44 protein-coding genes and 2 pseudogenes (1 of these 46 only partly in view) are annotated in these 57671 nt (G+C 63.2%); 21 read left to right on the forward strand and 25 right to left on the reverse strand.

All coding sequences use genetic code 11. The annotated features are described in order from the left end of the window. Positions 1–48: 48 nt before the first annotated feature. Together ABIA96_RS20440 and ABIA96_RS20445 are read right to left on the reverse strand one after the other, a co-directional pair. Positions 49–1008: a CHAD domain-containing protein gene (locus tag ABIA96_RS20440; protein WP_354138842.1), complete on the reverse strand. Its 960-nt coding sequence runs from the start codon at positions 1006–1008 to the stop codon at positions 49–51. A gap of 25 nt (positions 1009–1033) precedes the next feature. Next, positions 1034–2557 carry a bifunctional aminoglycoside phosphotransferase/ATP-binding protein gene (locus ABIA96_RS20445; protein WP_354138982.1) on the reverse strand — a complete coding sequence of 508 codons (1524 nt, stop codon included), beginning with the start codon at positions 2555–2557 and terminating at the stop codon, positions 1034–1036. Positions 2558–2747: 190 nt separating this feature from the next. Between ABIA96_RS20445 and ABIA96_RS20450 the strand changes: the two genes are divergently transcribed. The 3 genes from ABIA96_RS20450 to ABIA96_RS20460 all read left to right on the forward strand — a co-directional run bounded on the left by ABIA96_RS20450 (position 2748) and on the right by ABIA96_RS20460 (position 7508). Further along, positions 2748–3587 carry a universal stress protein gene (locus ABIA96_RS20450; protein ID WP_354138843.1) on the forward strand — a complete coding sequence of 280 codons (840 nt, stop codon included), beginning with the start codon at positions 2748–2750 and terminating at the stop codon, positions 3585–3587. Positions 3588–3658: 71 nt separating this feature from the next. Beyond that, positions 3659–6349, forward strand: a complete 2691-nt coding sequence (locus ABIA96_RS20455) for a bifunctional acetate--CoA ligase family protein/GNAT family N-acetyltransferase (RefSeq protein ID WP_354138844.1) — start codon at positions 3659–3661, stop codon at positions 6347–6349. Positions 6350–6779: 430 nt separating this feature from the next. Then, a complete protein-coding gene (locus tag ABIA96_RS20460; protein ID WP_354138845.1) occupies positions 6780–7508 on the forward strand; it encodes a Crp/Fnr family transcriptional regulator in 729 nt (242 codons plus the stop codon). Here the strand turns inward: ABIA96_RS20460 and ABIA96_RS20465 are convergent. From ABIA96_RS20465 to ABIA96_RS20485, 5 genes are all read right to left on the reverse strand, one after another. Continuing rightward, positions 7505–8281 carry a cyclase family protein gene (locus ABIA96_RS20465; RefSeq protein WP_354138846.1) on the reverse strand — a complete coding sequence of 259 codons (777 nt, stop codon included), beginning with the start codon at positions 8279–8281 and terminating at the stop codon, positions 7505–7507. The genes ABIA96_RS20460 and ABIA96_RS20465 overlap by 4 nt on opposite strands. Positions 8282–8385: 104 nt before the next feature. After that, a complete protein-coding gene (locus tag ABIA96_RS20470) occupies positions 8386–9675 on the reverse strand; it encodes a TRAP transporter large permease (RefSeq protein ID WP_354138847.1) in 1290 nt (429 codons plus the stop codon). 16 nt (positions 9676–9691) lie between these two features. Continuing rightward, complete coding sequence (locus ABIA96_RS20475) at positions 9692–10207, reverse strand: TRAP transporter small permease (protein ID WP_354138848.1); 516 nt, start codon at positions 10205–10207, stop codon at positions 9692–9694. Positions 10208–10301: 94 nt separating this feature from the next. Further along, positions 10302–11294: a TRAP transporter substrate-binding protein gene (locus ABIA96_RS20480; protein ID WP_354138849.1), complete on the reverse strand. Its 993-nt coding sequence runs from the start codon at positions 11292–11294 to the stop codon at positions 10302–10304. Positions 11295–11350: 56 nt separating this feature from the next. Beyond that, positions 11351–12046: a GntR family transcriptional regulator gene (locus tag ABIA96_RS20485; RefSeq protein WP_354138850.1), complete on the reverse strand. Its 696-nt coding sequence runs from the start codon at positions 12044–12046 to the stop codon at positions 11351–11353. Between the two features lie 417 nt (positions 12047–12463). On the opposite strand from ABIA96_RS20485, the gene ABIA96_RS20490 reads away from it, so the two are divergent. Further along, a complete protein-coding gene (locus ABIA96_RS20490) occupies positions 12464–13270 on the forward strand; it encodes an SDR family NAD(P)-dependent oxidoreductase (protein ID WP_354138851.1) in 807 nt (268 codons plus the stop codon). Between the two features lie 12 nt (positions 13271–13282). On the opposite strand, the gene ABIA96_RS20495 is transcribed toward ABIA96_RS20490, so the two are convergent. The 5 genes from ABIA96_RS20495 to ABIA96_RS20515 form a co-directional block, all read right to left on the reverse strand. Next, on the reverse strand, positions 13283–13981 hold the full coding sequence (locus tag ABIA96_RS20495) for a molybdate ABC transporter substrate-binding protein (protein ID WP_354138852.1): 699 nt from the start codon (positions 13979–13981) through the stop codon (positions 13283–13285). Next, positions 13978–16110, reverse strand: a complete 2133-nt coding sequence (locus ABIA96_RS20500; protein ID WP_354138853.1) for a xanthine dehydrogenase family protein molybdopterin-binding subunit — start codon at positions 16108–16110, stop codon at positions 13978–13980. The genes ABIA96_RS20495 and ABIA96_RS20500 overlap by 4 nt, the downstream gene beginning before the upstream one ends. Continuing rightward, a complete protein-coding gene (locus ABIA96_RS20505; RefSeq protein ID WP_354138854.1) occupies positions 16107–16577 on the reverse strand; it encodes a (2Fe-2S)-binding protein in 471 nt (156 codons plus the stop codon). Before ABIA96_RS20505 ends, ABIA96_RS20500 begins: the two co-directional genes overlap by 4 nt. Before the next feature lie 13 nt (positions 16578–16590). Next, positions 16591–17547, reverse strand: coding sequence for a tripartite tricarboxylate transporter substrate binding protein (locus ABIA96_RS20510; protein WP_354138983.1), 957 nt, complete (start codon positions 17545–17547; stop codon positions 16591–16593). 86 nt (positions 17548–17633) lie between these two features. Continuing rightward, positions 17634–17801, reverse strand: coding sequence for a hypothetical protein (locus ABIA96_RS20515; RefSeq protein ID WP_354138855.1), 168 nt, complete (start codon positions 17799–17801; stop codon positions 17634–17636). Between ABIA96_RS20515 and ABIA96_RS20520 the strand changes: the two genes are divergently transcribed. Together ABIA96_RS20520 and ABIA96_RS20525 are read left to right on the forward strand one after the other, a co-directional pair. Then, positions 17800–19890 carry a molybdopterin oxidoreductase family protein gene (locus ABIA96_RS20520; protein WP_354138856.1) on the forward strand — a complete coding sequence of 697 codons (2091 nt, stop codon included), beginning with the start codon at positions 17800–17802 and terminating at the stop codon, positions 19888–19890. The genes ABIA96_RS20515 and ABIA96_RS20520 overlap by 2 nt on opposite strands. A 132-nt stretch (positions 19891–20022) precedes the next feature. Beyond that, positions 20023–20805: an enoyl-CoA hydratase/isomerase family protein gene (locus tag ABIA96_RS20525; RefSeq protein WP_354138857.1), complete on the forward strand. Its 783-nt coding sequence runs from the start codon at positions 20023–20025 to the stop codon at positions 20803–20805. 1002 nt (positions 20806–21807) lie between these two features. On the opposite strand, the gene ABIA96_RS20530 is transcribed toward ABIA96_RS20525, so the two are convergent. The 3 genes from ABIA96_RS20530 to ABIA96_RS20540 form a co-directional block, all read right to left on the reverse strand. Then, positions 21808–22236, reverse strand: a complete 429-nt coding sequence (locus tag ABIA96_RS20530; RefSeq protein ID WP_354138858.1) for a GlcG/HbpS family heme-binding protein — start codon at positions 22234–22236, stop codon at positions 21808–21810. Beyond that, positions 22229–25207: an FAD-binding and (Fe-S)-binding domain-containing protein gene (locus tag ABIA96_RS20535; protein ID WP_354138859.1), complete on the reverse strand. Its 2979-nt coding sequence runs from the start codon at positions 25205–25207 to the stop codon at positions 22229–22231. The genes ABIA96_RS20530 and ABIA96_RS20535 overlap by 8 nt, the downstream gene beginning before the upstream one ends. Before the next feature lie 107 nt (positions 25208–25314). After that, positions 25315–26052, reverse strand: coding sequence for a GntR family transcriptional regulator (locus tag ABIA96_RS20540; RefSeq protein ID WP_354138860.1), 738 nt, complete (start codon positions 26050–26052; stop codon positions 25315–25317). A 133-nt stretch (positions 26053–26185) separates the two neighbouring features. Between ABIA96_RS20540 and ABIA96_RS20545 the strand changes: the two genes are divergently transcribed. The 8 genes and pseudogenes from ABIA96_RS20545 to ABIA96_RS20580 all read left to right on the forward strand — a co-directional run bounded on the left by ABIA96_RS20545 (position 26186) and on the right by ABIA96_RS20580 (position 34070). Then, complete coding sequence (locus ABIA96_RS20545) at positions 26186–27388, forward strand: pyridoxal-phosphate-dependent aminotransferase family protein (RefSeq protein ID WP_354138861.1); 1203 nt, start codon at positions 26186–26188, stop codon at positions 27386–27388. A gap of 11 nt (positions 27389–27399) precedes the next feature. Beyond that, positions 27400–27632, forward strand: a pseudogene (locus tag ABIA96_RS20550) (MFS transporter); the annotation flags it as partial. Between the two features lie 116 nt (positions 27633–27748). Next, entirely contained in the window at positions 27749–28948 is a 1200-nt protein-coding gene (locus ABIA96_RS20555; RefSeq protein ID WP_354138862.1) for a pyridoxal-phosphate-dependent aminotransferase family protein, read from the forward strand. Between the two features lie 24 nt (positions 28949–28972). Next, positions 28973–29770 (forward strand): enoyl-CoA hydratase/isomerase family protein, encoded by a 798-nt coding sequence (locus tag ABIA96_RS20560; protein ID WP_354138863.1) that lies wholly within the window; start codon positions 28973–28975, stop codon positions 29768–29770. Positions 29771–29902: 132 nt separating this feature from the next. Beyond that, positions 29903–30889: a tripartite tricarboxylate transporter substrate binding protein gene (locus ABIA96_RS20565; RefSeq protein ID WP_354138864.1), complete on the forward strand. Its 987-nt coding sequence runs from the start codon at positions 29903–29905 to the stop codon at positions 30887–30889. A 136-nt stretch (positions 30890–31025) separates the two neighbouring features. Further along, positions 31026–31568 carry a tripartite tricarboxylate transporter TctB family protein gene (locus ABIA96_RS20570; protein WP_354138865.1) on the forward strand — a complete coding sequence of 181 codons (543 nt, stop codon included), beginning with the start codon at positions 31026–31028 and terminating at the stop codon, positions 31566–31568. Between the two features lie 11 nt (positions 31569–31579). After that, positions 31580–33097: a tripartite tricarboxylate transporter permease gene (locus tag ABIA96_RS20575; RefSeq protein ID WP_354138866.1), complete on the forward strand. Its 1518-nt coding sequence runs from the start codon at positions 31580–31582 to the stop codon at positions 33095–33097. Between the two features lie 172 nt (positions 33098–33269). After that, on the forward strand, positions 33270–34070 hold the full coding sequence (locus tag ABIA96_RS20580) for a YdcF family protein (protein ID WP_354138867.1): 801 nt from the start codon (positions 33270–33272) through the stop codon (positions 34068–34070). A 52-nt stretch (positions 34071–34122) separates the two neighbouring features. On the opposite strand, the gene cysN is transcribed toward ABIA96_RS20580, so the two are convergent. From cysN to cysQ, 3 genes are read right to left on the reverse strand one after another with little or no spacing between them, the layout of a single operon-like run. Next, positions 34123–35994 carry a sulfate adenylyltransferase subunit CysN gene (gene cysN, locus ABIA96_RS20585; protein WP_354138868.1) on the reverse strand — a complete coding sequence of 624 codons (1872 nt, stop codon included), beginning with the start codon at positions 35992–35994 and terminating at the stop codon, positions 34123–34125. Continuing rightward, a complete protein-coding gene (gene cysD / locus ABIA96_RS20590) occupies positions 35994–36893 on the reverse strand; it encodes a sulfate adenylyltransferase subunit CysD (RefSeq protein WP_354138869.1) in 900 nt (299 codons plus the stop codon). The genes cysN and cysD overlap by 1 nt, the downstream gene beginning before the upstream one ends. A gap of 42 nt (positions 36894–36935) precedes the next feature. Next, a complete protein-coding gene (cysQ, locus tag ABIA96_RS20595; protein ID WP_354138870.1) occupies positions 36936–37814 on the reverse strand; it encodes a 3'(2'),5'-bisphosphate nucleotidase CysQ in 879 nt (292 codons plus the stop codon). A 669-nt stretch (positions 37815–38483) separates the two neighbouring features. Here cysQ and ABIA96_RS20600 point away from each other — a divergent pair. Further along, positions 38484–42380, forward strand: coding sequence for a beta strand repeat-containing protein (locus ABIA96_RS20600; protein WP_354138871.1), 3897 nt, complete (start codon positions 38484–38486; stop codon positions 42378–42380). Positions 42381–42494: 114 nt separating this feature from the next. Here ABIA96_RS20600 and ABIA96_RS20605 read toward each other — a convergent pair whose 3' ends face one another. Next, positions 42495–43649, reverse strand: a complete 1155-nt coding sequence (locus tag ABIA96_RS20605) for a hypothetical protein (RefSeq protein WP_354138872.1) — start codon at positions 43647–43649, stop codon at positions 42495–42497. 12 nt (positions 43650–43661) lie between these two features. After that, positions 43662–44780: a hypothetical protein gene (locus ABIA96_RS20610; protein WP_354138873.1), complete on the reverse strand. Its 1119-nt coding sequence runs from the start codon at positions 44778–44780 to the stop codon at positions 43662–43664. A gap of 386 nt (positions 44781–45166) precedes the next feature. Between ABIA96_RS20610 and ABIA96_RS20615 the strand changes: the two genes are divergently transcribed. Further along, positions 45167–46273 (forward strand): SAM-dependent methyltransferase, encoded by a 1107-nt coding sequence (locus ABIA96_RS20615; protein ID WP_354138874.1) that lies wholly within the window; start codon positions 45167–45169, stop codon positions 46271–46273. A 69-nt stretch (positions 46274–46342) separates the two neighbouring features. Here the strand turns inward: ABIA96_RS20615 and ABIA96_RS20620 are convergent, their stop codons facing one another. After that, the gene (locus ABIA96_RS20620) at positions 46343–47536 is read right to left on the reverse strand and encodes a CaiB/BaiF CoA transferase family protein (protein ID WP_354138875.1); all 1194 of its coding nucleotides are present in this window, start codon (positions 47534–47536) and stop codon (positions 46343–46345) included. 332 nt (positions 47537–47868) lie between these two features. Here ABIA96_RS20620 and ABIA96_RS20625 point away from each other — a divergent pair, with 332 nt between their 5' ends. Then, positions 47869–48804 carry a right-handed parallel beta-helix repeat-containing protein gene (locus tag ABIA96_RS20625; protein ID WP_354138876.1) on the forward strand — a complete coding sequence of 312 codons (936 nt, stop codon included), beginning with the start codon at positions 47869–47871 and terminating at the stop codon, positions 48802–48804. An 8-nt stretch (positions 48805–48812) separates the two neighbouring features. Then, positions 48813–49514: a tetratricopeptide repeat protein gene (locus tag ABIA96_RS20630; RefSeq protein WP_354138877.1), complete on the forward strand. Its 702-nt coding sequence runs from the start codon at positions 48813–48815 to the stop codon at positions 49512–49514. 18 nt (positions 49515–49532) lie between these two features. Here ABIA96_RS20630 and ABIA96_RS20635 read toward each other — a convergent pair whose 3' ends face one another. After that, on the reverse strand, positions 49533–49745 hold the full coding sequence (locus tag ABIA96_RS20635) for a hypothetical protein (protein ID WP_354138878.1): 213 nt from the start codon (positions 49743–49745) through the stop codon (positions 49533–49535). A gap of 286 nt (positions 49746–50031) precedes the next feature. Between ABIA96_RS20635 and ABIA96_RS20640 the strand changes: the two genes are divergently transcribed. The 3 genes and pseudogenes from ABIA96_RS20640 to ABIA96_RS20650 all read left to right on the forward strand — a co-directional run bounded on the left by ABIA96_RS20640 (position 50032) and on the right by ABIA96_RS20650 (position 54396). Beyond that, positions 50032–52596, forward strand: a complete 2565-nt coding sequence (locus tag ABIA96_RS20640) for a M10 family metallopeptidase C-terminal domain-containing protein (RefSeq protein WP_354138879.1) — start codon at positions 50032–50034, stop codon at positions 52594–52596. A 57-nt stretch (positions 52597–52653) separates the two neighbouring features. Further along, a complete protein-coding gene (locus tag ABIA96_RS20645; RefSeq protein WP_354138880.1) occupies positions 52654–52944 on the forward strand; it encodes a hypothetical protein in 291 nt (96 codons plus the stop codon). A 103-nt stretch (positions 52945–53047) separates the two neighbouring features. After that, positions 53048–54396, forward strand: a pseudogene (locus ABIA96_RS20650) (IS5 family transposase). 191 nt (positions 54397–54587) lie between these two features. Here ABIA96_RS20650 and ABIA96_RS20655 read toward each other — a convergent pair. The 3 genes from ABIA96_RS20655 to gspD all read right to left on the reverse strand — a co-directional run. After that, positions 54588–55397, reverse strand: a complete 810-nt coding sequence (locus tag ABIA96_RS20655) for a class I SAM-dependent methyltransferase (RefSeq protein WP_354138881.1) — start codon at positions 55395–55397, stop codon at positions 54588–54590. Between the two features lie 351 nt (positions 55398–55748). Beyond that, the gene (locus ABIA96_RS20660) at positions 55749–56345 is read right to left on the reverse strand and encodes a prepilin peptidase (protein WP_354138882.1); all 597 of its coding nucleotides are present in this window, start codon (positions 56343–56345) and stop codon (positions 55749–55751) included. A 4-nt stretch (positions 56346–56349) separates the two neighbouring features. Beyond that, positions 56350–57671, reverse strand: partial view of a type II secretion system secretin GspD gene (gspD, locus tag ABIA96_RS20665; RefSeq protein WP_354138883.1) — the 3' portion only. The gene runs 808 nt beyond the window's last position; only the last 1322 of its 2130 coding nucleotides appear in the window; its start codon lies beyond the right edge, outside the window — the gene reads right to left on this strand; its stop codon occupies positions 56350–56352.

Raw genomic sequence — 57671 nt, forward strand, 5'->3', positions numbered from 1 at the left:
CATGAGGATGAATCGTAGCCGGCGCCCGCGCTTTGCGTGGCGTTAGAGCTAGTCCTCCGACTCCGAGTCCGGCGTCAGATCGGAGGAGTCGAAGGGCTTGGCCTTGTCCAGCTTGCGATAGGCCGTCGAAGCCGTTCGTAACAGCTTCTTTTCTCGCTTGCGGTCGAGAAAGCGAATGCCGGCCTCGGGAATGGCCTCGTTCAAGGACGCGGCCAGCGTTTGACCGCGCGCATCGTCGTTCAACTGTCCGAGCGACTTTTGCGCCCTGCGCAGCTGCTTGAGGATCGACTTTTGCTTCGTCAGCGACTCGTCGGCGAACAAATCCCGGAGCGACTCGATCGAATAGGTCAGTCGTTTGTTAAGGATCCGCAGCTTGTGCCGTTTCTCGACGTCGAGCTTGCGGAGCTTCTTGGCCTTCCTGAGGAGCGTCTTCTCCCATTCAATCAGTTGCGCCGTCCCGTGGTCGGCGAGCGGGCAGTGGCGCAGCCTGATGGCCTCCTTGCTGCGCCTGGTCGACCAGGGTCCACTCTCAATCCAGCTCGAGGTCTGTTCGACCAGGCGGCGATATCGCGCCGATTGCAGCGCGCGGGCCAGCAGGCGATGGCTTTCGGCCCGCTTCTCGTCCCAGTGCTGGAGCTCGGCAATCACCGCGAGCTCGTCGCCGGCTTCGGCCACGACGCGTTCGATGGCGACGTCGAGGTCCCGCACCATGCCGAGCTGGCTGTTCAGCCATTTCAACTCGGCCCAGACTTTGGAGCGCAGCGCATCGTCGACCATGGGCGAAAAGAAGCGAATCGCGGTCCGCAGATGGGTCAGCGCGATTCGGATCTGATGTAGCGCCTCCGGATCGCCACGACAGGTCCCGTCATGTTGGGTGAGGACGGCGGCGAGGTGACGGCGGGCGATGATCCGAAAGGCCGTATCGCAGGCCATGCCGGGGCTGAGGCGCCCGCTCGCCGTCGGCCTGGCACGGGCGGTCGCCGTCGAACTCGTGGTGGGTCGCGCCATCCTAGCCCGGGCCAATCAGATTGCCTTATTTGCCCCGAGCGATCGCGTCCTGGCAGCTCTGGAGCGTCTGCGCTTGTGTCCCGGATGCATCGATGGTCGTCCAACCGATATGGCCGATATTATAGTGCTCTTGCGACGCGGCAACCTCTTGCGTGGCATCGGATGCGTCCCCTCGGCGACCACCGATTCGGGCCTGCCGGGTCGCCAGGTCCGCGACCAGGAAGAGGCCCGTGAGAGGCACGTTACAATCCCGGGCCAGCGTGGCGAAGGCGTCGCGCTCGAAATCGCGGGCGAACACGCCGTCGACGATGACCGAATGACCCTGGGCCAGCACGCGGCCGGCGCGCTGGGCCAACATCGCGTAAACCCGTTCTGCGAGGTCGGGCGTGTATGCGGATGGCGGCAGCCGGTCGGTGTCGGCGATACCGAACATTTGCTTGCGAATGACGTCGCTGCGTAACACGACGGCGCCTGGCTGCGGCGCGACGATGGGTGCGAGTGTGCGCGCCAAAACCGTCTTGCCAGTGCCCGACAATCCGCCCACCGCGATGAGGCGGGGAGCGGGAGGTCGAATCAACGCCCGGGCAAGGTCAAAATAGCGGCAGGCCTCGCCGAGAATGCCCATATCGTCGGAATGTGGCGGCTTCAGCCGTGCGACCGCTACCTGCGCGCGGATCACTGCGCGAATCGAGGTGAACAGCGGCAGCGCGCTGAGGGCGTCGAAGTTTTCCGGCGGCGTCACGGCAAGATACCGGTTTAGAACGGTGTTGGCCGCCAGCGGCTGATCGTGGCGCAACAGGTCCATCAGTGTGAAGGCGAGATCGTAAAGCACGTCAACAGTCGCCATCTGCGCGTCGAACTCGATGGCGTCGAATAGCACGGGTTGCTGCTCGATCAGCACGATATTCGCGAGGTGCAGGTCGCCATGGCAACGGCGCACGAAGCCTTGGCGGTCGCGCTCTTCGAGCAAGGGGCGGATGCGCAGGAAGGCCGCGTGCGAGGCTTGTGCAAGCTGCTCGATCTCTGCGGCTGGGACATGATTGCCGTTCCGCAGACCATTGCTGTTGCCGTCGATCAGGGCGGGGATGGAGGACATCCAGGCCTTGCCGTCGGCGCGCGTCGCCGCCGCATGCGAAGCCGCGATAGCGTCCGCGATGGCCGACGCCAGGCCCGCATCGAGCCGTCCGGCCTTCGCCAGATGGTCCAGCGTCCGACTTTCGTCGAAGCGTGACATGTCGACGGCATACTCGATCGGCGGGCCGCGGCCGTCGACCTTTACCGATCCGTCCGGCTCTTCCGTGATGGCCACGACGCGATGATAGATCTGTGGCGCATGCGGCCGGTTGATCCGGACTTCTTCCTCGCAGGCTGCCTTGCGCTTCTCGAGTGTCGAATAATCGAGAAAGGGATACTTGACCGCCCGCTTGATTTTCAGCGCACGCGTCCCGTCGAGGAAGACCGAAGCCGCGTGCGTGTCGATCCGCTTCACGCCGACATGCGCGGTCAGTGCGGCAAAGATCCGTTCCTGGGTCGCAGAATTGTCTGTCATTCCTGCCGGCATGTTGCAGATGAGGCGCCAAGCGGTCCGACCACAAGGGTAACCCTTAAGTTGGGACCGCGACCAGTCCTTGACTTCCGTCAAGGCCTGTCGTCGGCTGGCGATGCGGAGTTTTCCCGGCTTGAGGAGGATCAAGCGTCCGAAGCAAAGGCGGCCCATTTTGGCCGGCAAGGAGAGTCCGATGCCCATCAAGGACGTCTTTCTGCCCCTCTTTGGCGAGCCGCGTGCCCCCACGCTGGCCGCGATCGAGAAGTGCGTAGCCGTCGCCGCGAGCCTCGGCGCCAGGGTGACCGGGCTTGCGCTCGAGGATGACGTTTTCGTCCGGCCGAAGGTGGTGTTCCCCGATGACCCGGAGTCGGCCCAACTCAGCGCTGTGCGCGAGGTGGGTGACATGCAGCAGCTCCTGAACGCATTCACCCACGCGGCCTCCCGTATCGGCGTTCGCGCCCAAAGCCGATCAGGCAGGGTGTCGGCGGATCAGATCGCGTCGACCCTGGCCGAGCATGCGCGCTTCAGCGACCTCACCCTGGTCCCGGTGAAGTCGCACGACAGTCGTGCAGAAAACATCGTCGAGACCTTCCTGTTCGAATCCGGACGGCCACTGCTGCTCTGTCCGGAGCAGTATGTGGAGCTGCTACGGCCGGAAATCGAAAACGTCATGATTGCCTGGGCCCCCTCGGCCCGCGCCGCACGTGCGATCGGCGACGCGCTGCCGATCCTTCAGGCTGCCAACGCGGTGCGCGTGGTGACCGCCACGGACGACAAGACCGACGAGGTCATGCAGTCCGGAACGAGCCTCGTCGATCATCTGAGGGAACACGGCGTCTACGCATCCTTCGAGACCGTAAAGGGAAGCGGTAGCTCAATCGGCAAGGTGCTGGGGAGCTGGGCGCAGTCCCACGCCATCGACGCCATCGTGATGGGCGCCTACCACCATTCGCGTCTGAACGAGATCGTTTGGGGCGGCGTGACCAAGACCGTCATCGGCCAGCCACCGTGCTGGGTGATGATGTCGCACTAGGGGCGTATCAGCACGTATCCGGGTTAGTTTCGTAGCTGTCGGACCCGCTGCCCGATCGGACGATTGCAATCATGTCGACCTACCGCCTGAAAAACCTGTTGTCGCCCCGATCGATCGCGCTGGTCGGTGCAAGCTCCCGGCCGGTCTCCGTCGGACGCGCGGTCCTGGAGAACATTCGCAAGGCGGGATTCAAGGGACAGTTCGGTCTGGTCAACCCGCGCCATGCCGAGATTGGCGGCGTGGCGGCGGTGAGCAGTCTGGAGCAGTTGCCATTCGTGCCCGAACTCATCGTCATCACCGCGCCGGCGCGAGAGGTCCCTGAGATCATCGACCGGGCCGGTCGTCGCGGCTCGGCCGGCGCCCTGATCGTCTCTGCGGGACTCGGTTACGGGCCGGGGTCGCTCCAGGAAGCCGCCACCACTGCTGCCCGCAAATACGGCATGCGGCTGATCGGCCCCAACTGCCTCGGCATCATGATGCCCGGGGCAAGCCTCAACGCGAGTTTCGCCGCGCACATGCCAGGCGCCGGAAACCTCGCGCTGATCTCGCAATCGGGCGCGATCGCGGCCGGCATGGTGGATTGGGCCGCGCAGCGCGGCGTCGGCTTCTCCGGCATCGTCTCGATCGGCGATCAGATCGATGTCGACATCGCGGACCTGCTCGACCATTTCGCGATGGACCACAGAACCCGCGCGATCCTGCTCTATATCGAGGCCATCAAGGACGCGCGGAAATTCATGTCGGCGGCGCGTGCGGCAGCGCGTGTGAAACCGGTTGTCGTGGTGAAGTCCGGCCGCATGGCGCAGGGTGCAAAAGCGGCGGCCACGCACACAGGCGCTCTCGCAGGCGCTGACGCGGTCTATGATGCAGCCTTCCGCCGCGCCGGCGTTCTCCGGGTGTCCGATCTTCGTGAGCTGTTCGATTGTGCCGAGACACTCGGCCGGATCGGATCGCCGGCGGGAAAGCGCCTCGCCATCCTCACCAATGGTGGCGGCATCGGTGTCCTGGCGGTCGACCGGCTAGCGGACCTTGGTGGAATTCCCGCACCCATGACATCCGATACGCGCGAGAAGCTCGACGCGGTGCTGCCGCCGACCTGGTCCGGCGCCAATCCCGTCGATATCGTCGGCGACGCTGATTCGTCGCGCTATGCAGCGGCGCTGCAGGTGCTGCTCGACGATCCCGGCAATGACGCTGTCCTCGTGCTCAACGTGCAGACCGCAATCGCATCGGCTGCCGAGATCGCCACGATCGTGACTGAGCTCGTCGTCAAGTATCGCGAGAAGCACCGCAGTTGGGCCAAGCCCGTGCTTGCGGCTTGGGTCGGGGCAGATCAGCCGATCATTGCGACGCTGTCCGCCACTGGCATTCCGAACTATCCGACCGAAGACGACGCGGTGCGTGGCTTCATGCATATGGTCCGGCATCGCGAGGTGGTCGACGAGCTGAGCCAAGTTCCCCCGGCGATGCCCGATACGTTCGTGCCGGATGTCGCGGCTGCGAAGCAGATCGTTACGACGGCCATCGCCGACAGACGTCAATGGCTCGAGCCCGTCGAGATCAAACATCTGCTCGGATGCTATGACATCACAATGGTGCCGACCTATGCGGCCGCAGATGTTGAACAGACGGTCGCCTATGCGGATGAGATATTCGCGCAAGGCGCGACCGTCGTGCTCAAGATCATGTCGCGCGACATCGTGCACAAGTCGGACGTCGGCGGTGTCGTACTCAATTTGACCTCGCCGGTCGCGGTACGCGCGGCTGCTGTCGATATTCTCGCGCGGGCAAGGAAGCTGCGGCCCGAAGCCCGCATTGACGGCGTCATCGTCCAGGCGATGGTCGTGAAGCCGAAGGCGCGCGAGCTGATCCTGGGCATTGCCGACGATCCCACCTTTGGCACCGTTGTCGTGTTCGGGCGCGGCGGAACGGCGGTCGAGATCATCAACGACAAAGCCCTGGCGCTGCCGCCGCTCGATTTGCAGCTCGCGCGCGATCTGATCGAGCGCACCCGTGTGTCGCGCTTGTTGCCCGCGTACCGCGACGTGCCGGCGGTCAAGCAGGACGCCGTTGCGCTGGTGCTGGTCAAGCTGGCGCAGATGGCGACCGATATCCCCGAAATCCGCGAGCTCGATATCAATCCGTTGCTGGCGGACGAAACCGGCGTGACCGCCGTTGATGCCCGCGTCGCGGTGGGGCCGCCGCAGCGGAAATTTGCGGGCTCGGGTCCTGCCAATTTCGCCGTCCGCGCTTATCCGTCGCAATGGGAGCGCCGGCTCGCACTCAAGGACGGCTGGCGCATCTCCGTGCGGCCCCTGCGTCCCGAGGACGAGCCGACCATCCACGAGTTCCTGCGCCACGTTACCCCGCACGATCTCCGCCTGCGCTTCTTCGCACCGATGAAGGAGTTTACCCACGAATTCATCGCGCGCCTGACCCAGCTCGACTACGCGCGCGCCATGGCGTTCATTGCGTTCGACGAGACGCACGAGATGGTCGGCGTGGTACGGCTTCACTCGGACTCGATCTACGAGAGCGGCGAATACGCGATCTTGCTGCGGTCCGATCTCAAGGGCAGGGGCCTCGGCTGGGCCTTGATGCAGCTGATCATCGACTACGCGAAGTCGGAAGGGCTCAAGACTATTTCGGGCGACGTGCTCAAGGAGAACGTCGTAATGCTCGATATGTGCCGGCAGTTCGGCTTCGAGATCAAGCCGGATCCGACCGAGCCTGACATCTGTGACGTCCGGCTGAAGCTCTGAGGTGCGCCGGCTACGAGCGCGCTTCGGACGAGGGTTGGCCCTCAACAGAGGGTATGTCCGCCAAAATTGATCTGGTTCAATCGACTTTGGCGCAGTGCAGTAAGATGCAGCGCGCGCCGTGACGGAATCAGCCTGCGCGATCCTTCGCGGGTCGAGGACCTGGCCGCGGCCTGATCGTGCCCCGCACGCGGCGCCTCCTTGATCGATTCGCGCCCGTTTCGGAGTGCCGCGGGCTCGACCACGACTGGCTGTCTCTGCAACTCTGCATGGTTTGAAGCGCATTGCCGCATCCTTTGGATGCGGCTTCGTGGCGCAAACGTAGCAATTTAACAGATTTTGCTTCAAACTGCGCCCGTGCTTTCCGGTTGAAAAGCCTGCCAACGTTGACTACGCAGGAACTCCAGTGCCTCGCAGTCTTAGGAGTCCCGGCGTGCCTCAGGACAAGACCGGCGACCCCCGACAGTCGTCGGGCAACAAACTCTCAGTCCTGCGCAAGCATCCGATCTTCGCAGATCTGGATCCGGAAGCGCTGGATCAGCTCTGCCGCTACGCCAAGCACACCACGGTCAAGCGTGGTGCGACGATCGCTGCCAAGGGTGACCCCGGCAACAATTTGTTCGCGGTGATCTCCGGAACAGTAAAAATTTCCTCCTCGTCGCCCGACGGCCGGAATGCCATTCTCAATCTGATCGGTCCCGGAGAAATCTTCGGCGAGATCGCCGTACTTGATGGTGCGCCGCGGTCGGCGGATGCGACCGCCAACACTAACTGCGAGCTCTACATCATCGACCGCCGCGACTTCCTGCCGTTTGTGAAGAGTCAGCCGGCGCTGGCGATGAAATTCATCGAACTGCTCTGCGCACGACTGCGCTGGACCAGCCAGCAGGTCGAGCAAGTGATCTTGCAGAACCTGCCGGGCCGGTTGGCGAGCGCGCTGCTCGGCCTCACCGAGGAGCGCAAGTTCGACTCCGGTAGCGGCACACTCGCGATCACCCAGCAGGAGATCAGCGAGATGGTGGGGATGACGCGCGAGAGCATCAACAAACAATTGCGCGCCTGGGCCGGACGGAGCTGGGTGCGCCTCGAGCATGGCGCCATCGTCGTGCTTGATACCGATGCGCTGCGCGAGCTTGCCGAAAGCGGCCTCGATGGCAGCTAGCTGTCGATGATGGCGACCGCGCGGGTCCAGCCCGCCGATGCGCGTTCGATCTTCACCGGGAAGCATGAGATCGTGAACCCGGTCGAAGGCAATTGCTCGAGATTGTGCAACTTCTCGAGATGGCAGTAGCCGATGTGCCGCCCCGCCTTGTGGCCTTCCCAGATCAGGCCGGCATCTTTTGTTTCTGCATATTTCTTCGCGGTGAAGACGAACGGTGCGTCCCAGCTCCAGCCGTCGGTGCCGGTGAGCCGCACGCCGCGCTCAAGCAGATACATGGTGGCATCATAGCCCATGCCGCAGCCGGAGTTGACGTAATCCGCCTGGCCGAATTTTGCACCGGCGCTGGTGTTGACGACGACGATCTCGAGCGGCGAAAGCGTGTGCCCGATGCGTTTGAGCTCCTTCTCGACGTCGTCGGCGGTTGCGACATAGCCATCCGGCAGATGCCGGAAGTCGAGCTTCACACCGGGCTGCAAGCACCACTCCAGCGGGACCTCGTCGATGGTCCATGACCGCTCGCCGCGATTCATGGTCGGATGAAAGTGCCAGGGTGCGTCGAGATGCGTGCCGTTGTGCGTGGACAGCGAGACTTGCTCGACGGCCCAGCCTTGGCCATCCGGCAGGTCCTGGGCCTTGAGGCCGTCGAAGAACTGCAGCATGCGCGGCAGTCCCTGCTGGTGATCGATGTATTGGATCGTCGGGTGATTGCCCGGCGGATCGGCCGGGACGTCGTTCTGCAACGGCACGGAGATATCGATCAGCTTCCGCGGCATGGGCGTTCCCGTGAGATGTTCCGTCGTATTTCGGAGCATCTTGAGGGCGCCGCGCCGGCGACGTCAAGAGACGCGCCGGCGACATCGAGCCGGCGCAGTCTGCTTCACCGCAGGATGTGACGCGGCAGCCAGAGCGAGATTTCCGGCAGGAAGGTGACGAGCATCAGCACGAACAGCATGACGCCGTAGAACGGCCAGATCTTGCGCATGACCTCTTCGAGCGAGACCTTGCCGACGGCGCAGCCGACGAACAAGATCGCGCCGACCGGGGGATGGCACAGGCCGATGCCGAGGTTGAGCAGCATGATCATGCCGAAGTGAACGGGATCGACGCCGAAATTCTGCATGACCGGCAGTAGGATCGGCGTGGCGATCAGGATCGACGGCGCCATGTCCAGGAGCGTGCCTAGCAGCAGCAGCAGGACGTTGAGCAGGAGCAGGATGACGTATTTATTGTCCGAGATCGACAGGAAGAATGCCGTCATCTTCGCCGGCATCTGCGTCAGCGCCATGATGTAGCCGACGGCAGAAGCGCAGGCGATCAGCGTCATGACCATCGCGACGGTGCGCAAGGTCCGGTGCAGCAGCACCGGCAGATCACGCCATTTGTAGTCGCGGTAAATGAACATGGTGACGAAGAACGCCCAAATGCAAGCAACCGCGCCAGCTTCGATCGCAGTGAAGATGCCGCCCAGAATGCCGCCGAGGATGATGACCAGCGTGATCAGGCCCCAGGCCGCGTCGATCGTGATCTTGATGGCATCCTTGGCCGGCACGGTGCGGCCGTGTGGATGGCCTTCTTTATAGGCGATCACCAGGCATAGGATGATCAGCGAGAAACCGATCAGCAGCCCTGGAAAAACGCCTGCCATGAACAGCGCGCTGATCGAGATGGTGCCGCCGGTGGCAAGCGAATAGAGCACGGCGTTGTGGCTCGGTGGCACCAGCAGGGCCTGCACCGAGGAGGAGATGGTGAGGTTGGTGGCGAACACGCGCGGATAGCCGTTCTTCTCCATCTGCGGGATCATCACCGAGCCGATCGCCGAGGTATCGGCCACGGCAGAACCGGAGATGCCGCTGAGGAACGTCGTCGCCAGCACGTTGACGATCGAGAGGCCGCCGCGCAGCCGGGTCAAGCCGACCAGCACATCGGCGAAGGCGACCAGTCGGCGCGCCATTCCGCCTTCGGCCATGATGGCGCCGGCGAGCACGAAGAACGGAATCGTCAGCATCGCAACCTTGCTGACACCGTCCGAGACTTTCAGCATCAAGGCTTCCAGGGGAATCCCGACCGATAGCGCGCCGGCGATCGCCGCCATCGCCAGCGAATAGGCGATCGGCATGCCGATCAGGAAGCAAAAGATCATCGTGCCGAGCAGGATGAAGATGTCCATTGTGATATCTCCAGGCTCACTCGAAGGGGGCGGTTTCGGGATGCTTGCCGAGCGGGTCCGGTGGAATCCCGAGGAATATTCGCTCGATGACAAACAGGAGCAGGCAGACGCCGCCGATGGGAATCGGCAGATAGGTGACGCCGACCGACAGCGAGGGGAAATCCGGGATGGTGTTGTACCAGGTGACCTCGACCAGACGATCGCCCCAGATCACCATGAACAGCGCGATCAGCGCCATCAGGAGCTGGACCAGCATGTCGGTTGCCCGTTGCAGTGGTGGAGGAAGCTTCTTGGCGAAATAGGCGACGCTCATGTGCAGGTTCAGCCGGTAGCCGGCGGCGGCGCCGATGAAGGTCAGCACGATCGTCAGCAGCACCGCCGTCGGCTCCGGCCAGGAAGCCGCACTGTTGAGCACGTAGCGCGTAAACACCGCCCACGGGATTACCGCGGAGATCGCGACCAGCGCGGTGCAGCCGATGATCACGCATAACAGGTAGAGAAAGTCCATCGCTCGGCGAAACAGTGCGGCCATCCTCGTTTCCTGCTCTGTCAGTGGTTCAAGCTGGTGGGCTGAAGCGCAACGAGCCCAAGATGAGCCGTCATCGCGCTTCAGCGCCTTGTCTAAGCTAGAGCGCCTGGATGCGCTTGATCATGGCCTGGTACTTCGGACCATACTTGTCCCACACCGGCTTGACCGCATCCTGGAATGGCTTCTTGTCGGCGATCTCCACAATCTCGCAGCCGGCGGCCTTGGCCTTCTCCATCGCCGTCGTCTCATACTTCTTCCAGAGCTCGCGCTCCTCCAGCTGGGCCTCGCGGGCGAACTTCTTGACCAGCGCCTGATCGCCGGCGGATAGCGCGGTCCAGGACCGCTTCGAGAAGCAGAGGATCTCCGGAATGATCAAGTGCTCGGTCAGCGAGTAGTATTTCGCCGCGGTGTAGTGATTGCTGAAGACGTAGCTCGGCGGATTGTTCTCCGCGCCGTCGATCACGCCGGTCTGGAGCGAGGAAAATACCTGGTCATAGCCCATCGCGATGCCGTTGCCGCCGAGCGCATTGACCATGTCGATGAAGATCGGATTGCCGATCACGCGAAGCTTCAGCCCCTTGACGTCGGCGATCGATTTGATCGGATGTTTGGTGTTGTAGAAACTGCGCGCGCCGGAATCCATCCAGCACAGACCGACCAGATTGGCATTGGGGCTCGCGGTGATCTTGTCGAGCAGCTCCTGGCCGACGTCGCCGTCCATCATCTTCCAGGACTGTGCCACGTTCTTGAACAGGAACGGCATGTTGACGACGTTGATGTCATCGACGATCGGGCCGACCGCGCCGGCGCTGACGCGCAACATCTGGATGGCGCCGATCTGGGTCTGCTCGATCGTCTCCTTCTCGGCGCCGAGTTGCGCCGAGGGATAGGTCTGGATCGAGAGCCGGCCCTGGGTCGCCTCGGCGAGCTTCTTGCCCATGCTCTCGACGGCGGCGACCGTCGGATAGCCGACCGGCTGTACGTCGGCGGCCTTGAACACGGCCTTGGTCTGTGCGTGGCCCGACGAGATCGGGGCAAGCGTGGCAGCTCCTAGTCCGGCGCTCAATTTGATGAAATCACGGCGTCTCATGGTAGTCCTCCCTCATTACTTTCTTAGGTGTGTGTCGTTGTTGACCGGAGATCCGGTCATTCCGTGCTGGCGAAAAACTCCGGATTGGTATGTTGCGTCTCCGAGATGTCGCTGAGCAGCCGGTCGAGATGCCGCTCCATCGCAATCCCTGCACGTTGCGGATCGTGCGCCTCGATCGCCGCGAGGATCGGCTCATGCTCGGCGATCACCTGCGTCATGCGCCCGGTGACCGGCAGCGTCAGTTGGCGATAGCGGTCGACATGCACCTTCACGTGCAGGATCAGTGTCCAGATCCCGGGATGCCTGGCGACATCGGCGACGGTGGCGTGGAAAAGCTCGTCGGCCTGGTGAAACGCGACACGGTCGCCGGCCTCGTCCGCTTCGCGCTGGCGTTCTACGATCGACCGCAATTGCAGAATCTGGCTTGCGGTCGCGCGCTCGGCCGCGAGCCGCGCGGTGGTCTCTTCCAGCGCTTTGCGGATGATGATGGCCTCGGGCAGGGCGGCGAGTGGGATGCGGGATACGAAGATGCCGGACTGCGGGAAAACGTCGAGCAGGCCTTCATCGGAGAGCTTGAGGATCGCCTCGCGCACCGGCGTCCGGCTGACGCCGTAGGTGAGCGCGATCTCGGCCTCTGAGATCACTTCGCCAGGCCGGCGTCGCATCGAGACCAACTCGCCGCGTAGCTCGCCATAGATGCGCGACGAGGCCGTCGCTCGCTGCGGTGGCTTACCGCGGCGAGTGCCGGTCATGGCTGAAGCAGTAGAGGCCTCAGTTTTCTTGGTCGAGCGGGCTGGCATGCTGGCTCTGTAAATTGATATATTAGTATACGAGGGGATCTGCGAGAAGATCAACTAGGAGATTCGGAGGGGGTGGCTCCGTTGCACTGCAGCAGGAATCAGTGTTCGAACCGGAAGCCGGGCGCGAGACCTCTCTTGCGACTATGACGGATATGTCCGCGCTCAAGCGCCCCTCCTTGAATCCATTTCCCCGTTGGCCTTCCTAAGGGCGCGCGGAGCAAGGAGTCCACGTTGAAGCGAGCATCGATCGATGCCGTTTTTGGATCGATGGGTCGGCTGCCGAGAGTGAACGTTGTATTTGAATCTCTCGTGTCCCGGCCGTTTGGCGCGCAACGAGCGACCTGGCTGCAACAAAAAAAGGATGTGACCGTGACTGACTATCGCAAGCTCTTCGATCTCACCGGCAAGACGGCCGTGGTGCTCGGCGCCGCATCGGGCATCGGCAAATCGTCGGCCGAGGCGTTGGCCGGGCTCGGTGCCCGCGTCGTCTGCGCTGATCGCGCGCTTGACGCAGCGGAGGCGACCGCCGCCGGCATTCGTGAGAAGGGCGGCTGGGCCGAAGCGGCCGCGTGCGACGCCGCGAGCGCTGCGGACGTCAATGCGCTGGCTAAAGGCGTGATGCAGAAATTTTCGCGGCTCGACATCGCCGTGACCACGCCGGGACTCAATATCCGCAAGACCATCCTCGACTACACCGAGGAGGATCTCGACCGGGTCCTGAACCTCAACATCAAGGGCACCGTCTGGTTCTTCCAGGCCTTCGGCCGCATCATGGTCGAGCAGAACGGCGGCAGCATCATTGCTTGTTCCTCGGTGCGCGCGGTGACCATCGAGCCAGGCCTCGGCGTCTACGGCTCGACCAAGGCGGCGATCGGCCTTCTGGTGAAGGGTTTTGCGTCCGAGGTCGGCCGTTCGGGCGTTCGTGTCAACGCGATCGCGCCCAGCATCGCCGAGACCGCGCTGACCGGCCCGTTCAAGCAGCGCCCCGACATCTACGATCTCTATGCCGGCCATACGGTGTTCAACCGCTGGAGCAGTGCGGACGAGGTCGCCACCGCGGTGGCCTATCTTGCCTCGGATGCCGCGAGCTTTGTCAGCGGCAGCACGCTGTTCGTCGACGGCGGCTGGACCGCCGTTGATGGCCCGCCGACCGGTCTGACCCAACTGAACAAATAGAGCCATCCGCATCTAGCTCGCGAAGCCCACACGCTGGCGCAGGGCCCTCTGGTCTGCGCCTGTCAGCAGCGCGATCAGCGCCGCCGCTTCTTTCGGATGTGCCGCCTGCGTGGCCATGCCGGCCGTGTACATCGTCACGAGCTCGCATCCCGACGGCAGCGAACCGGACAGCGCGATGCCGTCGGTGGCGATGATCTCGGTCGCCTGGGTGCATCCGATCGGCTGCGTCGCGGAGGACGCTGCAAGCTCGCGCATCGCCGTTGCGCCGTTCGGAAAGATCTTCAGGCGCGAGGTGACCTCGTAAGCGATGCCGAGCAGATCCAGCACCTTCGCGACGTGCTGGCCTGCAGTCGAAGCCTTGGTGTCCGGAACGTAGATGGCGTCCGCGGAGCGCAGGACTTCACGCAGATCGGCTTCGGTCTTCACGGTCACCTTGGGATCGCGGTTGCGGACTGCCAGCGCGGTCTCGACCCGGCCGACATCCGCAATCGAGGAGGCGACGACAAGCTTCTCAGCGGCAAGCTTTGTAAGAAGAGCCTGCGTCAGGATCACGAGATCCGCCGGCGTGCTCGCGCGCAGCTTGTCCGCCATCACACCGACCGCGCCGAATTCGCCGTCGATGCCAAATCCGGTCTGCGCTTTGAAAGCGTCGCCGAGGCCATGCACCAGGCCTTGCGCCGCGCCGCCGCTCAAAATGTTCACTGTCGTCACGATGCAAGCTCCATGGCAGCGATGATTTTGTCACGCGTGATTGGCAGGTCGCGCACGCGCACGCCGAGGCAATCGTGGATCGCATTCGCGATGGCCGCCGTCACCGGGCCGTGTGCGGCCTCGCCGGCACCAACCGGCTCGATCTCCGGCCGCTGGATGATCTCGACATCCACGGCCGGCACCTCGCTAAAGGCGAGGATCGGATAATCCGTCCAGGAGGTCGATGTGATCCGCGCTCGATCGAAACGGACGCGCTCCTTCAGCACCCAGCTCGTCGCCTGGATCGCGCCGCCCTCGATCTGGTTGATGACGCCGTCCGGATTGATGGCCTCGCCAACGTCGACTGCAAGCGTCAACCGCCTCACGCGGATGTCATCGGCGCCTTCGACCTCGGCGATCCCTGCGCAATAGGCGCCCGTGTTCTTATAGCGGGCAAAGCCGATGCCGTAGCCGACGCCGGATCGCCTCTCGGGCTTCCAGCCTGCGCGCCGCGCCGCCGCGCGGATGACATCCTTCGCCCGCTCGTCGCGGAGATGCCGCAAGCGGAACTCGATCGGGTCTTCGCCGCGCAGGACGGCGATTTCGTCGAGCAGGGATTCGATTGCGAACACGTTGCCCTGTGCGCCGAGGGTCCGCAGCGCGGAGGTGCGTACCGGCATCGTCAGCAAACGGTGGCTCGTGATCGTCCAGGCCGGGAAGTCGTAGAGCGGAACAGAGTTGCGATCACCGCCGCCGCCGTTGGCCGCCGGTGGATTCTTCGAGATCATGCGGGGATAGGGATTCGCAATCTCGGTCGCGGCGAGCAACGCCGGCGCCGCCGCGCGCCCGGGCCGCGCGGCGTGGCCGTTGCTCCAGATCGCATGGCGCCAGCCGACGATCTCGTTGTTGGCGTCTAGCTCGGCCTCGATCTCGATCGCCATCGCCGCACCAAATGGCGCATGAGACATCTCGTCGTGACGTGACCACTGCACCCGCACCGGACGGCCGCCGGCGGCCTTGGCGAGCAACACGGCATCGAGCGCGACGTCGTCGGCAGCATTGTGCCCGTAGCAGCCCGCGCCCTCCATGTGCTCGACGACGATGTTCTCGGCCGGCAACTCGAGTACGATGGCAAGATCGGCGCGCAGCAAATAGACGCCCTGGCTGTGTGTCCAGACATGGGCACGGTCGCCGTACCATTGCGCGATCGCGCAGGACGGTGCGATCGAGGCGTGTGCGATATAGGGGCGGGTGTATTGCCGGCGGAGAATGCGCGTAGCCTTCTCTGTCGCCGCCGCTGTCCTGGTGTCGATGACGGTGGTCTCGACCGGCTGGCTTTTCAGAAAGCTCGCCAGATGGTCTTCATCCGGCAGCGGCTCGCCGGCCGACCACGCCGCGCCCTTGCGCAAAGCTATCAGGGCGGCCTCTGCTGCGGCCTCGCTGTCGGCGACGACGCCCGCAAAGCTGCCGTCGCGGACGATCGCAACGAGCCCGGAAACGGCGCGCGCGGCCGCTTCGTCAAGCGCGATCAGCCTGGCGCCGGAGATATCCGGCCGCAGCGCGCGTCCATGCACCAGCCCTGGGAGCGCATGATCATGGATGAAGCGCGGCCGCGCGAACACCTTATCGGGAATGTCGACGCGCTGGATTGAATGTCCGGCCATGTTGCGCGCAGCAGCGGACTTCGCCAGCGTGCCCGCAATGGCGTCGTGGTCGAGCGAAACGTCGCCCGCCAGCTCCCAATAGCTGGTCCTGACATTGCCCGGACCCGAGATCGTGCCGTCATCGATGCCAAGCAGGGCTGCGTCGACGCCGAGACGTTCAGACGCTGCCGCAAGGAAGCGCTGGCGCACCTCAGAGCAGACGTGGCGCAGTGCGCGGCCGGACTGTTGGATCGACAGGCTGCCGGAGGTGACGCCCTCATTCGGGCTCGCAGCCGTCGAGGCGCGGATCATGTCGATGCGGCCGATCTCGACGTCGAGTTCGTCCGCCGCGATCTGCGCCAGCGCCGTAACGATGCCCTGGCCGATCTCGACCTTGCCGGGCGAGATCGCCACGCGGCCTTCGCCGGTGAACCTCACCCAGGACGACAGTCTTGGATTGGCGGCGAGGCTGACCGGCAGTTTCGGGGCAGGGGACGGCGCACTCATGACGTCGCCATCTCCGATGCCGCCCGCAGCACGGCGCGGACCATGCGGTTGTGCGATCCGCAGCGGCACAGATTGCGATCGAGCGCCGCTCTGACCTCAGCTTCCGTCGGCGATGGATTGCGCTTGAGCAGCGCCGCCGCACTGATCAGGATCCCCGAGACGCAATAGCCGCATTGCATCGCCTGTTCGGAGATGAAGGCGCGTTGCAGCGGATGCGGTTCCTCGGCTGTGCCAAGGCCCTCCAGAGTGACGATTTGCTTGTCTGCGACCGACCACATCGGCATGTCGCAGGAGGCCATCGCGCGGTCGTCGACCAGCACGAAACAAGCGCCGCATTCACCGGCCCCGCAGCCGAAATGCGGACTGGTCGTGCCGAGCCGGCCGCGCAGCACATCGAGCAGCGTTTGATCGGGGTCGACATCCACCGCCACCGTCGCGCCGTTGAGCTGGAATCGAATGGTTGGCATGGCGGCCAAGGCCTCAGGATTTGTCGAACTTCTTGACGACATCGGCCCATTTCGCGATGTCGCCGCGCAGGAACTTGTCGAACTCCTCCGGTGTCATCGACATGGGTATCGCACCCTGCTCGGTCCAGAGTTTGACGATGTCCGGCCGCTTCACCATCGCGTTCACGGCTGAGTTGAGCTTGTCGATGACGGGCTTTGGCGTGCCCATTGGGGCCATCAGGCCGAGCCAGATTGTCGCTTCATAGCCCGCAACGCCGGCCTCGCCGGCAGTCGGCACATTGGGCAACACCGCGGAGCGCTGCTGGCCGGTGGTCGCGAGTGCGCGGACCTGGTTCTCTCCGATGTTCGGCGCCATCGCCGGCACCGCGTCGATCATCATCTGTACCTGACCGCCGATCACGCCGCTGCGGGCCTCGCCGCTGTTGCGGTAGGGAACGTGGACGACATCGATGCCGGCCATCGCTTTGAACAGTTCGCCCGCCATGTGGTAGGGCGTGCCCTGGCCGGAGGAGGCGTAGTTCAATTTGCCCGGCTGCGCTTTGGCGAGCGCGATGAACTCCTGCAGCGTCTTCACCGGAACTTGCGGATTTACCACGATGACGAGATCGGAATAGTTCACCGGCGCGATCGGCGCGAGGTCGCGCATCAAATCGTATTTGCGCTGCTCCGGCGTCAACAACGATTCATTCGCGGTCTGGGTGTTGGACATCAACAGCAGCGTGTAGCCGTCGGCCGGCGACTTCGCGGCCTCGACCGTACCGATAACGCCGCCCGCGCCGGTGCGGTTCTCGACCACGAAGGGTTGGCCAAAGCGCTCCTGCAACACCTGGCCGATCAGCCGGGCCGCGACATCGGCCGGCCCGCCGGCGCCGAAAGGCACGACGATGCGGACCGCGTGCGAAGGGTAGCCCTGCGCCAAAGACGGAGTTGCGGAGAATGCGGTGAGCAGGCCGGCGGCCAGCGCCAGCATCAATTGTCGGGCCGTCACACCCACCTCCCTGAACTCGTTTTTGTTGGTCGGCACTGTAGCGGCAGCGGGCGCAGACTGTCGACGCCTCACAAAGTCGATTTCGGCAGGAATATCGGGCCGCTTTCGGTGTGGCCGTGGGGCATTTCGCGGTCGCGGGAGGAACAGGCCACGTGCACGGTTTGAGCATTTTGCATGGGCATTGCCGGATAAATGCCCTCGGCTGCCCGGTGTTTTGGTGTTACGAAATTGGTCATGAACCAGCACGCCAAGATCGAGATCCGCCACTCCACCTGTCCGCACGACTGCCCGTCGGCCTGCGCGCTCGATATCGAAGTGGTCGAGGGTCGCAGCATTGGCCGCGTCCGCGGTTCGAAGAAGCAGACCTATACGGCCGGTGTGGTCTGCGCCAAGGTCGCGCGCTACGCCGAGCGCATCCATCACCCGGAGCGGGTGACGTTTCCGATGCGCCGAACGGGCGCGAAGGGCTCCGGCCAGTTTGCGCGGATCATTTGGGACGAGGCGCTCGACGAGATCGCCGATCGCTTCAACCAGGCTGAGCGCGAGTTCGGCGCGGAATCGATCTGGCCGTACTACTACGCCGGCACGATGGGGCTGGTGATGCGCGACGGCCTCAACCGTCTCACGCATGTGAAGAAATACTCGCGCTTCTATCAGACCATCTGCGCCAATGTCGGACGCATCGGCTTTGCGATCGGCACCGGCAAGATCGCCGGCGTCGATCCGCGCGAGATGGCGCTGTCCGACCTCGTCGTGATCTGGGGCACCAATCCCGTCAACACGCAGGTCAACGTGATGACGCATGCCGCGCGTGCGCGGAAGGAGCGCGGCGCGAAGATCGCAGCCGTCGACATCTACGACAACGAGACCATGAAGCAGGCTGATATCAAGATCCTGCTGCGGCCCGGCACCGACGGCGCGTTTGCCTGTGGCGTGATGCATGTTCTCTTCCGCGACGGCTATGCCGATCGCGCCTACATGGACAAATACACCGATTGCCCGGATGAACTCGAGGCGCATCTGAAGACGCGCACGCCGGAATGGGCTTCTGCGATCTGTGGCGTGCCGGTGGCGGAGATCGAGGCCTTCGCCAAAGCTGTCGGCGAGACCAAACGGACCTTCTTTCGGCTCGGCTACGGCTTCACCCGTTCGCGCAACGGCGCGGCGCAGATGCATGCGGCGAACTGTATTCCCGCAGTGACGGGCGCCTGGCGGTACGAAGGCGGCGGCGCCTTCTTCAACAATTACGCGCTGTGGCACTTCAACGAATCCGTCATCGAAGGTCACGATGCACTCGACAAGTCGATCCGCGCGCTGGACCAATCGCAGATCGGCCGCATCCTTACCGGCGACGCCGAGGCTCTGCTCGGCAAGGGTCCGGTCAAGGCGATGCTGATCCAGAACACCAATCCGATGACGGTGGCACCGGAGCAGGCGCTGGTGCGAGAGGGCTTTGCGCGGGAGGATCTGTTCGTCGCGGTGCATGAGCAATTCATGACCGAAACGGCGCAGATGGCCGATATCGTGCTGCCGGCAACCATGTTCATGGAGCATGACGACCTCTATTACGGCGGTGGTCACCAGCACATCTCGGTCGGTCCGAAGCTGATCGATCCGCCCGGCGAATGCCGCTCGAACCATCAGGTGTTGCAGGGGCTGGCGCCGCGGCTTGGCGCGAAGCATCACGGTTTCGAGATGACGCCGCGCGAATTGATCGACGCGACGCTGAAGCTGAGCGACCACGGCGACATCGCGGGCCTTGAAGCCGATATCTGGCGCGATTTGCAGCCGGACTTCCGCACCTCGCATTATCTCGATGGCTTTGCTCATGCCGACAAGAAATTCCATTTCAAAGCCGACTGGGCCCATCCGCCGTTCGGACAGACCATGGGCGACTTCGACAAGATGCCGTCGCTGCCGGACCATTGGGCCGTGATCGAGCAGACCGATCAGGCCCATCCGTTCCGGCTCGCGACCAGCCCGTCGCGCAGCTTCCTCAACACCACCTTCAACGAGACCCCGTCCTCGCAGACGCGCGAGGGCAAGGCGAGCGTGATGATCCATCCGCTGGATGCCGCCGCGCTCGACATTGCCGACGGCGATGCCGTGACGCTCGGCAATACACGCGGCGAGACCACGCTGATTGCCGTGCTGTTCGACGGCGTGCGGCGCGGCGTACTGATCGCGGAGTCCGTGCATCCGAACAAGAATCATATCGGTGGCCGCGGCATCAACATGCTGACCGGCGCGGACACCATCGCCCCGATCGGCGGCGCTGCGTTCCACGACAACAAGGTCTGGATCAGGAAGGCGGTCGCGGCCTGAGCCGCGCTCGCGCTTCGATCGCGCGCAAATTTGCGTCGAGACGCTAAAGCCGCGTCGCCTGTCAGATTGCCCTTGCACCACGCGCCTGAGCTGCCGCAAATGGCTGCAAAACGGGAGCAAGGGTATAGCGTCATGACCGACAGCACAGGCGTCATCACCGAGAAGCGCGGGCAGGCGTTCTGGATCACGATCAACCGGCCGGAGAAGCGCAATGCGCTGAACGGCGATGTGATCGCGGGCATCACACGCGGCTATCGCGACGCGCATGACGACAAGGACGTCCGCGTCATCGTGCTGACCGGTGCGGGCGACAAGGCGTTTTGCGCCGGCGCAGATTTGCAGAATTCCGGCGCGGCCTTTGCGATGGATCATTCCAAACCAAACGTCGATTATGCCGACCTGTTGCGCCTGTCGCAGAACGCCACCAAGCCGGCGATCGCGCGCGTCGGCGGCGTCTGCATGGCCGGCGGCATGGGGCTGCTTTGCATGACCGACATGGCGGTTGCGGCCGATCACGTCATCTTCGGGCTGCCGGAGGTGAAGGTCGGCGTGTTTCCGATGCAGGTACTGAGCCTGTTGCAGGAGATCGCGCCGCGACGCCTCGTCAACGAATGGGCGCTCACCGGTGAGCCGTTCGACGCGAGCGCTGCGAAGGATGCGGGCCTGCTCAACTACGTCGTACCGATGGTCGAACTCGACGCCAAGGTCGACTGGCTGATCGGTCGCATTGTCGACAAATCCCCGACCGCGGTTCGCCGCGGCAAATACGCCATGCGCGCCATCGCCTCGATGTCCTTCGACGAAAGCATCGCCTACACCGAAAGCCAGATCGCACTGCTCGCGATGACCGAGGACGCCAAGGAGGGCCTGAAAGCGTTCGGCGAGAAGCGGAAGCCCGTCTGGACGGGGCGGTGAGGGAGCGCTGCGGCTCCGCCAGACCCGTCATACTGAGGTGCGAGCGGCGCGATGCGTTTGGCATCGGGCCGGGAGCCTCGAAGGATGAACGGCCGAGATGCAGCCGGGCCGTCGCCCTTCGAGGGCCGCTGAAGAAGCGGCCACCTCCAGCGACAACGGCTTTGCCGTTGCGCGGGGGTGACGGTGATGGTGTGGTGCTCGCAATGACGGAGCAAGGGACGAAGCCGTCGCTTCTCCAATTTCACATTTCAAACAGCAGACGCGCCTTCGCGGTCTCGCGGCGCGTTTCGCCCGAGCTTTGCTCTTCGCTTCACGCCCTCTCCAAGGAAAGGGCGCAGGGAAGGCCGGGTGCCGGCCGGCACCCACGGTCCGCTGTGCGCATGTAGCGCAAAAGAACTGCACAGCGGCATACAGGTGAAGCCGAACACACGGCCTTCCCTGCGCAGTGGTTGGACGGCTTATGCCGTGCTCTCCCGGGAGCCGAATTCCTTCTGGCCTCCCTCGCCCGACGGAAGTTACCGGCACCGCGCCGGTTGGCGCCAATGCCGCATCCGCAAGACTTGACCGTAGCGACGACGGCCGGGACCACACGGTTTTGCCGTACGCAGGCTTCCCGCTCGGCCATCAGGCCTCGCAGGCATCGAGCGCCGTTCGTACAACGCGGCTTGCAAGTCGCTCACGGGGTTCGGCTCAATCCATCGCCCCGCCCTGCACTCACATCCGCGACGGCGCTGCTCGCATCCACCGCAACCCGATCCGCGGCTCGTGACGACGTACGACCGCCCCTTTTCGCCGGATCAGGATGGGTGGATGTGTACGATAAAACCGAATTTCGGTAAAGTGGAATATTTTGGAGTGCGGTGATTGACCCAGCGGCTGGGTGTTTTGCCCGTCGGGTAACACCCGATCTCGTAGCCCGGATGGAGCGCAGCGCAATCCGGGACCTTCGTGCCTCTGGCTCAGGCCCCGGATTACGCTTCGCGCCATCCGGGCTACGGTATCTCAGCCCGCGTTGGCCTTCAGCCCCGCCGCCTGGATGCCGGCCACCGCACAGGCCTCGTCATTGTCAGACGTGTCACCGGAGACGCCGACGGCGCCGAGCAAGGTCGTGCCGTCCATGATCAGCACGCCGCCGGGGACCGGCACCAGCGCGCCCCTGGCGATGGTGTTCACGGCGTCGATGAAATAGGCCTGCTCCTGCGCCCGCTGGTACAGCGCGCGCGAGCCCAGGCCCATCGCGAGCGCGCCATAGGCCTTGCCGTGGGCGATCTCGGCGCGCATCAGGCTGGTGCCGTCCTGCGCGGCGGCGATCTTGAGCACGCCGCGTGCGTCCAGAATGGTCACGACCAGCGGCTTCAGCTTCAGCTCGTTGGATTTGGCGAAGGCGGCGTCGAGGATCTTGCGGGCGGTGTCGAGCGTGAGGTCAGCCATGGCTGGGTTCCTTTGCGATGGAAGTGGTGGTGGATTGGGTCTCGGCGCGGTCGAGGCTCATCGCCAATACGCGCGCGACGTGAAGCGCCTCGCGTTGGGCGCCGTCGCGGATCTGGTGGCGGCAGGAGGTGCCGTCGGCAACGACCAACGTCGCCTGATCAGCCTTCCGCATGGCGGGCAGCAACGACAGCTCGGCCATCTCGATCGAGGCATCATAGGTATCCGCGCCATAGCCGAAAGCGCCGGCCATGCCGCAGCAGCTCGACTCGATGGTCTCGACCTCAAGGCCGGGGACGAGGCGCAGCACTTGCTCGACCGGCTTGAAGGCGCCGAAGGATTTTTGATGGCAGTGGCCATGGACCACTGCCTTGTTGGCGACGGTGCCGAGCGGCAATTGCAGCCGGCCGGCCTCGGCTTCGCGCACCAGGAACTCCTCGAAGGTCAGGGCATGGGCCCCGACGGCCTTCGCACCGTCGTCCTTGCGCAGCGAAGCGAGCTCGTCGCGGAGCGTCAGGAGGCAGCTCGGCTCCAGGCCGACAATTGGCACGCCACGCGCGGCAAAGGGCGCGAAGGCGGTCACGAGACGATCGAGTTCGGATCTGGCTTGATCGACGAGGCCGGCTGACAGGAAGGTGCGACCGCAGCATAACGGTCGGCCGCCACTCGCGGGCTTCGGCATATGCACGCGATAGCCGCCGGCCGCGAGCACGCGCAGTGCGGCTTCGAGATTCTCGCGCTCGTAGATGCGATTGAAGGTGTCGGCGAACAGCACGACCTCTCGGCCCGTCTCCGATCCGACTGCTTCCGCCGGCGCCACGAACACGTCGCTGCGGAAGGCGGGCAGGGCGCGGCGCGCGCTGATGCCGGCGAAGCGCTCGACCAATTTTCGTAGCAGCGGACTATGGTTGCGCAAATTCGACAGCGGCGCGAAGCGCGACGCGAGGCCGGCATAGCGCGGCAGATAGCCGACCAGACGATCGCGCAGCGTCAGGCCGTGCGAGGCAACGCGTGCCGCCAGCACCTCGATCTTCATCTTCGCCATGTCGACGCCGGTCGGGCATTCGTGGCGGCAGGCCTTGCAGGAGACGCAGAGTTTCAAGGTCTCCATCATCTCGTCGGAGGACAACGCATTGGGGCCGAGCTGGCCGGAGATCGCGAGCCGCAGCGTGTTGGCACGCCCTCGCGTGACGTCCTTCTCGTTTCGCGTGGCGCGATAGGACGGACACATCACGCCGCCCTCGAGCTTGCGGCAGGCGCCATTGTTGTTGCACATCTCGACCGCGCCCTGAAAACCGCCGCCGGCGCCGGGATAGGCTGACCAGTCGAGCTTCGTTTTGAGGTCGGTGACACGATAGTCCGGCTTGAAGCGGAACAGCGAGCGGTTGTCCATCCTGGGCGCGTCGACGATCTTGCCGGGGTTGAGCACACCGTCGGGATCGAAGCGATGCTTCACCTCCCTGAAGTCGGCGACGAGGCGCTCGCCGAACATGGTCTCGTGGAATTCGGAGCGCACCAGGCCGTCGCCATGCTCGCCGGAATGCGAGCCCTTGTATTCGCGCACCAATGCAAACGCCTCTTCGGCGATGGCGCGCATCGCCTTGACGTCCTTCTCCAGCTTGAGGTTCAGTACGGGCCGCACATGCAGGCAGCCTTCGGAGGCGTGCGCATACATCGTGCCGCTGGTGCCGTGCCTGGCAAACACCTCGTTCAGCCGCTGGGTGTAGTCGGCGAGATACGGCAGCGGCACGGCGCAATCCTCGACGAACGAGACGGGCTTGCCCTCCTGCTTCATCGACATCATGACGTTGAGGCCGGCGGCGCGGAAATCGGCGATGCCGCTCTGCAGCGCTGGTTCGGTGATCTCCACCACACCGCCCCATTTGCGCTTCTCGTTGTTCCAGCCGAAGCCGAGGTCGCCCATCAGCGCGTTGAGCTGCTTCAAACGCAACAGATTTTCCGCCTGATCTTCCTCCGCGAACTCGACCACCAGCACGGCGTCCGGATCGCCCTTGATCGCCGCATTGATGATCGGCTTGAACATCGCGATGTCGCGACCGAGTGCGAGCATGGTGCGATCGACCAGCTCGACCGCGATCGGCTTCAGCTTGACGAGGTGCTGGGCCGCGTCCATCGCCTCGTAGAAGCTGCCGAAATGGCAGATGCCGAGCACCTTGTTGCGGATGACGGGCCACAGCCTCAGCTCGACCTTGGTGGTGAAGGCGAGCGTACCTTCGGAACCGACCAGCAGATGCGCCATGTTGTTGCGCGCATTGCGCGGCGTGAGCGCATCGAGATTGTAGCCGCCGACGCGGCGCTGCACTTTTGGGAAGCGCGCGGCGATCTCGTCGGCCTCGCGCGTGCCGAGATCGAGCATGTCGCGGAACAGGGCGCGCGTGCTATCGCCGGCGTCGAGATCGGAGAGATCGTGCGAGACCTCGCCAAAGCTACTCAGCGTGCCGTCGGCAAGCGAAGCCTCCATCGACAGCGTGTTGTCGCGCATGGTGCCATAGCGAAGCGAGCGGCCGCCGCAGGAATTGTTGCCGGCCATGCCGCCGATGGTGGCGCGGGAGGCCGTCGAAACGTCGACCGGGAACCAGAGGCCATGCTTTTTGAGCCGGCGGTTGAGATCGTCGAGCACGATGCCGGGCTCGACCACGCAAGTGCGGCCCTCGACGTCGAGCGACAGGACGCGGTTGAGGTGCTTCGAGAGATCGACCACGAGGCCGTCATTGACGGTCTGGCCGCATTGCGAGGTGCCGCCACCGCGCGGCGTAACCTTCACGCCTTCGTCGCGGGCGATCGCGAGCGCCCGCAGCGCCTCGTCCATGGTCTTGGGGACCACCACGCCGGACGGCATGATCTGGTAGAACGAGGCATCGGTGGCGTAGCGGCCGCGGCTGAAGCCGTCGAACAGGACGTCGCCGGTCATGTCCGCGCGCAGGCGCCGTTCGAGCGAGGAGGCGTTTGTCATCCTTGGTCCCGGATTGAGCCTGCGAAGCCACTCGGCTTGGTTGTGGTATTCATTCTTGTTTCTGATCGATTGAATTGTGAATTCAAAATGAGCAAGCCAGCCGCCCGTTAAAGTGCCGCTGGCGCGTCCTCTTGGGGCTCGGTCAGATGCTCGATTGCGGCCATCCGCTTGTTGCGCAGGTGCTGGAACAGGATGTCGCTGAGCTCGCTGGCGGCACGACGACGCAGCGCGTCAAGGATGGCCTCATGCTCGCGCATTGCCTCCGCCCAGCGCTGCCGCTTGCGGGCGAAATTGGCGGAATAGCGGACCCGGCGGATCCGGCCGGCGAAGTTGGCGTAGGCCGTCTTGAGCGTCTCGTTGCGCGCGGCCGCGACGATGCTCTCGTGGATGCGCTGGTTGGTCTGGAAATATCCGTGCATGTCGCGATGCAGATAGCGGCCGTACATCTCGTAATGCAGCTGCTCGATCGCGGTGATTTCCTCATCGGTAATGGCCTCGCAGGCAAGGCGCCCGGCGAGGCTTTCCAGTCCCGCCATGACGTCGAACAGCTCTTCCAGGTCGCGCTGGCTGAGCTGGCGGATGCGGGCGCCGCGGTTGGGCAGGAGCTCGATCAGGCCCTCGGAGGCGAGCACCTTTAAGGCTTCGCGCAGTGGCGTGCGGGAGATACCGAACATCTCGCAAAGCTGGCGCTCGGGAACGCGCGCGCCGTCCGGAATGTTGCCTTCCACGACGTAGTCGCGCAGCCGCAGCAGGACCTCGCCATGGAGCGAGGCTGCCTCGCGGTCGCCGCCATTTGTGGCGGACGGGGTGATCGGAACCCCATCGTCGGGAATCGTGGATTTCATTTGCAGCACAATAGTTTGCTCGATTAACCGCGTCGACGTCCACAATTGAATACCAAATTATGATTGAAATGACAAAAAATGAATGCAAAATAATAGGTGAAGCCAGCCGGAATCCGCCGCCAGGGAGGTTTTCATGCATCAGGGACGCCATTTCCTTCAGATTCCGGGCCCGAGCCCGGTCCCCGAGCGCGTCCTGCGCGCCATGGACATGCCGGTCATCGACCACCGGAGCGCGGAATTCGGTGAGCTCGGCCGCACCGTGCTCGAAGGCAGCCAGACAATTTTCCAGACCAAGGGTCCGGTCATCATCTTCCCCTCCTCGGGAACGGGGGCCTGGGAGGCCGCGATCGTCAACACGCTGTCGCCGGGCGACAAGGTGCTGATGGTCGAGACCGGCCATTTCGCCACGCTGTGGCGGCAGATGGCGGGGCGTTTCGGCATCGAGGTCGATTTCGTGCCCGGCGATTGGCGTCGCGGCGCCGATCCGGCCGTGATCGAAGCCAGGCTCGCCGGTGACACCGCGCGCGCCATCAAGGCCGTGATGGTCGTGCATAACGAGACCTCGACCGGCGCAACCAGCCGCATCGCCGAGATCCGCGCCGCGATCGACCGCACCGGCCATCCAGCGCTTTTGATGGTTGACGCCATCTCTTCGCTCGGCTCGGTCGACTACCGCCACGACGAGTGGAAGGTCGATGTCAGCGTGAGCTGCTCGCAGAAGGGCTTTATGCTGCCGCCCGGTCTTGGCTTCAACGCGATCTCGGAGAAGGCGCGCGCGGCTGCGAAGACCAACAAGATGCCGCGCTCCTATTTCGACTGGGAGGAGATGCTCAAGCCCAACGCCAACGGCTTCTTCCCCTACACGCCGGCGACCAACCTGCTCTATGGCCTGCGCGAAGCGATCGCGATGCTGCTCGAAGAGGGGCTCGACAACGTGTTCGCGCGGCATCAGCGGTTGGCTGCGGCAACGCGCGCCGCCGTCAATCATTGGGGGCTCGAAGTGCTCTGCCAGGAGCCGGCCGAATTCTCGCCGGTGCTCACCGCAGTGCTGATGCCGCCCGGCCATGATGCCGATCAGTTCCGCAAGATCGTGCTCGAAAACCACAACATGTCGCTGGGCTCGGGCCTGTCGAAGGTTGCCGGAAAGGTCTTCCGCATCGGCCATCTCGGCGAATGCAATGCGCTGACGCTGCTCGGCGCGCTCACCGGCGTGGAGATGGGCCTTTCGGTTGCCGGCGTGCCGCACCGCTCCGGCGGCGTCGACGTCGCGATGAAGCTGTTGGAGCAGCGCCCGCAGGGCAATGCATCACCGCATCTGAAAGTGGTTGGCACTTAGACCGCGAGGCGCACGCGGGCTGCGCGTCGGGACTGATGAACACCGGCTCGGCCTTCGCCGCCATCGTCTCCCCGCTGGTCGCAGGTTTCGTGATCGACGCCACCGGCAACTGGTATCTGCCGTTCCTGATGTCGCTGGGGCTGCTGCTTCTCGGCGGCTTCTCCGCCTTCCTGATTCACCCGGAACGCCGTTTACGGAGGCCGAGGGGAGGGTGCCGTCCGGCAAGGTGGTGGCGGCGGAGTAGGGGCGGCCGAGGTCCGCCGGTTATGCATGGGAGTCGCCCTAAGGAGAGGGGACAAGCCAGCCAAATGGTGCTATTCGGCGGCCATCAAAATCAAGGCTAGACCGGGAAGGACGCCGATGACCGTGCACACTGGAAGGCATTTTCTCCAGATTCCAGGACCGACCAATGTGCCCGACCGGGTGCTGCGGGCGATGGACATGCCGACGCTGGACCATCGCGGTGCGGAGTTCGCCGAGCTTGGTTTTGCCGCGCTTGCCGCGATGCAGCGGGTGTTCTGCACCAAGCAGCCCGTGATCATCTTCCCTTCGTCCGGCACCGGCGCCTGGGAAGCGGCGATGGTCAACGTGCTCGCGCCCGGCGACAAGGTGTTGATGTGCGAGACCGGCCAGTTCGCCGTGCTGTGGCGGGGCATCGCCGACAAGTTCAAGCTCGACGTCGACTTCATCCCGAGCGACTGGCGCCATGGCGCCGACCTCGCCGAGATCGAGAAGCGTCTGAGTGCCGACAAGCAGCACACGATCAAGGCGGTCTGCGTCGTCCATAACGAGACCTCAACTGGCTGCGTCACGCCGCCGCTCGACGTGCGCAAGCTGCTCGATCGCGTCAAGCATCCGGCGCTGCTGATGGTCGATACCATCTCCGGCCTTGGCTCGATGGAATACGAGCACGACGCCTGGGGCATCGACGTCTCGGTCGCGGGGTCCCAGAAGGGCCTGATGCTGCCGCCAGGCCTCGGCTTTAACGCCGTCTCGGAGAAGGCGCTCAACGTCGCCAAGGCCAATCCGGGCATGCGCTCCTATTGGGACTGGCAGGAAGTGATCAGTTTCAACAAGCTTGGCACCTTCCCCTATACGCCCGCGACCAATCTGCTGATGGGCCTGCGTGAGGCCGTCAAGATGCTGGAAGAGGAGGGCCTCGAGAACGTCTGGACCCGCCACAAGCGCCATAGCGCAGCGACGCGCGCGGCGGCGAAGGTCTGGGGTCTGGAGACGCAATGCGTCGATCCCGCCGCGCATTCGCCGGCGCTGACCGGCGTCCGCGTGCCTGACGGACACGACTCCGACGCCTTCCGTAAGGTGGTGCTGGAAAACTTCGACATGTCGCTCGGCACCGGCCTGAACAAGGTCAAGGGCAAGGTGTTCCGTATCGGCCATATCGGTCATTTCAACGATCTGATGCTGATGGGCACGCTTGCGGGCGTCGAGATGGGCCTGGATCTTGCCAAGATTCCGCACCGGAGCGGCGGCGTGCTGGCGGCCATGGACGTCCTGAAGGGACGCGACGTAATGCCGATGACGAAGGCTCAGGTCGCTTAATATCAACTGGGAAGTGAGCGCGCGATGAACGTACCGACGACTGCCAACGAAGACCTGCTCTACTCCGTCACGGACGGCATCGCGCGGATCACCTTCAACCGCCCGCAGGCGCGCAATGCCATGACCTTCGCGATGTATGATCGCATGGCGGAGATCTGCCAGGAGATCAACGCCGATCGTTCGATCAAGGCGCTGATCCTCACCGGCGCCGGCGACAAGGCGTTTGCCTCCGGCACCGACATTTCGCAATTCCGTGCCTTCAAGACGGCGCAGGACGCGCTCGATTATGAGGCGCGGATCGATCGCGTGCTCGGCACACTCGAGCAGTGCCGCGTGCCGGTGATCGCGGCCATCGCGGGCGCCTGCACCGGTGGCGGTGCCGGCATCGCCGCGTGCTGCGATCTCCGCATCGGCACCGAGACGACGCGCATGGGCTTTCCGATCGCGCGCACGCTCGGCAACTGCCTGTCGATGTCGAACATCAGTCGCGTCGTTGCGCTGGTGGGACCTGCCCGCACCAAAGACATGATCTTCAGGGCGCGGCTGGTCGAGGCGCAGGAAGCGCTGTCGCTCGGCCTGCTCACCGAAATCGTGCCTGATGTCGAGACGTTGCAGCGCCGCGCCGACGAGACAGCAAAGCTCGTCGCGAGCCACGCTCCGCTGACGCTCGAAACAACGAAGGAAGCGGTGCGCCGCATCCGCCCCACGCTGTCGCGCGAACAGGGCGAGGATCTGATCCTCAAGGCCTATATGAGCGAAGATTTTCGCGAGGGCATGGACGCCTTCCTCAACAAGCGCCCCCCGAACTGGAAGGGCAAGTAGAGCGCGCTTCGTCAGCCGAAAGTCATATGCGGCGGAATGTCCGGCTGCTTGAACTCGCGATCTTTAGTCCGCACAATGCATCGATCAATTTCCCGGCCTCACCAAGCCAATAAGAACCAGGGGGCGAAACTCGTGCGAATTCCACTGAAAGCCGTCGGAGCTGCGACAGCCTTGTTGTTGAGTGCGCCGGCCCTGGCCGGCTGGGAGCCAACAAAACCCGTCGAGATCGTGGTCGCGGCGGGCGCGGGTGGCGCCTCCGACCAGATGGCGCGGATGATGCAGGCCGCGATCCAGAAGAACAATCTGATGAAGCAGCCGATGGTGGTCTCGCTCAAGGGCGGCGCGTCGGGTGCGGAAGCGCTGATGTACATGAAATCCAGCGAGGGCGATCCGAACAAGGTACTGATCGCCTATTCGCTGATCTACATGCTGCCGCTGTCGGCCAAGATCCCGTTCAACTGGCGCGAGCTGACCCCGGTCTCGGTGATCGCGCTCGACCAGTTCGTGCTGTGGGACAACAGCGCCGGGCCGAAGACCGTGAAAGAATTCGTCGAGGCGGCGAAGGCTGCAAGCGCGCCGTTCAAGATGGGCGGCACCGGCTCCAAGCGCGAGGATCACGTGCTGACCGTTTTCCTTGAGCAGAAGACCGGCGCGAAATTCTCCTATCTGCCCTACAAGTCCGGCGGCGAGGCGGCGACCCAGCTCGTCGGCAACCACACTGAATCGAACGTCAACAATCCATCCGAAAATCTCGAAGTCTGGCGCGCGGGCCAGGTGCGGCCGCTCTGCGTGTTCGACAAGGAGCGCATTGCCTACACCAGCAAGGTGACCGACACGCAGTCCTGGGCCGACATTCCGACCTGCAAGGAGGAGGGCGTCGACGTCCAGTATCTGATGCTGCGTGCGATGTTCCTGCCCGGCAAGGTCACGCCGGAACAGCAGGCGTTCTATGTCGAGCTGTTCCACAAGGTGACGCAGACCGCCGAATACAAGGACTATATGGAAAAGCAGGCCTTGAAGCCGATCTTCCTCACCGGCAAGGACATGGTGCAATTCCTCGAGGAGGACGATGCCGCCAACAAGTTGCTGATGACGGAAGCCGGATTCGTGGCGAAGTAATCAATCCTCCGCGTCATGCCTTCGCGGAGGCGGGGCATCCAGTATTGAACAGGGCTCGACGAAAGAGGGCTTCTGCACGGCGTACTGGATCATCCACGTTCGCGGATGACGACAGCGCAACTTGACTTGGTAGAGCATGTCCCAAACCGATCTCGAAATCGTCGTCGACGATCCGACCGCGCCTGAGGACGACTCGCCCTCTGTCGTCTCCTCCGGCACGGTCGAGGTATTCGTCTGCCTCCTGTTGCTCGCGCTGGCCGCGACGCTCGGCTACGACAATTGGCGCACCGGTGCCTCCTGGGATTCGACCGGGCCCGAGCCCGGCTATTTCCCGTTCTACCTCTCAGTCATTCTCGGCGGCGGCAGCCTTTACGGATTGATCATGGCGCTTCTGGAGCGGCGTGTGTCCTCCGAAACCTTCGTCACGCGGGCGCAGGCACGCCGCGTGATGGCGGTGTTCGTGCCGACGTTGCTGTTCTGCCTGGTGATGCAGTTTCTAGGCCTCTATGTCGCGAGCTTCCTGCTGATCGCGGGCTTCATGCGCCTGATCGGCAAGATCGCGCTGTGGAAGTCGCTGCTCACCGCTTTCCTGTTCACGGCGATCATGTTCGTCACCTTCGACATCGCCTTCGACGTCATCATGCCGAAGGGGCCGCTCGAAGCGGCCTTCGGCTACTAGGCGGGCTCGCGATGGAAGCTTTCGGTCTTTTGCTTCACGGCTTCGCCGTCCTGCTGACGTGGAAGACGCTCATGCTGATGATGGTCGGGCTGGTGCTCGGCATCTTCGTCGGCGTGCTGCCTGGCCTCGGCGGCCCCAACGGCGTCGCCATCCTGCTGCCGCTCACCTTCACGATGGATCCGACCTCCGCGATCGTGATGCTATCCTGTATCTATTGGGGCGCGCTGTTTGGCGGCGCGATCACCTCGATCCTGTTCAACATCCCGGGCGAGGCCTGGTCGGTCGCGACCACCTTCGACGGCTATCCGATGGCGCAGCAGGGCAGGGCGGCCGAGGCGCTGACCGCGGCGTTCACGTCCTCCTTCATCGGCTCGCTGGTCGCGGTGCTGCTGATTACCTTCCTCGCGCCGATGATCTCGTCCTTTGCGCTGAAGTTCGGCCCGCCGGAGTTCTTCGCGGTTTATCTGTTGACGTTCTGCTCCTTTGTCGGCCTCGGGCGCGAAGCCAAGCACAAGACGGTCATCTCGATGTCGTTGGGACTCCTGCTCGCCGGCGTCGGCATGGATACCGTGTCGGGCCAGTTGCGCATGACCTTCGGCTCGTCGGAGCTTTTGCGCGGTATCAACTTCCTCGTCGCCGTCATCGGCTTGTTCGGCATCAGCGAGATCCTGCTGACGATGGAGGAACGGCTGGCGCTGCGTGGACATGCCGCAAGCATCTCGCTGCGTGTCGTATTGAGTGTGTGGAAGGACTTGCCGAAATACTGGATGACGCTGCTACGCTCCTCCTTCATCGGCTGCTGGCTCGGCATCACCCCGGGCGGCGCAATTGCGGCCTCCTTCATGGGCTACAATCTCGCCAAGCGCTTTTCGAAGGACCCCGGGAGTTTTGGCAAGGGCCGCATCGAAGGAGTGTTCGCGCCGGAAACGGCGGCGCATGCGTCGGGCACCGCGGCGCTACTGCCGATGCTGGCGCTCGGCATTCCCGGCTCGGGCACGGCCGCAATCCTGCTCGGCGGCCTCATGGTGTGGGGGCTCAATCCGGGCCCGCTGCTGTTCGTCGAGCACAAGGATTTCGTCTGGGGCCTGATCGCCTCGATGTATCTCGGCAACGTCGTCGGCCTCGTGCTGGTGCTGACGACGGTGCCGATCTTCGCCTCGATCCTGCGCGTGCCGTTCGCCGCGGTGGCGCCGATGATCGTGGTGTCCTGCGCGATCGGCGCCTATGCGATCCAGAACGCGATGTTCGACATCTGGCTGATGCTGGGCTTCGGTGTCGTCGGCTACGTCTTCAAGAAGATCGGCATTCCGCTGGCGCCGTTCACGCTGGCGCTCGTGCTCGGCAACCGCGCCGAGGACGCCTTCCGCCTGTCGATGATCGGCTCCGGCGGCGACCTCAAGGTGTTCTGGTCGAACGGGTTGGTCGGCTCGATCGCGACGCTTGCGATCGTGCTGCTGTTCTGGCCGGCGATCGACGGGCTGCTCGCCCGCGTCGGATGGACACGGCGGACCATGAAGACGTCGCGTTAAGGTTCGGTTGCAAAACATCCCGCTGTATGTAGCGAGGCCCGAACGCGCGCCAACGATGGTTTGCAAGTCCATGACTCAGTCTGCTATTCGTCATCGGGGGCGGAGCAAGCGGTGTCCTCCTTCATCCGTCATTCGATGATATGACGATCATCTCTGTGGTCGGAGGAAAACCGTGTTCTTCGTTCTATCCAAGACGCTCGGCGTCATGGCGCTGCCGCTGAATTTCCTGATCGGCCTCAGTGTGCTGGGCTCGCTCCTGCTCCTGACGCGATTCCTCAAGCTTGGTCGCGCGCTGGTGCTCCTCTCCGCATTGATGCTCGCGGTGTGTGGGTTTGGACCGGTCGGAAACCTGCTGCTCTATCCGTTGGAGTCGCGCTTCCCGGCCTGGACCCCGTCGCAAGGCCCTCCGGATGGCATCATCGTTCTCGGCGCGTCGATCGACGTCGATCTGTCCGCGGCTCATGGTACGCCGGTTGTAACGACCGCGTCCGACCGGATCATTGTCGCCGCTGCGCTGGCTGGGAAATATCCCAACGCGCGCGTGGTCTTTAGCGGCGGCAACGCCAATCTGCTCTCCGGCGATACGAAGGAGGCCGACTTTGCGGCCGGGCTATTCGAAAGCCTGGGAATCGACAGGAGCCGGTTGATGCTGGAGCGCCGATCCCGCAACACGTACGAGAACGCACAGTTCACCAAAGCCATGGTCGATCCGAAGCCCGGCGAGCGCTGGTTGCTCGTGACCTCGGCCTTTCACATGCCGCGGTCGATGGGTCTGTTTCGGAAAGCGGGATTTGTGGTCGAGCCTTGTCCGGTCGATTGGCGTGTCGGCACCGGACGAGACGTCGTCTCGTTCACCGACATCGCGGAGGACGGCCTGTCGCGGACCAACCTCGCAGTACGCGAGTGGCTCGGCTTGATCGCCTATCGGGCGGTTGGCCGCATCGACGAATTTCTTCCGGGGCCGCCGGGCTGAGACCTCGGCCAAGGCACTCAGACAAGGCACTCAGACAAGGCGGCTTGGCATCTCAAAGGCGCCTGAGGAGTTCGACGATCTGATCGGCGAGTTCGTCCGGGCGGTGACCGACCGTCTCCAGCCGGATTTCCGGGCGCTCGGGCGCCTCATAGGGCGCGTCGATGCCGGTGAAGTTCTTGATCTTGCCTTCCTTCGCCTTGGAATAGAGTCCCTTGGGGTCGCGCCGCATGCACTCCTCGATCGGCGTGCTGACGAACACCTCAATGAAATCTCCCTCGTCCACGAGGCCGCGGACCATGTCGCGCTCGGCCCTGTAGGGGGAAATGAACGAGCAGATCACGATCAGGCCGCTGTCGACCATGAGCTTGGCGACCTCGCCGACGCGCCGGATATTCTCGACCCGATCGGCTTCCGTGAAGCCGAGGTCCCTGTTGAGCCCGTGGCGGAGATTGTCGCCGTCGAGCAGCATGGTGTGATTGCCGAGCGCGAACAGCTTCTGATCGAGAATGTTGGCGATCGTCGATTTGCCCGCACCCGACAGGCCTGTGAACCAGATGATCCGGGGTTTCTGGTTCTTGAGCGCGGCGCGTTCGGCCTTGCCGATCGAGAGCGGCTGCCAGGCGATGTTGCTGGCGCGCCGCAGCGGAAATGCGATCATGCCGGCGCCCACGGTCCGGTTGGTGTAACGGTCGATCACGATGAAGGCGCCGGTCCGGCGGTTGGCCTCATAGGGATCGAAGGCGATCGGCAGCGCCGTAGCGAAATTGCAGAACGCGATCTCGTTCAGGCCGAGCGTCGTCGCGGCAAGGTGCTCGCGGGTGTTGACGTCGATGCGGTACTTGATCGCGGTGACGCTCGCCGAAATGATCGTCTGGGTACCAATCCTGACGACATAATTGCGCGCGGGCACGAGTGGGTCCTGGTCCATCCAGATCAAATGGGCGGCGAACTGGTCGGCAACTTCGGGGCGTTCGGTCGGCTTGGCCAGGATGTCGCCGCGGACGATGTCGATCTCGTCCTGGAGCGTGATCGTCACGGCATCGCCGGCCTCGGCTTTCGACAGTTCGCCGTCGTAGGTCACAATCTCCTTGACGCGGCTGTGATGGCCGGACGCGGACACCACGATCTCGTCGCCGGGCGAGATGCTGCCTGATGCCACCGTTCCGGTGAAGCCGCGGAAATCGAGATTGGGGCGGTTGACCCACTGTACGGGAAAGCGGAACGGCAGTCCGGTCGTCTCGCTCGCGACATCGATGCTTTCGAGATAATCGAGCAGGCAGGGGCCGTGATACCAGTCGGTATTGCCCGAGCGCTCGATGATGTTGTCGCCGTAGCGTGCCGACATCGGGACAGGAACGATCGAGGAGAAGCCGAGGCCAGTGGCAAAGGCGACGTAGTCGCCGACGATGCGATCGAACACATCCTTCTTGTAATCGACCAGATCGATCTTGTTGACGGCAACGACGACGTGCTTGATGCCGAGCAGCGAGCAGATGAAGGAATGGCGCTTGGTCTGCACCAGGACACCCTTGCGGGCGTCGATCAGGATGATGGCAAGCTGCGCGGTCGAGGCACCGGTGGCCATGTTGCGCGTGTACTGTTCGTGGCCAGGCGTGTCCGCCACCATGAAGGAGCGGCGAGGGGTCGTGAAGAAGCGGTAGGCGACATCGATGGTGATGCCCTGTTGCCGCTCGGCCTCGAGGCCGTCGACCAGGAGCGCGAAATCGATGTCGTCGCCGGTGGTGCCATGCTTGGCACTGTCGCGCGCGAGCGCGGCCAGTTGATCCTCGAAGATCAGCTTGCTGTCGTGCAGCAACCGCCCGATCAGGGTCGACTTGCCGTCGTCGACCGAGCCGCAGGTGATGAAGCGCAACTGATCCTTGGTTCCGGCCGAATGCGGCTCTTTGAGAGCGGAGGTGTCCATCAGAAATAGCCCTCGCGCTTCTTCTTCTCCATCGAGGCAGACTCATCGGAGTCAATGAGACGGCCCTGCCGTTCGGAGACCGTTGCCGTCTGCATCTCCGTGACGATGTCCTGGATCGTCGTTGCCGACGAGTCGATCGCTCCGCTGAGTGGGTAGCATCCGAGCGTGCGGAAGCGGATCATCCGCATTTCAGCCGTTTCGTTCGGCTCCAGCGGGAGGCGGTCGTCATCCACCATGATGAGCGTGCCGCCGCGCCGCACGACGGGGCGCATCTTGGCAAAATAGAGCGGCACGACCGGGATGTTCTCGAGCATGATGTATTCCCAGATGTCGAGCTCGGTCCAGTTCGACATCGCAAACACGCGCATCGTCTCGCCTTGCCGGATGCGGGTATTGAACAGATTCCACAGCTCCGGCCGCTGGTTGCGCGGATCCCAGACATGGCCGGCGGAGCGGAACGAGAAGATGCGCTCCTTGGCGCGGCTCTTCTCCTCGTCACGTCTTGCGCCGCCGAACGCCGCATCGAACTGGTAGAGATCCAACGCCTGCTTCAGTGCGTCGGTCTTCATGACCTGGGTGTGGAGAGAGGAGCCGGAGGCGATCGGACTGATGCCGCGCTCCACGCCTTCCTTGTTCACATGGACGATCAGATCGGCGCCGATGCGCTTGGCCGTTTCGTCGCGAAACGTAATCATCTCCCGGAACTTCCACGTGGTATCGACATGGAGCAGCGGGAAGGGGATCCTGGCCGGATGAAACGCCTTCAGCGCCACGTGGAGCATCACACTCGAATCCTTGCCGATCGAATAGAGCATGACCGGCTTTTTGAACTCGGCGACCACGTCGCGCATGATCTCGATCGATTCAGCTTCGAGGCGGCGGAGATGTCGTGGCAGCATGTTGCGTCTTTTTGTCCAGTCAGAGTCTGTGCCGTCGTTGCGCTATTCGCCGACGCTTCCGCCCCACGCAACGAAGTGACCGTTGCGATAGGCCGGTTTGCCGTAGCGAACGTCCCCTCCGTCCAGGCCGACAACCCGTCCGCCGGCCGCCAGGAGCACCGCGTGCCCCGCGGCCGTGTCCCATTCCATGGTCGGAGCCAGACGTGGATAGACGTCTGCCGCACCTTCTGCAACCGCGCAGAATTTGAGCGACGATCCGGACGGCTTCAGTTCCCGGATCCGGCGCTGGCTGATCCATGCCTGCGTGGCATCGTCGAGGTGCGACCGGCTTGTGACGGCCCGCAAGCCTTCGGGCGAGGGGACCTGCACCTCAATCGTCTGCATATCGCTGAACGAGGGACCACACGAGCCGGGTTCGACATGCAGCTTGTAGGCGTTTGATCCGCCGAGATAAAGCTGGGACAGGGCCGGCGCATAGACAGCGCCCGCAACCGGTGACCCGTCTTCGATCAGGGCGATATTGACCGTGAATTCGGCGGCTCCCCGGATGTATTCCTTGGTGCCGTCGAGGGGGTCGACGAGGATGAAGCGCGGATGCAGTGCCGTCAGGGTGCCATCGCAGGTCTCTTCCGTGACGACGGGGATATCCGCAAGATTGCGCGCGAGGCACGATCGAATGACCTCGTCAGCCTGAAGATCGGCGGCGGTGACTGGCGAGCCATCGCTCTTGTAGTGCGGATCGCTCGCCGTCGCGCGCATCCTCATGATGGTTTCGCCGGCACGAACGGCGATCAGGCCAAACAGACGGGCAATGCGATCCGTCTCGCCCAGCACTCCCTTGCCGCTCATTGGAGTGGTTCGCCGGCGCGTTGTCCTGACATGGCCGTCGTCACCGGACAAAGGCGAGAGCCGGTGCTGCAAGCCAAGATGATCCCTTCATTATCCCTCATGCAATCCATGGTTCGGAAATATAGCAGATCGGCGGTCGGCGGCAAGTTTGCCATAGAGCGGAACCACTTACGGGCGTGCGGGAGCATTTTCAAATCCCCCCGAAAGACAAAGCCCGCGAGCGGGCTCCCCGGTCGCGGGCTTGCCATCATCGCCAATGTCTGCGTCGACCGGCGATCACCAAAAACCGGTGTGCATGGGACGACGAGTTCCGTGTCCGGAACGACGTCTTTTCTCGCGGACGATCGGAAGATTTGCCAATCCGTTCAAATTGTTTTCGGGCGTGCTGCTTGTTTTTCGCCGCGTTGCGCGTCTAGGTTGACGTGACCGCAACGTTGCGAATATGATCCCCCCGCGGTTGCGAATGACGAACATTGTCCTTGCTGAGTATTTTGCAGATCTTGTGATGTTTCTTTCGACCGGCCCGTCGCGCGACCGCCCGTCATCACGCTCGATACTCCACCAGTCATCAAACTGAGAAACGACGACGATAGTTCTGATAGCGCACTATTCCGCGTTCTCTGTACTTCGTGCGATTTCGTGTCTGCCGTCCCCGCGAACCGGCCAAGCAAAATTAAACGCGCTTCCGAAATCTCATAGGCGGCGGCGCTTGTATTGCACCCACTCAGGGAGGTGTTTTCCATGACCAATCACGCGCCCGTCTTCACCAGCGGTCCGGACAGCGACAGCTTCGGCGAATTCAGCAACACGACGAATTCCACCGCGCTGCATCAGCTCTCGGACACGATGACTTTCAAGGACAGCGATCACAGCGACACCCATACGACGTCCGTCGCATTGCATTCCGCGGTGCTGTCGAGTGGCTCCGTGATCCCGGCCAGCTCGCTCGCGCATTTCCAGACGGCCATGACGTCGCAGATCACCAAGGATACCAACGGCACGGGGACGGTAAAATGGTCGTTCAGCGAAGCCGATGACGATTTTGACTTCCTGTCCAAGAACCAGGTGATCGTCCTCACCTATGACGTGACGGTTAGCGACAATCATGGCGGCACGGCGAAGCAGACCGTCACCATCACGGTGACCGGTACCGACGACAAGCCGGTGATCGCGACATCGGTGGCGGCGACGATCACCGAGCAGGCGGACCAGACGCTGTCGATTTCGCCCGACACCACCCCGATTGCCGTGAGTTTCACCGACGTCGACCTGACCAACACCGGCTTCACCGCAAGCGTGGTCGCGGCTTCGGCGTCGGGAACGACCACCGGCATTCTGCCGGGCGCGCTAGGCACCGCCGAGCTGATGTCGTTCTTCAACGTCAACAATGTCGTCAAGGCGTCGGGCTCGGGCAGCGGAACCATCAATACCACCTTCTCCGCGCCGGATCTTGCCTTCGACTATCTCGCGGCGGGAGAGCAACTGAAGATCAACTACGTCCTTCAGCTTGACGATCATGCCGGTGGCATCACGACGCAGAATGTCGTGGTGACGGTGGTCGGGACCAACGACAAGCCGGTCTTCCTCGGCGGCCCCGAGACTGCGCATCTCGTCGAGGATCAGAATGTCTCGCCGGACGGCAAGCTCAAGGCGCATGGCGAGCTGCCCTTCGCCGACGTCGACTTGTCCGACAGCCATTCGGTCGCCACGTCGGTCTCGGCTTCGCTGTCGGGCGGCGGCTCGATCTCGATCCCGAATTCCGTGCTGCTCAGCGCGTTCTCCACGACCCTGACGGATTCGACCGGCCATGTGCTTAGCGACGTCGGCTGGGATTTCGCCCTTCCCAACAGCCTGGCGAGCGCCATCCCCGGCGGCGAGACCCTGACCCTGACCTATCAGGTCGTCGTCACCGATCCTGCCGGTACAACGGCGACGCAGAACGTCACCGTCACCATTCTCGGTACCAACCATCCGGTGATAATCACCAGCGGCGCGGAAGCTGCCACCTTGTCCGAACTCGCCGACACGACAGGCTCCGCGACGCCGGACACGACCAGCCCGGTGCCGACTGGAACGTTGAATTTCACGGATGCAGACACCGGTGACTCCCACACCGTGGCGGTATCGCTGGCCTCTGAAACATGGTCTGGCGGCTCGACGCTTCCGGCCGGAACGGATGCGGCTCTTCATACCGCCCTTGCCACCGCGCTGCACGACTCCACCGGCACGGGCAGCGGCAGCGTCGACTGGACCTTCGGCATCCCGGATAACCAGCTCGATTTCCTCGCCGCAGGCGAGACCCTGACCGTCGATTACCAGGTCCACGTCGGCGACGCCGCGACCACCGCGACCCAGACCGTCGAAGTGGTCATCACCGGCACCAACGACGCCGTCGTCATGACCAGCGGTCCGGAGAGCGGAACGGTTGCCGAACAGGCCAACACGATCGGATCGTCGTCGCTCGACAGCACGAGCCCGACACCGACGGGCACGCTCGCGTTCGATGACGTCGATCTGACGGACCACCATTCGGTCAGCGTCGGTGTTGACTCGGCCGTCTGGTCGGGCGGCGACTTCGTTCCGTGGGGGACGCTGAACGATCTGCAATCGGCGCTGGCCACGGTCCTGCACGATTCCACCGGCTCAGGCCACGGCGGTATCTACTGGACCTTCAGCATTCCGGACAAGGACCTCGATTTCCTCAATGCCGGCGACACGCTGACGGTGACGTACAACGTCACCGTCTCGGATGGCGTGACCAACTCGACGCAGTTGGTGACGATCACGGCCACCGGTGCGGCCGACAACCAGCCCATCGTCAATGCGGACGTGGCCAGCGTTGCCGACACGACTGCGATCGATGCGGGCAACATTGTCGCCGTCGGCAACATGATCACGGATGCGGGCGACAGTGCTGGCGATATCGGCAATACGCTGAGCGTGACGGATGTCAACGGCAATGCGGTCTCCGGCATCCTCGACGTCGCGGGCACTTACGGCACGCTCACGGTTTTCAACGACGGCACCTATCTCTACACTGCCAATCCGGCGCTCGACGGGCTGCTCGATGGCCAGCATGCCACCGACCTGTTCAACTTCACCGTCACCGACAGCTTCGGTCACAGCACTCCGACGACCCTGACGTTCAACATCACGGGTTCGGATGAGGCGCCACAGATCACGTCGGCCATCGCCTTCGGCTCGATCACCGAAGACGCCGGGCCGAGCCTTGCCGTCAATGGTGGCTTCGAGACCGGTGACTTCACGGGCTGGGTGGCGAACGGTCCCGTGGTCGAACTCGACGCGCTCGGCGGCGATTTTGGCAACTACACCGCCAACCTGACGGGCACCGGATCGCTGGAGCAGGACATCGCGACTGTCGCCGGTCAGCACTATACGTTGAGCTTCTATGCCGCGGGTGACGCGGGTGGTGGCCCCGAGACGTTCACAACATCCTGGGCAGGGCCGCTGGACCTTTCCCTCGGCTTCACCAAATACACTTTCGACTTCGTTGGCGATGGCCTGACGGATCAGTTCCTGATCAACTACAGCGCTGGCATTTCAGGAATCCATTTTGACCAGTTCTCGCTAGCCCCGACACCGGGGCCGGCGGTCGAGACCTCGGACGGATCAGTCTCGTTCGCGGATTCCGACCCGGGCGATACGCACACGGCGAGCTTCACGCCGCATGACAGCAGCTATGTCGGGACGTTCTCGCTCGACCCGGTCACGGAGTCGGGCGGCTCGGGCTCGGTGGCGTGGCACTTCAGCGTTGACAACGCCGACATCCAGTTCCTGGGGCAGGGGCAGTCGATCACCCAGATCTATACCGTCGCGGTGATCGACCACGCTGGTGCCACCGCCTACCAGGACATCAGCGTCACCCTCAACGGCAGCAACGATGCGCCCACGGCTGTAAGCGATAACATCATCACCGATGTCGGTCCCAACGGCACGGTCGATATCCCCGCATGGGCACTGGCGGCCAACGATATCGATCCTGATACGATCGACCATCTGTCGGTCGGCAGCGTCATCTCGAGCAGTGGCGGCGCGGCGTCGCTGGCGGGTCCCGACGTGTTCTTCATCGACGACACCACGCCGGGCGGCTCGTTCAACTACGCCGCGTCAGACGGACTTGCGGCGAGCGAAAATACGGCCACCGCGACCGTCATCAACAACGCGGCGAGCGCCACGACGCTCGATGGTACCAGCGGCGACGACATCCTTATCGCCACCAACGGCACCGAGACGCTCAATGGCGGGGCCGGCAACGACATCCTGATCGGCAATTCCGGAAACCACGTCATGAGCGGCGGCGCGGGCAATGACACATTCGCGTTCATGCATACGACCGATGGCACTGCGACCATTACCGACTTCAACAATACCAGCCAGCATGATCACATCGCCGTCTCGGCGAGCGGTTTCGGCGGCGGTCTGACGGCCGGCATGGATGTGACGCCGCTGTTCCAGACCGCGGCGAGCGATCAGTTCAACGGGCTCTCCGGCTTCCTGTTCGATACGGCCAACCAGACACTGTACTTCAGTGCCGACGGAACCCAGGGTGCATCGCTGTCGGTGGCGCAGGTTCAGGCGGGGGTGACGATCAATCCTCACGACATCCTGGTCGTGTGAGCAAGGTGGTGCGCGGAAGAGCGGGGGCCTCGCAGGCCCCGCCCTTTCGCATGAGCGCCAAGCTGTGATGCGTTGAGAACCCGCGCTGCGGCTCGGGGTCGATGCGACAGGTCTCTATTCCGGATGCATCTTTTTGAGTGCGCCGAGAAGGTCGAACAATGGCGTCAGCAAGAGCGGCCAGACTAACTGAAGGAAGACGCCGCTATAAGCGATCATGTTCTGGAAGGTGCTGAACACCACGAATGTGCTCAGCAGCGCCAGCGCCGGAACGGCCAGCGAACTGTTTCGGATCAGGTACAGATACGCTGCCACAAATGCGGCGAAGGCAGCGAACATGATGGCCATGCCGGTCCACCCCATCAGGATGAAGGGTCGGCCGAACATGGTTGCCACATTGAGGCCCCGGGCGGCTTCGGGCGTGCTAACCCGACTCGTAACGCCGATCAGCGGCAGCACGCGTTTGGAGACAATGTCGGGCACGAACTCGCTCACGGCGAACTCGGCCGGGGCATGGGGCGCCGGCTTGTCAGTGTCGACCGAAAGCTCAAGATTTGCCATCGGCGAGGTAAAATAGACATAGGCCCAGAAAAACGTCGTCGGGATTCCCGACTTCATGAAGGCGGGCGAGGCTTGGGCCCTTTCCAGAAGGTGCTCGCTCGACTGCATGCGATAATTGCCGAACAGGCCGAACAGATACAGGCCCGCGACCACGATCGCTGCCAACGCCGTCAGCGCGGGCCAGCGCGGACGCCTTGCGATGAGATAGACGAACCCCCAGCTTACGAGCGTGATCGCAGCAGGTCCCCGATACACGATCGCCACGAAGTAGATGATCGGCAGCGCGGCCTCGAGGAGATAACGCAGGCGCTTCGTGCTAAGAAAATCCGCGAAACGGATGGTGCTGAAGGCACTGCCGAAGGTCACTGTAAAAACATGTAGATGGGGGACCAACTTGAGATCGTTCGCATAGTTGAAGTGACCGCTTGCGATCATCACCAAAGGGACGCCACCATTGTACACGATGTCCGCGAGCATCATCGGGACGAGCGGAACGACGACCCAGCCGGGCAGGGCGGGCCGGTGCTCCCTGATCTGTGCCGTCGTGGACCGGAAGGCGTAGGCGAGCGACCCGGCCGCCAGAAAGGTGCCCGCGAAGAATCCGAGCAACGAGAACGACAAGGGGGGGTAAAGGCTCGACCAGCCGAGCTTATAAGTACCAAGGACCGCGGCGAAGGCGGCAATGTAGACAAGGAATGGATTGGTGAACATGAGGCCTGCAAACTAATTCGGGACAACGCCCGCCGCGGGACGACATCTTGAGATGACATCCAGGCTGGCAATCGAAATGAATACAGCGCCCATTCCGATTGATCCAGTGAGAACCGTATTGAACGCGGTTGCCACATACACAAAGATCCCTGACAATAGGAACGGCGCCGCGAGATCCCTCGACCCGGGCGCGCTTGCGAAATACAGCTGTGTCACGTATCCGATCAAAAGCAGCCAGAATCCGAGGCCCACGAGCCCCTGCTTGAACAGGACCTCGAGATAGTTCAATTCGACGCGGTCTCGGTCTCTGATTTGCGCACCAAGTCCGTTGCCGACCAGAAGCGAAGCCGCATTGGTGTTTTGAAACACGAATTTGACGTCGCGTATCCGTTCGTTGTCGGTCGGACGGGCCTCGAAGATCGCGGCAGTCGGAGGCGGCACCGGCGGTGGGACACCGCCTTGGGAGGCGTACTTTTCCAGGTCAGCCGGGCCGCGGATGACCCCCAGGGCGGCGAACTCCTTCAGGTTCAGATTTGTTTCGGCCTGCACGGCTATCAGCATGATAATAGCCATGACACCGAGCTGTCCGATCGGAACGATGGACCGCCGCCAGTTCCACTGCAGGAGAAGCCCGACGAGAGCCGCGCAGGCGAACCCGACGAACAGGGACCGGGTCAGCGTCATCGCGAGTGCAATTCCGCAAATCGTGGCGACTAGCCGTCCATACGCGAACCGTCCGAAAATCATGAACAGCATAGCAATGGCCACGTAGAAAAAGCCCTTGTAGAAGAATCCGATGAAGACGAGCTGGCGATCGACCGCCTGCCGGAAGATGAACTCGTCGATCGAGCCGAGAGCGTTGAAAACCGCCAGGTAGCTGACGACGCCGGTAAAGGCCGCGAGCAGCACCAGCAGATAGGCGACGGACATGATAATCCCGCATCCAACGAGGATTCTGGCGACCATCGTTACGTCCGAGATCGATCGGATCGCCACTGCAAAGAACAGGAGCATCGGAAAATAGGCAAGCGGCTTGATCTCGCCGATGATGTCGTTGAGATTGTTTCCCTTGAGGTAGCCCAGCAGTGCATCGAGCGCGGTCATCGCGATAAACGCGATCACGAATGTCATGATCTTTCGATCGACCTTGACCGGATTGAGCACGGTGAGGCGCAGAACGGCCCACGGTACGCATATCGCAAACAGGATTTCCCGGACGCGAAACAAACCGATCGTGATCAAATAGCCGTTGCCGCCGAGCGCAAGGTCGATCGCCACAGCAATCAGCAGTATCTTTTCGGAGATATACGCGGTTTGCGACAAAGCGATCTCCAGGGGCTCATAAAGCCGTTCTAGCCGTCAATCCATGATGAGGGCAAGCTCCCACCCCCCGTTTGTGTGTCTGATGATACGGCTTTGCGCGGACGCGGCGGCCGGCAGATTGCGTCGGCCCGGACAGCTTGTGAGCGCTGCGACGGTAAGTTAGGTTGCTGGTCTTTCTGGGGGTGAATCAGCCTATGCGGCCTCGGTTTCTGCTGCTTCGGGAGACGATACGAACGGCGATCAAGTCGAGAGTGATCCGGCATCGCTATAACCGGCGCCTGGGCAATCTTGGGAATGCCGTCGGTGCATTTGCCCTTGGCGAGAGCGCCGAGGATGGGGCGCTGGTCGATCGGCTAGTCGCAAGCTTCAAATCGCGGGCGGAGCAGCCGACCGGACAATGGGCCGATATCTATTCGGAACGCCACGCTGACATCGGGCAGGCTATCGCGGCGAACGATCGCGCCGGGATCGAGCGCATCCTTCGTGATCCCGTCACATCCGATATCTTTTTCGGTTTCGACAGCACCGTACGATCGCTGCGGGCCAGCGGTCTGCGGATCGAGGACCGCCATGCGCCGCGGCTCGTCCTCGACGGATTGGTGACGTTCGCGGAAGCGATCGGCGCGCGGCCGCTTGAATATCCGGAGAATTATGGCCTGCGCCGCCATCCGATCGCCGTCGAAAAGGTGCTGGAGCAGATCGACCGGGCGCTCGGCGTTGCGTTCAAGGTTCCCAATCCCTATCGCGGCGAATACGGGCTGGCGACGTCACGCGGCGTGATGTCATTTCGCGTTCCCCAGGCAATCTACCAGGCTTGGCGGATCGCACGGCTGCTGGACGGTGTTGAGCATCCGCGCGTGCTCGAGATCGGCGGCGGCCTTGGCCGCACCGCTTACTATGCGCGTGCGTTTGGCGTGCGCGACTACGCCATCGTCGACATCCCCGTGAGCTCGTTGGCCCAGGGTTATTTTCTTGGTCGCACGCTCGGGCCGGAGGCTGTCGCACTCTACGGCGAGCAGCGCCGCGCGGACGCGATCAAGCTGCTTTCACCGGCTGAGTTCGTGCACAGTGGCGAGCGCTACGACCTCATTGTCAACGTCGATTCGTTGACGGAAATCGGACGTCAGGCCGCGGACGAATATTGGCGGCAGATCAGGGCGCGCGCCGACCGCTTTCTCTCCATCAATCATGAGGCCAACGAATTCACCGTAACGGAGCTCATTGCGCCGGCAAGAGCAAGCCGCACCCCCTATTGGTTGAGGCGCGGCTATTTGGAGGAGTTCGTGGATCTGCGGCAATAGGGCGAGGTTTCGGCGCGACCGTCGCGCCTCGGGGCCCGTCGTGCTCCTCAGGGGCTCTCAAGCGCCAGCTCACACGACCTTGGCCTTCCTAAGCTGTGCGATTTCGTCGCTTTCAAATCCGAACTCGGCGAGCACCTCTTCGGTCTGCTCGCCGAATTCCGGCGGTCGTGCAGCCATCTTGCTAGGGGTACGAGACAATTTGACCGGTTGTGCGACAAGCCGGATTTTCCGGTTCTCTTCATTCGGCACATCCTGTGCGATGCCGAGATGCTTGACCTGCGCATCCTCGAACATCTGGTCGATCGCATAGATCGGGCCGCAGGGTACGCCTGCCTCGTTGAAGTCCCTGACCCAGGTCTCGGTCGATTTCGTCACGGTCCGTCTGCCGATCTCCGCGTTCAGTGCGTCGCGGTTTTTCGAGCGCACAGGCGCAGTAGCATAATCCGGATTGGTGACCAGCTCAGGGGAGCCGATCGCTTGTGCGAAGCGCTCCCAGATCCGCCCGCCAGTGGTTGCGATGTTGATGTAGCCGTCGGACGTCTTGAACACGCCGGTCGGGATGCTGGTCGGATGGTTGTTGCCGGCCTGGCCGGCGACTTCTTTTTCCATCAGCCAACGCGCCGCCTGGAAATCCAGCATGAAGATCTGGGCTTGCAACAGCGAGGTCTGCACCCATTGCCCCTCGTCGGAAACCTCGCGCTCCAGGAGCGCGGTGAGGATGCCGAGCGCGCAGAACAGCCCGGCCGTGAGGTCTGCGACGGGAATGCCGACCCGCATCGGGCCTTCGCCGGGCGCTCCGGTGACCGACATCAGGCCGCCCATGCCCTGCGCGATCTGATCAAAGCCCGGCCGCTTGTGATAGGGGCCGTCCTGGCCGAACCCCGAGATGCTGCCATAGACCAGACGGGGATTGATCCCGCGCAGGCTCTCATAGTCGATGCCAAGCTTTGTCTTGACGTCGGGCCGGAAGTTTTCGACGACCACGTCGGCCTTCGCGACCAGGCGCTTGAACACATCGAGGCCCTTGGGGTCTTTGAGGTTCAGCGTCATGGCGCGCTTGTTGCGGTGCAAATTCTGGAAGTCGGCGCCCCGGCGGGGGCCGCCGGGCTGCTCGCCACCGCCGTCTTCCAGAAGTGCGTCGATCTTGATGACATTGGCGCCCCAATCGGCCAATTGTCGTACGCAGGTCGGTCCCGAACGGACACGGGTGAGGTCGAGCACAGTGAAGCGGGAAAGGGCTTGCGAGGCGCGCGGAAAGGCCATTGATGGGGACTCCGGACAGAAATGCATGCATGCGCGGCCAAACCACACAGGTCTGGCCGACGAGGCAGCTATAACAGCGTTGGCGACGGCGGTCGATGCGGCCGGGACAGGCGTCATAGCCCTATAATGGTTGCCGAAATCGCATGCTTCCGGCTCCTGGTTCGTAGGCAAGTTCTCGGGGGTTCTCGCGATCCGACACGATCATAAAAATAACACCTCTAATTGAACCTGGCATCTTTACCGATGGACAGATGCACGAGAGGTGGCGGCCAAAGCGGCCTCGATCTCAAATGGGCCTTTAGTTGGTGGCGTGATTCCGGCCTATTTTGCGCGTGACACTTGAGACTGGACTGCAGCGAATTGGGGGATGGCTGCCGGCGATTGTTTCGTGCATGCGATACGCACAAGCCTGCGTCGGGGCTGCCTTCATCCGCAGAATGAGTTCTACTGGAAATTATTGTTCAGCATTTTGCTGCGCCCGAGAAACGGCCAGCTCAGAGGAGGCGGAGATGAAGCGCTTTGGTTTACTCGTATTGACAATTGGTTTTCTGGTTCCATTCCTGGCGTCGGCGCCAGCAAACGCGCAAGCGACCCGCACGTGGGTGTCCGGCGTTGGCGATGATGCCAATCCGTGCAGCCGCACGGCACCGTGCAAGACCTTCGCCGGCGCGATCTCCAAGACTGCGGCCGCCGGCGAGATCAATGTGCTCGATCCTGGCGGCTTCGGTGCCGTGACCATCACCAAATCGATCACCATCAGTTCGGTTGGCTTCGAGGCCGGTGTGCTGGTCTCCGGCACCAACGGCATCGTCGTCAGCGTTGCGTCGACCGACCGCGTCGTGCTTCAGGGGCTCGACATCGAGGGGCTCGGCACAGGTCTCGACGGCGTCAAGGTCATCGGCTCCGGTTCAACCACGATCATCAATTGCACCATCCATCGCTTCACCGGCAATGGCATTAACCTCGTCGGGACGGCCGGCGCGCGCGTGGTCGTCAAGGACTCGATCATCACAAACAACACGGGCGGCTTCAATATCCAGGGCGCTTCGGGTGCTGCAAATGTCGGAGTTTCTCTCAATACGTTGTATGATCTCAATCCCAGCTTCGGGATTCAGGTTGCGGCACCAAGCAGCTTGAACCTGTCGGGCAACCGGATTTTTGGCGCTGCGGCCGCCCTCAATCCGACCGGCGGAGCTGCGGTGGCCTCGTTTGGCGATAACGGCACGAACGGCACGTTCTCGCCGACGACGACGATTCCGCTGAAGTAGACCTTTCCGTGCAGAACGTCGTGGCAGGCTTCCTGATCGGAGGCCTGCCACGATCGTTTTTCTTCCCGCGCAAAGGTGATGGATATTGCCCACGGGTGAAGCTAACCTGCAGTGAGGATGGTAGCGGGGCGGGGATGATCACCAGGTGCAGCACTCATCGAAACGCCGAATGCCGACCGGCAAAGGTGTTCCGCGCGTTCGCGCGTGGTTACCGCGTGAAATCCATTCTGTTTGCTCTTGCTGCCGTCACGCTCATGCTTTCGGCCGGGCACGCAGCCTTGGGCCAGTCGATGCAGCGGGGCATTTACGCCTTCAATCGCCAAAACTACGTTGCGGCGTCGCGGTCTTTCATTCCGCTGGCCGAGCGAGGCAATGTATCGGCGCAGACCCGCCTCGGCTACATGTTCGAGACCGGCCGCGGCGTTCCGCAGAATTACACCGAAGCGGCGATGTGGTACCGCCGCGCCGCCGAGCAAGGCGACAGTCTTGCGCAATATTCTCTCGGTCTGCTCTATGACAGAGGCCAGGGCGTGCCGCGAGACATTGTCGAAGCGAGCAAATGGCTCAACCTGTCCGCAGCGGCGGCGCCACGCGAGGCGCGAGAGGCACGCGTACGAATTCGCGACGCCGTCACATCCAAGATGACGCGCGGAGAACTCGCCCAGGCGAGACTGCGGGCGCTGGAGTGGGCGCCGAGCCGCGAGCACTGAGAGGTGGCATGTTGGCCCCTATCGCTTCATCGCAGCGAGGTCCTCGCGGGCCTTCTCGGCCTGTGTGCTATCGGGATGGCGCGTGATGAAGAGCTCGAGTGCCTCAGGCGTCCCCTTTTGGCGGGCCAGCTCGTATTCCTCGGCGACCGCTGCCGAAGGGTCGCGGGCTGGTGGAACCGAGGGCGCGCGCCACGCCTTGCCGCTGTCGTCCGCGTTGGCTTTTTCGACCATGACAGGCAGTCCTCCGAAGGGCAGGTGATTTAGCCCGGCAAGCCCAACCCAAGCGCTGAACAGACCGACCGAAAGCAGGTGTGGCTTCATGCGTTCCCTTGCAAATCACGACGGACCGAATTGGCACCGTCATTCCTGCCCGTGTATTTACGGGACCTGATGTTTAACAAGTCATTACGGAAAGAGGGCGGGCCAAGTCGCAAACTTAAACTAAACGTATAAGTCTCAGACTAGAATCACCTGTCCGCGCCTCGAATCGAGGGGGGCCGCCGCTTCGGAGATTCTCTTGGCTACCTCTGTCAATGTTAGTGCAACCAACAACGCGGACATAGACGGCCTGCTGGCGGGGACCAAATGGTCCGGCACGATCAGCTACAGCTTCCCCACGTCGTCCAGCACCTATGGTACTTCCTACTCCGGTGGCAACGGCGAACCGACGACGGCGGGCTTTTCGGCCGCGCCGACCCAGATGCAGGCGGCGATCAACTACGCCATTGCGCTGATCCAGAGCTACACCAACGCCAGCATCTCGTATAATGGCACAGGCTCCGCCGACATCATGGTCGCGCAGTCGCCGGCGGCCAATCCGACCTCCTACGCCTATTACCCCGGCAATTACGCGGCCGGCGGCGACGTCTGGTTCGGCACGCAATACGACTACACGCAGGCACAGCTCGGCAATTACTATTTCACGACCGCGCTGCACGAGCTCGGGCATGCCCTGGGCCTCAAGCATAGCCAGGAGACCGGCGGCGTTGCCAATGTCGCGGTGCCGAGTGCGCATGACGACAGCGAATACACCGTCATGAGCTATCGCAGCTATGTCGGCGGGCCGCTGACCGGCTACACCAATGAGGCCTACGGATATCCGCAGACCTACATGGCGAACGACATCCTCGCGCTGCAGACGCTGTATGGCGCGAACTACAACACCCAGAGCGGCAGCACCGTCTACACCTGGAGCCCGACGACGGGGCAGGAGTTCATCAACGGCGTCGGACAGCTCGCGCCGGGTGGCGGCGTCGGCGGCTCGGCTAACCGCATCTACGACACGGTCTGGGACGGCAATGGCGTCGATACCTACGACCTGTCGAACTACACGACCAGCCTGACCATTAATCTCAATCCCGGTGCGTCGTCGGTGTTCTCCACCACGCAGCTCGCCTATCTTGGCAACGGTCATTACGCGACGGGCAATGTCTACAACGCCTATCTCTACAATGGCGACGCGCGCTCCTATATCGATAACGCCACCGGCGGCTCCGGCAACGACACGATCATTGGAAACGCCATCGCCAACGTCCTGAAAGGCGGCGGCGGGAACGACACGATCTCCGGCGGCGGCGGAAATGACACCCTGATCGGCGGCACCGGTGTCGACATCCTGACCGGCGGAGATGGGGCCGACACTTTCGTATTTGCTGCTGGCGACAGCTCGCCTGCGGTCGGCCAGCACGACCGCATCACCGATTTCACCCCCGGCGTCGACCACATCGATCTCACGCCGATGGACGCCAACACCAATACGGCGGCGAATGATTCATTTCACTTCATCGGGACCGCGGCGTTCAACGGGGTAGCTGGCGAGCTCCATTACTACTATGACAGTGCGCGAGGCATGACCGTTGTCGAGGGCGACACCAATGGCGACGGTGTCGCTGATTTTGCGATCGATCTGGTCGGTAGCCTCTCCCTCAGCGCTGCCGATTTCAATGGCGTCTCGACCAATCACGCACCCTTCGCAAACGCAGTCTCGGCGAACATATCGGCGACCGCAAACCAGACCATGGCGATATCGAGCCTCTTCACCTCGGGGGATGCCGACCACGACACGCTGCTCTATATGATCTTTGACGGCACCACGACCGGCAGCCACGGCCATCTCGTGGTGAACGGTACGACCGTGGCGGCGGGGACACCATATTGGGTAACGCAGGCCCAACTCGCGCAGACTTCATTCGTGGCTGGACCGCTGGGAACATCCGATGACATCCGGATGATCGCCTATGACGGCCAAGCCTACTCCGGCGGCGGGGTTTGGACCAAGACGCTGGTCACCGCGTCCGGGACGAATGCCGCTCCGCAGATGGCATTGCCGGACGGCGCAGCCGTCGTGGCAAACCCTGCCTCGTCGGTCCCGATCAGCAGCTTGTTCAGCGCCTCCGATGCTAACGACGATACATTGAGCTACTTGGTCTATGACGGCGCTACAACGGCCGGTCACGGCCACCTCGTGGTGAGCGGAACAGTGGTGCCACAGGCAACCCCCTTTTGGGTAACGCAGGCGCAGCTTGCGCAGACCACGTTCGTGGTGGGATCGGCCGGCGTCACCGATGATGTCCGCATGATCGCCTATGACGGGCAATCCTATTCGGGAGGCGGCATCTGGTCTAAGATCAGCGTGCTTGCGGACACCCCGCCCCAGATCGCGCTGCCGAGCGGAAGCAGCGTATCGGCGAGCGCTGGCCAGTCGTTTGCGGTGGGCAGCCTGTTCAGCGGCAGCGACGCCGATGGCGATACCCTCACATATTTGATCTATGACGGCACCACCACGGCCGGTCACGGCTACTTCACGGTGAACGGAACCGTCGTGCCGCAGGCAACGCCGTATTGGGTGACACAGGCTCAGCTTGCGCAAACGACGTTTGTGGCAGGCTCGGCGGGTGCGGCCGACGACGTTCGCATGATCGCTTATGACAGCCACGTGTACTCGAGCAGCGGCGTCTGGTCGAAGGTGCAGCTCGCTGTTGGGCCTAGCGGGGCATCGTCCACGGCCGCCGTAGCGCCCATTGATGCCAACGATCAGATCCACCCCGTGCTGGGCGCGTATGATTTCCACCTGTTGGCTTGAGGGCATGAACCGCCGCGCCACCACCGCCCGCGAGCCCGCCTTCGGGCCCTGGAATGGGTGCCAGCCGCGCGCGACCTCTTCGACAAAAAACGCGGCACTGTAGAAGACGACGACAGCCCGTCGCCGAGCAGCGGGCACTTTGTCGTCAATGGAGCGACCGTGCCGGCACAGACCGCGTATGCAGTGACGGCAGCGCAGCTTGCGCAAACGACCTTTGTTGCCGAAAGCAACGGAACGTCCGATGATCTCTATGTGAAGGCCTTCGATGGCCAAGCTTATTCAGTCGGCCGTGAAAAATCCTCCAGGCCATTGAGCGGGAATCGATTTTTCGGACGAGACGAGCTTTGAGATTGCAAGCTTTCGGGCTTTGACGGCCGGAAAGCTTGCAATTTGCTTTTCCGGATTCCGTCGAATCGGTAGTCGTGATTCCATGCGTGCATCGGAGGGGACGATGCGACCAAAGGAACGACGAGACACGGGGCAGACCGATCTTTTGCGCTCGCGGCTGGACGCGATCATCGACATGGACCACCCGCTGGTGAAGCTGGCGAAGACGATCGACTGGTCGTTCCTCGAGCAGAAGTTCGGCGCGGTCTACCAGGACAAGCCGGGGCGACCCGCCGTTGCCGACACGACTGATGGCGGGGCTGGCGATCCTCAAGCACACCTACGACCTCTCCGACGAGGTCTTGTGCGAGCGGTGGCTTGAGAATCCCTATTATCAGCTGTTCTGCGGCGAAGAATTCTTCCAGCATCGTCTGGTGTTCGACCGCTCCTCGCTGACCCCGCTGGCGCCAACGCATGGGCGAGGAAAAGCTGCAGGCCCTGCTCCAGGAAAGCCTGTCGGTCGCCACCAGGACCAAGGCGATCAAGCCGGCCGATCTCAACCGCGTCATCGTCGACACCACGGTGCAGCCCAAGAACGTCATGTTCCCGACCGATGCCAGGCTTCTGAACCGCGCCCGCGAGATTCTGGTGCGGCTGGCGAAGAAGCAGGATGTCAAGCTGCGCCAGTCCTATGCGCGGGTCGGCAAGTTCGCGCTGATCGCTCACCAGCGCTACGCCCATGCCAAGCAGTTCAAGCGCGCAAACAGGGCGCTGAGGCAGCTTCGGACCTATCTGGGCCGCATCATCCGCGACATCGGCCGCAAGCTCGGTGGCAATGCCGATCTGGTCGGGGATCGCATTGGAGCGCATGCTGGCGCGCGCCCGGCAAGTGCTCGATCAGAAGCCGGCCAGCGGGGACCCAAGATCTACTCGCTGCACGCCCCTGAGGTCGAATGCATCGGCAAGGGCAAAGCGCACCGGCCCTACGAGTTCGGGGTCAAAGTATCGGTCGCCACCACGCTGGCGCACGCCAAAGGCGGCCAGTTCGTCGCCCATGTCAAAGCGCTGCCCGGCAATCCGTATGATGGCCATACGCTCGCAACCGTCATCCCGGACATGGAGGCGCTCATCGGCGATACCATCGAGCGCATCCTTGCCGACAAGGGCTATCGCGGCCACAATGCCCCGCCCGATTACAAGTTCAGGGTATTCACCTCAGGCCAGAAGCGACGGATGACGCCGAAGATCAAACGCGAGCTGCGCCGGCGTTCCGCCGTCGAGCCGGTGATCGGCCACCTCAAATCAGACCATCGAATGAACCGCAATTATCTCTGGCACCGCCAGGGAGATGCGACCAATGCCGTCCTGGCCGCCGTCGGCTACAACTTCCACCGCCTGATCCGGTGGCTGAGGCTTTTGCTGCGCCAAATCCTCGCCCAGCTCACCGTCGGACTTCAGCTCGTCACAGCCTGACATCCACGTTCTTCACGGCCGACTATTCAGGCAACGGCTACTATAGCTATTTCCACGTCAATATCACTGGGAGCGCGGCCCCGCTTGCCGCGCTAGCGACGGTGCCCGCGAGCCATGACTTCCACTTGCTGGTGTAAACCGGGGCCCGAAAGTCGCGACCGCGAACTCGATCCGCCGCGAGGAGTTCCGGGCTACTTGCCCACGTCGACACGCAGTGTCACGCGGGTGCGTTCCTGGTAGTCCTCGATGTGAGTCCAGTTTTGAATGCCGGCATTGCCCCAGTCGCAATACTGGGGCTTCCAGCCCAGGCTCTTCAGCATCAAATCGAGCGCGGCCCTGCTCGGTATGCCAGCCAGGACCATCTTCTGCGAATCTGACGTCTTGGCAGCGTCGCTCTCGAAATCGTGGTTTTCGACCTGCCAGACAACCACGTTTCGTGGGTCGGCGGCGACCGCGGTATCGATGATGACGTGCGCGGGCTTCAGTCTCTCGATCTGGGTTAGCAACGCCATATGATCGGTGACGTGATAGAAGAAACCGAGGCACATCACTGTGTCGATTTGCCCAGGCGCGATCTGATCCAGCGCGCTGAACGCATTGCCTTGGATGAACTGAAACTTGTCGCGCGACATTCCAAGCTGCTGGAGATTGTCGCCCGCCGACTGGACCAGATGCGCGCGGGCCTCGATGCCCGTGACATGGCTCGCGCCCGCGCTCAGCGCGGCGAAGCTCCACCGGCCGTCATGGCTCGCGATATCGAGGACGCGCTTTCCGGAGATCGCGTTGCGGCTGAAATCGATGATGGCGCGATAGCGCTCGTTCAATCGGTTCGCGAATGCCGTCGTTTCGCTGGTCTCGAAAAACTGGGGATATTGATCGAAAAAGCCGGGACGGACCATTCCGCCTTGAGAAAGGCGGCGGCGCGCACGCATCGCCACGACCTTAGCTGCGTTCCCGATCTTCGACGAGATTTCGGAGACGAGCTCCGTAGCGTTTGACATGATTGAAATCATCCGGAAACGACTGGTCTATTAGGAGTTGAACAAATGGCTGTCAACCCGGCGAGACCATTGCAGATGGTTTCGCAGACATGCGGTCTGTGCCCGTTTCGTGACAATTTCACCAGGACACGCAGGCGCCGCACTGGCGGCGATTCCGCGAAGGCACGCCCGCTCGAGGCGTTGAAGATTGCGATGGTAAGGTCCCTGCAAAAGCTGCAGGCTTGATGTCCGCAGCACGATCAGGATGACGCGCGGGTTCCCCGGCCTATCTGGCAAAAAGCCGAAAACAAGCCCATGCGGCACAAAGCCAGTTGCGCGGCGATGAGGATTTGTCCTTATCGGGGGTGGGCCTTAGCCGGGCCAGCCGCCGAGCCAGTTGAGATACCACGTCTCGCCCAGCCAGCCGATCCAGATGGAGGGCGCCAGGAACAGGCCGAACGGCAGGAAGGCGGTCCCGCGCAGCGGTTTCCTGTGCAATGCAGCATTGGCGACATAGGCGCCGATCGCGAGCAGCGCCGCGAGCTCGATCACCGCGGCCGCCGTCGTAAGATCGAGCCAGGCCCCGCCGACGGCGGCGAGCTTGACGTCGCCGAGCCCGAGCCCGTCGCGGCCGCGCCAGTACCGATAGGCCAGCATCAGGAGCAGGAGCGGAAGCGCCACGGCCACGGCGCGCGCGATCGGCCAGAGCAGCGCTTCGGCGCCCACATCGGGCACGAACGCGGCGGCGCGGAGCAGGGCGAGCGCGAAGGCGGCCGCGGTCAGCTCATTCGGGATCAGATAATGGCGGGCATCGTTCGCGGCGATGGCGAGCATGAGAGCGGCCAGGAATGCGCCATAGAGGCCTTCCGCGGCGGGTGCCGTGGCGAGGCTTGCGAACACGGCGACGAGCAGCGCGAGGCTGAGGACCAGCGGCGCACGTATCCCGTCATGCGCATCTTCCTCGGTCACGCCGTCAGCGCGCGGCCTTGGGCGGGCTGACGGCGATCACGGGATTGCTGGTCCCGACCAGGCGGCTGTTCATCTTGCTGCGCATCTCCTCGGCGATGACATGCGCATCGACGCCGTTCTTGATGACGGTCGGGCGGATGAACAGGATCAGCTCGGTGCGGGCGCGCGCGGTGGTCTGGTGCGAGAAGGCGTCGCCCACGCCGGGAATGGAATCGAGGATCGGCAGGCCCTGGCGCTGCTTGTTCTCGGTCTCGCTGATCAGGCCGGCGAGCAGTACGGTCTGCCCGCTCGTCACCGCAATCGAGCTTTTGACCCGGCGCTGCGAGATCGTCGGCGTCAGCGAGTTGGCGCTGCCGGCGGCCACGCTCGAGATCTCCTGCTCGATGTCGAGCACGACGTTGCCGTTGGCGTTCGCGCGCGGCAGCACGCGCAGGATGATGCCGGTGTTCTTGTAGTCGATGGTGTTGACCACGGTGTTGTTGGCGGTCAGCACGGTCGCGGTGCCGGTCGAGAACGGCACCTGGTCGCCGACCTGCAACGTCGCCGGCTGGTTGTCGAGCACCACCAGCGACGGGTTCGACAGCACCTTGACATCGGTGACGCCGTGCAGCGCATCGAGAATGACACGCGGCGAGTTCTCCGAGCCGACCAGGAAGTTGAAGCCCGGCAGCACGCGTCCGAGCAACGCGCCGGACGCGGCGTTGACGGCGTTGGACGCCGCTTCGACGGCGCCGCTGCCGACAGTCGCGGCATTGCTGACGCCGGCGATGGTGTTGGAGATCGAGCCCTTCTGGCTCGCCAGGAAGAACTGCACGCCGTAGTTCAACTGGTCGTTCAGCGTCACCTCGGCGATCGTCGCCTCGATCGCGATCTGGCGCTGCGGCCGGTCGATCTGGCGGATCGTCTGCTCGACGACGCGCTGCGCGTCCTGATTGGCATAGACGAGAACGGCATTGTTGGTGACGTCGGCAGTGATCCGCACGTTCTGGAGGATGCCGTTGATGCCGGACTTCGAGCCGTTGCCGTTCGGTCCGCCGAAACTGTTGTCCTGCGGCGGCGTCGCGGACGCAGCCGGAGCGGGACGGGCGCCGAGCGAGAAGCCAGCGGGTCCGGTCACCGGCGTCGAAGCACCCGCGGCAGCGGTTGGCAGCGCGCTTAACGCTGCGACCGGATTGCCGGAGGACGACGTCGCGATGCCCGCACCGGGAGCGACCTGGTTCGACCCGCTGTCGAGCGTCGAACCGCTTGCCGAGCTCTGGTTGAACAGCATCTCGTTCAGCATCGCCACGACCAGCTTTGAATTGCCGTAGCGCAACGGATAAGATT

The sequence above is a fragment of the Bradyrhizobium sp. LB11.1 genome, assembly GCF_040549385.1.
GTDB lineage: Bacteria > Pseudomonadota > Alphaproteobacteria > Rhizobiales > Xanthobacteraceae > Bradyrhizobium.

What these genes read in the sequence shown, in the direction of transcription:
- ABIA96_RS20440 (WP_354138842.1), bottom strand. Translation starts at nt 1,008, where the DNA reads ATGGCGCGACCCACCACGAGTTCGACGGCGACCGCCCGTGCCAGGCCG.
- ABIA96_RS20445 (WP_354138982.1), bottom strand. Translation starts at nt 2,557, where the DNA reads ATGACAGACAATTCTGCGACCCAGGAACGGATCTTTGCCGCACTGACC.
- ABIA96_RS20450 (WP_354138843.1), top strand. Translation starts at nt 2,748, where the DNA reads ATGCCCATCAAGGACGTCTTTCTGCCCCTCTTTGGCGAGCCGCGTGCC.
- ABIA96_RS20455 (WP_354138844.1), top strand. Translation starts at nt 3,659, where the DNA reads ATGTCGACCTACCGCCTGAAAAACCTGTTGTCGCCCCGATCGATCGCG.
- ABIA96_RS20465 (WP_354138846.1), bottom strand. Translation starts at nt 8,281, where the DNA reads ATGCCGCGGAAGCTGATCGATATCTCCGTGCCGTTGCAGAACGACGTC.
- ABIA96_RS20470 (WP_354138847.1), bottom strand. Translation starts at nt 9,675, where the DNA reads ATGGACATCTTCATCCTGCTCGGCACGATGATCTTTTGCTTCCTGATC.
- ABIA96_RS20475 (WP_354138848.1), bottom strand. Translation starts at nt 10,207, where the DNA reads ATGGCCGCACTGTTTCGCCGAGCGATGGACTTTCTCTACCTGTTATGC.
- ABIA96_RS20480 (WP_354138849.1), bottom strand. Translation starts at nt 11,294, where the DNA reads ATGAGACGCCGTGATTTCATCAAATTGAGCGCCGGACTAGGAGCTGCC.
- ABIA96_RS20485 (WP_354138850.1), bottom strand. Translation starts at nt 12,046, where the DNA reads ATGACCGGCACTCGCCGCGGTAAGCCACCGCAGCGAGCGACGGCCTCG.
- ABIA96_RS20500 (WP_354138853.1), bottom strand. Translation starts at nt 16,110, where the DNA reads ATGAGTGCGCCGTCCCCTGCCCCGAAACTGCCGGTCAGCCTCGCCGCC.
- ABIA96_RS20505 (WP_354138854.1), bottom strand. Translation starts at nt 16,577, where the DNA reads ATGCCAACCATTCGATTCCAGCTCAACGGCGCGACGGTGGCGGTGGAT.
- ABIA96_RS20510 (WP_354138983.1), bottom strand. Translation starts at nt 17,547, where the DNA reads ATGCTGGCGCTGGCCGCCGGCCTGCTCACCGCATTCTCCGCAACTCCG.
- ABIA96_RS20520 (WP_354138856.1), top strand. Translation starts at nt 17,800, where the DNA reads ATGAACCAGCACGCCAAGATCGAGATCCGCCACTCCACCTGTCCGCAC.
- ABIA96_RS20515 (WP_354138855.1), bottom strand. Translation starts at nt 17,801, where the DNA reads ATGACCAATTTCGTAACACCAAAACACCGGGCAGCCGAGGGCATTTAT.
- ABIA96_RS20525 (WP_354138857.1), top strand. Translation starts at nt 20,023, where the DNA reads ATGACCGACAGCACAGGCGTCATCACCGAGAAGCGCGGGCAGGCGTTC.
- ABIA96_RS20530 (WP_354138858.1), bottom strand. Translation starts at nt 22,236, where the DNA reads ATGGCTGACCTCACGCTCGACACCGCCCGCAAGATCCTCGACGCCGCC.
- ABIA96_RS20535 (WP_354138859.1), bottom strand. Translation starts at nt 25,207, where the DNA reads ATGACAAACGCCTCCTCGCTCGAACGGCGCCTGCGCGCGGACATGACC.
- ABIA96_RS20540 (WP_354138860.1), bottom strand. Translation starts at nt 26,052, where the DNA reads ATGAAATCCACGATTCCCGACGATGGGGTTCCGATCACCCCGTCCGCC.
- ABIA96_RS20545 (WP_354138861.1), top strand. Translation starts at nt 26,186, where the DNA reads ATGCATCAGGGACGCCATTTCCTTCAGATTCCGGGCCCGAGCCCGGTC.
- ABIA96_RS20555 (WP_354138862.1), top strand. Translation starts at nt 27,749, where the DNA reads ATGACCGTGCACACTGGAAGGCATTTTCTCCAGATTCCAGGACCGACC.
- ABIA96_RS20560 (WP_354138863.1), top strand. Translation starts at nt 28,973, where the DNA reads ATGAACGTACCGACGACTGCCAACGAAGACCTGCTCTACTCCGTCACG.
- ABIA96_RS20570 (WP_354138865.1), top strand. Translation starts at nt 31,026, where the DNA reads ATGTCCCAAACCGATCTCGAAATCGTCGTCGACGATCCGACCGCGCCT.
- ABIA96_RS20575 (WP_354138866.1), top strand. Translation starts at nt 31,580, where the DNA reads ATGGAAGCTTTCGGTCTTTTGCTTCACGGCTTCGCCGTCCTGCTGACG.
- cysN (WP_354138868.1), bottom strand. Translation starts at nt 35,994, where the DNA reads ATGGACACCTCCGCTCTCAAAGAGCCGCATTCGGCCGGAACCAAGGAT.
- cysD (WP_354138869.1), bottom strand. Translation starts at nt 36,893, where the DNA reads ATGCTGCCACGACATCTCCGCCGCCTCGAAGCTGAATCGATCGAGATC.
- ABIA96_RS20600 (WP_354138871.1), top strand. Translation starts at nt 38,484, where the DNA reads ATGACCAATCACGCGCCCGTCTTCACCAGCGGTCCGGACAGCGACAGC.
- ABIA96_RS20605 (WP_354138872.1), bottom strand. Translation starts at nt 43,649, where the DNA reads ATGTTCACCAATCCATTCCTTGTCTACATTGCCGCCTTCGCCGCGGTC.
- ABIA96_RS20610 (WP_354138873.1), bottom strand. Translation starts at nt 44,780, where the DNA reads ATGACATTCGTGATCGCGTTTATCGCGATGACCGCGCTCGATGCACTG.
- ABIA96_RS20615 (WP_354138874.1), top strand. Translation starts at nt 45,167, where the DNA reads ATGCGGCCTCGGTTTCTGCTGCTTCGGGAGACGATACGAACGGCGATC.
- ABIA96_RS20620 (WP_354138875.1), bottom strand. Translation starts at nt 47,536, where the DNA reads ATGGCCTTTCCGCGCGCCTCGCAAGCCCTTTCCCGCTTCACTGTGCTC.
- ABIA96_RS20635 (WP_354138878.1), bottom strand. Translation starts at nt 49,745, where the DNA reads ATGGTCGAAAAAGCCAACGCGGACGACAGCGGCAAGGCGTGGCGCGCG.
- ABIA96_RS20655 (WP_354138881.1), bottom strand. Translation starts at nt 55,397, where the DNA reads ATGTCAAACGCTACGGAGCTCGTCTCCGAAATCTCGTCGAAGATCGGG.